The sequence below is a fragment of the Jatrophihabitans sp. genome (genome assembly GCF_036000465.1).
GTDB lineage: Bacteria > Actinomycetota > Actinomycetes > Mycobacteriales > Jatrophihabitantaceae > Jatrophihabitans.
This window is the reverse complement of record NZ_DASYFV010000029.1, coordinates 55,796-113,466: the sequence shown is the minus strand read 5'-3', so window position 1 is coordinate 113,466 and position 57,671 is coordinate 55,796. Positions and strand designations below refer to the sequence as shown.

General features: G+C 70.5%; 50 protein-coding genes, 1 tRNA gene and 1 pseudogene (2 of these 52 running past the window's edge). 30 read left to right on the top strand and 22 right to left on the bottom strand.

Annotated features, from left to right (window positions below; translation table 11 throughout):
• Positions 1 to 140 carry the 5' portion of an RNA polymerase subunit sigma-70 gene (locus VGN18_RS09860; protein ID WP_349259870.1) on the bottom strand. Its footprint begins 871 nt before the window's first position, so 140 of the gene's 1,011 nt are visible here — the first part of the coding sequence; its start codon is at positions 138 to 140; its stop codon lies off the left edge, out of view.
• Between the two features lie 310 nt (positions 141 to 450).
• Between VGN18_RS09860 and VGN18_RS09855 the strand changes: the two genes are divergently transcribed.
• Both VGN18_RS09855 and VGN18_RS09850 read left to right on the top strand, forming a co-directional pair.
• Positions 451 to 1,758, top strand: a complete 1,308-nt coding sequence (locus VGN18_RS09855; protein WP_327539501.1) for an MFS transporter — start codon at positions 451 to 453, stop codon at positions 1,756 to 1,758.
• Positions 1,759 to 1,864: 106 nt separating this feature from the next.
• On the top strand, positions 1,865 to 2,572 hold the full coding sequence (locus tag VGN18_RS09850) for an RraA family protein (protein ID WP_327539500.1): 708 nt from the start codon (positions 1,865 to 1,867) through the stop codon (positions 2,570 to 2,572).
• Positions 2,573 to 2,690: 118 nt separating this feature from the next.
• Here the strand turns inward: VGN18_RS09850 and VGN18_RS09845 are convergent, their stop codons facing one another.
• The 3 genes from VGN18_RS09845 to VGN18_RS09835 form a co-directional block, all read right to left on the bottom strand.
• Positions 2,691 to 3,053 carry a cupin domain-containing protein gene (locus VGN18_RS09845; protein WP_327539499.1) on the bottom strand — a complete coding sequence of 121 codons (363 nt, stop codon included), beginning with the start codon at positions 3,051 to 3,053 and terminating at the stop codon, positions 2,691 to 2,693.
• 42 nt (positions 3,054 to 3,095) lie between these two features.
• On the bottom strand, positions 3,096 to 3,983 hold the full coding sequence (locus VGN18_RS09840) for a sulfurtransferase (protein WP_327539498.1): 888 nt from the start codon (positions 3,981 to 3,983) through the stop codon (positions 3,096 to 3,098).
• Between the two features lie 87 nt (positions 3,984 to 4,070).
• Positions 4,071 to 4,229, bottom strand: a complete 159-nt coding sequence (locus VGN18_RS09835) for a DUF1059 domain-containing protein (RefSeq protein WP_327539497.1) — start codon at positions 4,227 to 4,229, stop codon at positions 4,071 to 4,073.
• A 51-nt stretch (positions 4,230 to 4,280) separates the two neighbouring features.
• Here VGN18_RS09835 and VGN18_RS09830 point away from each other — a divergent pair, with 51 nt between their 5' ends.
• Entirely contained in the window at positions 4,281 to 5,039 is a 759-nt protein-coding gene (locus VGN18_RS09830; RefSeq protein WP_327539496.1) for an AfsR/SARP family transcriptional regulator, read from the top strand.
• Between the two features lie 189 nt (positions 5,040 to 5,228).
• Positions 5,229 to 7,022, top strand: a complete 1,794-nt coding sequence (locus VGN18_RS09825; RefSeq protein ID WP_327539495.1) for a hypothetical protein — start codon at positions 5,229 to 5,231, stop codon at positions 7,020 to 7,022.
• A gap of 176 nt (positions 7,023 to 7,198) precedes the next feature.
• On the opposite strand, the gene VGN18_RS09820 is transcribed toward VGN18_RS09825, so the two are convergent.
• The 4 genes from VGN18_RS09820 to VGN18_RS09805 all read right to left on the bottom strand — a co-directional run bounded on the left by VGN18_RS09820 (position 7,199) and on the right by VGN18_RS09805 (position 9,912).
• Positions 7,199 to 7,786: a methyltransferase family protein gene (locus tag VGN18_RS09820; RefSeq protein WP_327539494.1), complete on the bottom strand. Its 588-nt coding sequence runs from the start codon at positions 7,784 to 7,786 to the stop codon at positions 7,199 to 7,201.
• Positions 7,787 to 7,866: 80 nt separating this feature from the next.
• Complete coding sequence (locus VGN18_RS09815; RefSeq protein ID WP_327539493.1) at positions 7,867 to 8,352, bottom strand: DoxX family protein; 486 nt, start codon at positions 8,350 to 8,352, stop codon at positions 7,867 to 7,869.
• A 68-nt stretch (positions 8,353 to 8,420) separates the two neighbouring features.
• Positions 8,421 to 9,470, bottom strand: coding sequence for a sterol desaturase family protein (locus tag VGN18_RS09810; RefSeq protein WP_327539492.1), 1,050 nt, complete (start codon positions 9,468 to 9,470; stop codon positions 8,421 to 8,423).
• A gap of 58 nt (positions 9,471 to 9,528) precedes the next feature.
• Positions 9,529 to 9,912, bottom strand: a complete 384-nt coding sequence (locus VGN18_RS09805; protein WP_327539491.1) for a hypothetical protein — start codon at positions 9,910 to 9,912, stop codon at positions 9,529 to 9,531.
• A gap of 609 nt (positions 9,913 to 10,521) precedes the next feature.
• On the opposite strand from VGN18_RS09805, the gene VGN18_RS09800 reads away from it, so the two are divergent.
• Positions 10,522 to 11,400 (top strand): hypothetical protein, encoded by an 879-nt coding sequence (locus VGN18_RS09800; protein ID WP_414655037.1) that lies wholly within the window; start codon positions 10,522 to 10,524, stop codon positions 11,398 to 11,400.
• A gap of 129 nt (positions 11,401 to 11,529) precedes the next feature.
• Here VGN18_RS09800 and VGN18_RS09795 read toward each other — a convergent pair whose 3' ends face one another.
• Together VGN18_RS09795 and VGN18_RS09790 are read right to left on the bottom strand one after the other, a co-directional pair.
• A complete protein-coding gene (locus VGN18_RS09795) occupies positions 11,530 to 12,060 on the bottom strand; it encodes a DinB family protein (RefSeq protein WP_327539489.1) in 531 nt (176 codons plus the stop codon).
• A gap of 330 nt (positions 12,061 to 12,390) precedes the next feature.
• Entirely contained in the window at positions 12,391 to 12,693 is a 303-nt protein-coding gene (locus VGN18_RS09790; protein WP_327539488.1) for a hypothetical protein, read from the bottom strand.
• 224 nt (positions 12,694 to 12,917) lie between these two features.
• Between VGN18_RS09790 and VGN18_RS09785 the strand changes: the two genes are divergently transcribed.
• The 3 genes from VGN18_RS09785 (at position 12,918) to VGN18_RS09775 (ending at position 16,951) form a co-directional block, all read left to right on the top strand.
• The gene (locus tag VGN18_RS09785) at positions 12,918 to 15,692 is read left to right on the top strand and encodes an AAA family ATPase (RefSeq protein ID WP_327539487.1); all 2,775 of its coding nucleotides are present in this window, start codon (positions 12,918 to 12,920) and stop codon (positions 15,690 to 15,692) included.
• 307 nt (positions 15,693 to 15,999) lie between these two features.
• Complete coding sequence (locus tag VGN18_RS09780) at positions 16,000 to 16,431, top strand: ester cyclase (RefSeq protein ID WP_327539486.1); 432 nt, start codon at positions 16,000 to 16,002, stop codon at positions 16,429 to 16,431.
• A 172-nt stretch (positions 16,432 to 16,603) separates the two neighbouring features.
• The gene (locus VGN18_RS09775; RefSeq protein WP_327539485.1) at positions 16,604 to 16,951 is read left to right on the top strand and encodes a CoA-binding protein; all 348 of its coding nucleotides are present in this window, start codon (positions 16,604 to 16,606) and stop codon (positions 16,949 to 16,951) included.
• Positions 16,952 to 17,180: 229 nt separating this feature from the next.
• Here VGN18_RS09775 and VGN18_RS09770 read toward each other — a convergent pair whose 3' ends face one another.
• The 5 genes from VGN18_RS09770 to VGN18_RS09750 form a co-directional block, all read right to left on the bottom strand.
• Positions 17,181 to 19,265 carry an alpha/beta hydrolase gene (locus VGN18_RS09770; protein WP_327539484.1) on the bottom strand — a complete coding sequence of 695 codons (2,085 nt, stop codon included), beginning with the start codon at positions 19,263 to 19,265 and terminating at the stop codon, positions 17,181 to 17,183.
• Positions 19,265 to 20,200 carry an alpha/beta hydrolase gene (locus VGN18_RS09765; RefSeq protein ID WP_327539483.1) on the bottom strand — a complete coding sequence of 312 codons (936 nt, stop codon included), beginning with the start codon at positions 20,198 to 20,200 and terminating at the stop codon, positions 19,265 to 19,267. Before VGN18_RS09765 ends, VGN18_RS09770 begins: the two co-directional genes overlap by 1 nt.
• The gene (locus VGN18_RS09760) at positions 20,197 to 21,252 is read right to left on the bottom strand and encodes a class I SAM-dependent methyltransferase (protein ID WP_327539482.1); all 1,056 of its coding nucleotides are present in this window, start codon (positions 21,250 to 21,252) and stop codon (positions 20,197 to 20,199) included. The genes VGN18_RS09765 and VGN18_RS09760 overlap by 4 nt, the downstream gene beginning before the upstream one ends.
• 91 nt (positions 21,253 to 21,343) lie before the next feature.
• Complete coding sequence (locus VGN18_RS09755; RefSeq protein ID WP_327539481.1) at positions 21,344 to 23,569, bottom strand: ATP-binding protein; 2,226 nt, start codon at positions 23,567 to 23,569, stop codon at positions 21,344 to 21,346.
• Between the two features lie 259 nt (positions 23,570 to 23,828).
• Positions 23,829 to 24,272 (bottom strand): MarR family transcriptional regulator, encoded by a 444-nt coding sequence (locus VGN18_RS09750; protein WP_327539480.1) that lies wholly within the window; start codon positions 24,270 to 24,272, stop codon positions 23,829 to 23,831.
• Between the two features lie 181 nt (positions 24,273 to 24,453).
• Here VGN18_RS09750 and VGN18_RS09745 point away from each other — a divergent pair, with 181 nt between their 5' ends.
• The 4 genes from VGN18_RS09745 (at position 24,454) to VGN18_RS09730 (ending at position 28,452) form a co-directional block, all read left to right on the top strand.
• On the top strand, positions 24,454 to 25,458 hold the full coding sequence (locus VGN18_RS09745; protein ID WP_327539479.1) for a methyltransferase: 1,005 nt from the start codon (positions 24,454 to 24,456) through the stop codon (positions 25,456 to 25,458).
• 104 nt (positions 25,459 to 25,562) lie between these two features.
• A complete protein-coding gene (locus VGN18_RS09740) occupies positions 25,563 to 26,666 on the top strand; it encodes an MBL fold metallo-hydrolase (protein WP_327539478.1) in 1,104 nt (367 codons plus the stop codon).
• A 260-nt stretch (positions 26,667 to 26,926) separates the two neighbouring features.
• A complete protein-coding gene (locus VGN18_RS09735) occupies positions 26,927 to 27,574 on the top strand; it encodes a cysteine hydrolase (RefSeq protein ID WP_327539477.1) in 648 nt (215 codons plus the stop codon).
• A gap of 302 nt (positions 27,575 to 27,876) precedes the next feature.
• Entirely contained in the window at positions 27,877 to 28,452 is a 576-nt protein-coding gene (locus VGN18_RS09730) for a low affinity iron permease family protein (RefSeq protein ID WP_327539476.1), read from the top strand.
• A gap of 13 nt (positions 28,453 to 28,465) precedes the next feature.
• Here VGN18_RS09730 and VGN18_RS09725 read toward each other — a convergent pair.
• Positions 28,466 to 28,723: pseudogene (locus tag VGN18_RS09725) on the bottom strand (enoyl-CoA hydratase-related protein); the annotation flags it as partial.
• Positions 28,724 to 28,986: 263 nt separating this feature from the next.
• On the opposite strand from VGN18_RS09725, the gene VGN18_RS09720 reads away from it, so the two are divergent.
• Positions 28,987 to 30,084: an ABC transporter ATP-binding protein gene (locus VGN18_RS09720; RefSeq protein ID WP_327539474.1), complete on the top strand. Its 1,098-nt coding sequence runs from the start codon at positions 28,987 to 28,989 to the stop codon at positions 30,082 to 30,084.
• A 3-nt stretch (positions 30,085 to 30,087) separates the two neighbouring features.
• On the opposite strand, the gene VGN18_RS09715 is transcribed toward VGN18_RS09720, so the two are convergent.
• On the bottom strand, positions 30,088 to 31,731 hold the full coding sequence (locus VGN18_RS09715; RefSeq protein ID WP_327539473.1) for a PAS domain-containing protein: 1,644 nt from the start codon (positions 31,729 to 31,731) through the stop codon (positions 30,088 to 30,090).
• A 65-nt stretch (positions 31,732 to 31,796) separates the two neighbouring features.
• Entirely contained in the window at positions 31,797 to 35,609 is a 3,813-nt protein-coding gene (locus VGN18_RS09710; RefSeq protein WP_327539472.1) for a SpoIIE family protein phosphatase, read from the bottom strand.
• Between the two features lie 109 nt (positions 35,610 to 35,718).
• Here VGN18_RS09710 and VGN18_RS09705 point away from each other — a divergent pair, with 109 nt between their 5' ends.
• Together VGN18_RS09705 and VGN18_RS09700 are read left to right on the top strand one after the other, a co-directional pair.
• Positions 35,719 to 36,051: an STAS domain-containing protein gene (locus tag VGN18_RS09705; RefSeq protein ID WP_327539471.1), complete on the top strand. Its 333-nt coding sequence runs from the start codon at positions 35,719 to 35,721 to the stop codon at positions 36,049 to 36,051.
• Positions 36,052 to 36,110: 59 nt separating this feature from the next.
• A complete protein-coding gene (locus VGN18_RS09700) occupies positions 36,111 to 36,575 on the top strand; it encodes a MaoC family dehydratase (RefSeq protein ID WP_327539470.1) in 465 nt (154 codons plus the stop codon).
• A 23-nt stretch (positions 36,576 to 36,598) separates the two neighbouring features.
• On the opposite strand, the gene VGN18_RS09695 is transcribed toward VGN18_RS09700, so the two are convergent.
• On the bottom strand, positions 36,599 to 37,663 hold the full coding sequence (locus tag VGN18_RS09695; protein ID WP_327539469.1) for an acyl-CoA desaturase: 1,065 nt from the start codon (positions 37,661 to 37,663) through the stop codon (positions 36,599 to 36,601).
• Positions 37,664 to 37,959: 296 nt separating this feature from the next.
• Between VGN18_RS09695 and VGN18_RS09690 the strand changes: the two genes are divergently transcribed.
• The 5 genes from VGN18_RS09690 to clpX all read left to right on the top strand — a co-directional run bounded on the left by VGN18_RS09690 (position 37,960) and on the right by clpX (position 42,403).
• A tRNA-Pro gene (locus tag VGN18_RS09690) sits at positions 37,960 to 38,033 on the top strand.
• The gene (tig, locus tag VGN18_RS09685; protein WP_327539468.1) at positions 38,009 to 39,478 is read left to right on the top strand and encodes a trigger factor; all 1,470 of its coding nucleotides are present in this window, start codon (positions 38,009 to 38,011) and stop codon (positions 39,476 to 39,478) included. The genes VGN18_RS09690 and tig overlap by 25 nt, the downstream gene beginning before the upstream one ends.
• 179 nt (positions 39,479 to 39,657) lie before the next feature.
• Positions 39,658 to 40,257 carry an ATP-dependent Clp protease proteolytic subunit gene (locus VGN18_RS09680; protein ID WP_327539515.1) on the top strand — a complete coding sequence of 200 codons (600 nt, stop codon included), beginning with the start codon at positions 39,658 to 39,660 and terminating at the stop codon, positions 40,255 to 40,257.
• Positions 40,258 to 40,268: 11 nt separating this feature from the next.
• Positions 40,269 to 40,922: an ATP-dependent Clp protease proteolytic subunit gene (locus VGN18_RS09675; protein ID WP_327539467.1), complete on the top strand. Its 654-nt coding sequence runs from the start codon at positions 40,269 to 40,271 to the stop codon at positions 40,920 to 40,922.
• A 194-nt stretch (positions 40,923 to 41,116) separates the two neighbouring features.
• The gene (gene clpX, locus VGN18_RS09670; protein ID WP_327539466.1) at positions 41,117 to 42,403 is read left to right on the top strand and encodes an ATP-dependent Clp protease ATP-binding subunit ClpX; all 1,287 of its coding nucleotides are present in this window, start codon (positions 41,117 to 41,119) and stop codon (positions 42,401 to 42,403) included.
• Positions 42,404 to 42,475: 72 nt separating this feature from the next.
• Here clpX and VGN18_RS09665 read toward each other — a convergent pair whose 3' ends face one another.
• Positions 42,476 to 43,384, bottom strand: coding sequence for a DUF559 domain-containing protein (locus VGN18_RS09665; protein WP_327539465.1), 909 nt, complete (start codon positions 43,382 to 43,384; stop codon positions 42,476 to 42,478).
• Between the two features lie 110 nt (positions 43,385 to 43,494).
• On the bottom strand, positions 43,495 to 44,706 hold the full coding sequence (locus VGN18_RS09660) for an MFS transporter (protein WP_327539464.1): 1,212 nt from the start codon (positions 44,704 to 44,706) through the stop codon (positions 43,495 to 43,497).
• A 50-nt stretch (positions 44,707 to 44,756) separates the two neighbouring features.
• On the opposite strand from VGN18_RS09660, the gene VGN18_RS09655 reads away from it, so the two are divergent.
• Positions 44,757 to 45,326, top strand: a complete 570-nt coding sequence (locus VGN18_RS09655; protein ID WP_327539463.1) for a metalloregulator ArsR/SmtB family transcription factor — start codon at positions 44,757 to 44,759, stop codon at positions 45,324 to 45,326.
• A gap of 71 nt (positions 45,327 to 45,397) precedes the next feature.
• Entirely contained in the window at positions 45,398 to 47,308 is a 1,911-nt protein-coding gene (locus VGN18_RS09650) for a M3 family metallopeptidase (protein WP_414655036.1), read from the top strand.
• Between the two features lie 10 nt (positions 47,309 to 47,318).
• Here VGN18_RS09650 and VGN18_RS09645 read toward each other — a convergent pair whose 3' ends face one another.
• Positions 47,319 to 48,116 carry a GNAT family N-acetyltransferase gene (locus VGN18_RS09645; RefSeq protein ID WP_327539461.1) on the bottom strand — a complete coding sequence of 266 codons (798 nt, stop codon included), beginning with the start codon at positions 48,114 to 48,116 and terminating at the stop codon, positions 47,319 to 47,321.
• 82 nt (positions 48,117 to 48,198) lie between these two features.
• Between VGN18_RS09645 and VGN18_RS09640 the strand changes: the two genes are divergently transcribed.
• The 8 genes from VGN18_RS09640 to VGN18_RS09605 all read left to right on the top strand — a co-directional run.
• Positions 48,199 to 50,790 (top strand): valine--tRNA ligase, encoded by a 2,592-nt coding sequence (locus VGN18_RS09640; RefSeq protein ID WP_327539460.1) that lies wholly within the window; start codon positions 48,199 to 48,201, stop codon positions 50,788 to 50,790.
• A gap of 1 nt (position 50,791) precedes the next feature.
• A complete protein-coding gene (locus VGN18_RS09635; protein ID WP_327539459.1) occupies positions 50,792 to 52,156 on the top strand; it encodes a folylpolyglutamate synthase/dihydrofolate synthase family protein in 1,365 nt (454 codons plus the stop codon).
• Positions 52,153 to 52,545, top strand: coding sequence for a DUF4233 domain-containing protein (locus VGN18_RS09630; protein WP_327539458.1), 393 nt, complete (start codon positions 52,153 to 52,155; stop codon positions 52,543 to 52,545). The genes VGN18_RS09635 and VGN18_RS09630 overlap by 4 nt, the downstream gene beginning before the upstream one ends.
• Before the next feature lie 94 nt (positions 52,546 to 52,639).
• Entirely contained in the window at positions 52,640 to 53,068 is a 429-nt protein-coding gene (gene ndk / locus VGN18_RS09625) for a nucleoside-diphosphate kinase (RefSeq protein ID WP_327539457.1), read from the top strand.
• 168 nt (positions 53,069 to 53,236) lie between these two features.
• The gene (locus tag VGN18_RS09620; RefSeq protein ID WP_327539514.1) at positions 53,237 to 54,286 is read left to right on the top strand and encodes a rod shape-determining protein; all 1,050 of its coding nucleotides are present in this window, start codon (positions 53,237 to 53,239) and stop codon (positions 54,284 to 54,286) included.
• Positions 54,287 to 54,295: 9 nt separating this feature from the next.
• A complete protein-coding gene (gene mreC, locus VGN18_RS09615; RefSeq protein WP_327539456.1) occupies positions 54,296 to 55,147 on the top strand; it encodes a rod shape-determining protein MreC in 852 nt (283 codons plus the stop codon).
• Entirely contained in the window at positions 55,144 to 55,674 is a 531-nt protein-coding gene (locus VGN18_RS09610) for a hypothetical protein (protein WP_327539455.1), read from the top strand. The genes mreC and VGN18_RS09610 overlap by 4 nt, the downstream gene beginning before the upstream one ends.
• Positions 55,667 to 57,671: the 5' portion of a penicillin-binding transpeptidase domain-containing protein gene (locus VGN18_RS09605; RefSeq protein WP_327539454.1), read on the top strand. Its footprint extends 101 nt past the window's final position; only the first 2,005 of its 2,106 coding nucleotides appear in the window; it begins with the start codon at positions 55,667 to 55,669; the stop codon falls past the right edge of the window. The genes VGN18_RS09610 and VGN18_RS09605 overlap by 8 nt, the downstream gene beginning before the upstream one ends.

The following is a 57,671-nucleotide window of genomic DNA, read 5'->3' as shown; positions in this document are numbered from 1 at the left end:
ACGGCGTCCTCGGCGTCGGCGAAGGAGCCGAGCATCCGGTAGCAGTGCACCTGCAGCTCCCGCCGGTGCGGCCCGGCCAGCTCCCGGAACGCCTCGCTGTCCCCGGCCCGCGCCCGTGACAGAAGATCGGCCGTCACCACCACCCGTGGGTCCTTCCTTCCCGCACCATCTCCTACCTCCGCCCGGTATATACACCGCCCGCGGCTCGAACTGGGCGGCTCACGGGCGCCCAGTTTCCCGGTGGCGCGGTGTATCCACTGCCGACCGCCCGGACGATCCGCCCACCGGATCGGGCCGCAGCAGCTGGAAACGACCCTGGAGGTTGACGATGGATTCGTCCGCATCGGCCGAACGCGTGGCGTTGGGCGTTCTCGGTCGCCGCCGCCGCAGGCGCTGCGGAACGTGCGAGTCCCCGGCCCGCGCGGCAGAGCAGTCAACCGCGGGAACCCCGTGAGCAGCACGCTCGTTCGTGGGTTCGCCGGCTGGCGGACGGGCCTGCCAAAACCCGTCATCGTTCTTCAGGCCGGGACCGCGGTCAACGGCTTCGGCACGGGACTGATCCTTCCCTTCGAGATCATCTACCTGCACCACGCCCGCGGCTTCGCGACCGCGACGGCGGGACTGGTGCTGGCGGCGGTCATGGGCACGGCAGCGGTCGTAACACCCTTCTCGGGTGCGCTGCTCGATCGTCTCCGCGCCAAGCCGATCCTGATCGTCGGCAATCTCGCGAGCGCACTGGGCTACGCGGGCTTCGCATTCGTCGACCGTCCCTGGCAAGCCTTCGTCTGCTCGATCGTGGGCGGCGCCGGGTTCGGAGTCGCGACCACCGCGAACCAGGTTCTGAGCCTGACCCTGGTCTCAGCGGGGCAGCGCGCCTCCTCGATCGCGCTCCGCCGAGTCGCCGGCAACTTCGGTCTCGGCAGCGGCGCGACGGTTGCGGGCTTCATCGTCGCTTCCGCCGATGACCTGGGCGCGTTCCAGGCGCTCTACCTCTTCGACGGCGCCACGTTCGCGGTCTTCGCGCTGGTCGTGCTCGTAGGGATCCCGAATGCTCGCGTTGCGAACGCTGCGTCGGCGAGCGCCAGGGGAACGGGCTTCCGGGCAGTTGCTCAGGATCGGATCTTCATCATCCTGATCGCCGCGAACATCGTGTTCGTGATGACCGGCGGCGCGCTCTTCTCCAACATCCTGGCGCCGTTTGCGAAGGCGCACACGCCCGTCGGACCGGGCGAGATCGGCGTTGTCTTCTTCATCAACACGTTCTTCATCGTCGTCGCGCAGATTCCAGCCACAGGGGTCGTCACGCGGATGCGCCGCACCCACACTCTTGCCGCGACCAGCGCCCTATTTGCCATCGGCCTGCTCGCGGTCCTGCTCGCAACGCAAACGAGCTCGACGCTCACCGCCACCACCGTCCTGGCCGGGGTCGCGATCGTGATCGCGATCGGTGAGTGCGCGCAGTTCATTGTGCTCGGCACAATCGTCGCCGACCTCGCACCGCCGCATCTGCTCGGCCGCTACATGTCGCTCTACGGCCTCAGCTTCACCGCAGGCGTGGCCCTGGGCCCCGCCGTCGGCGGCGCGTTGCTCGCAACCTCACCCGACGCCGTCTGGTGGGGCGGCGCCCTGGCGGCAGCACTGATCGGAGCCGGCCTGCTGCGACTCGGCGACCGGCTACCCGACCCACTCGTGCCGGCGCAATGCCTTCTGGCGCACGCCGTCAGCGCGGCCGATGTGGACCCCGCCGGCCAGAGCTAGATGAATAGTGCGGAGATGGAATGTCACTGGCCTACGTGATCGTCGATGTCTTTCGCTGACACGCGCCATCGTCAGGCCGCAGTCACCTCAGAGAGGGAACATCGTCATGGACCACCAGATGCTGCAACAGCGGTTCGCAGCCCTCACCACAGCCCACGTGGCCGACGCCTGTCTACGCGCCCACGTCCCGGTGCGTTGCGCTTCTGCGCTCTTGCGTGGTGTTGTTCCCGGCAGCCGCCTGGCCGGGCGGGTCTGTCCTGCCAGGCACGCTGGCAGCGTCGATGCCTTCCTGGAGGCATTCGAACTGGCAGCACCGGGCGACGTGCTGGTAGTCGACAACGGCGGGCGACTGGATGAAGCGTGCGTCGGTGACCTCGTGGCGCTGGAGGCTCAGGCAGCCGGTGTGGCCGGGATCGTGGTCTGGGGGCTGCATCGCGACACCGCTGACATACGGGCCATCGGGCTGCCGGTCTTCAGCCTGGGAGCGATCCCCACCGGCCCCCTCCGGCTCGACGCCCGCGCGCACGACGCGCTGGAGTCCGCCGTCGTCGGAGACTGGGCCGTGAGCCGCGAGGACCTGGTTCTCGGCGACGATGACGGCGTGCTGTTCCTACCCGGCCCGCAGGCCGGGGAGATCTTCACGCTGGCCGAGACGATCCGCGACACCGAGCGGCGCCAGGCCGAACGGATCCGGGCAGGTGTCTCACTGCGCAGCCAGGTACGGTTCCGCGCTTACCTCGCCAAGCGCGAGAGCACGCCCTCCCTCAGTTTCCGTGAGCATCTGCGCATGGTGGGCGGGGCCATAGAGGAGTAGCCGCTTCTTCGTCCGGCCAGGGCCCCGCCCACCGCAGGCGACCGCGGCCGCCGTTCATGGCCTGCCTGGTGCACGACGGTCTCTTCTCGACATCGACCGGGCTTCCGAGCGGTTCGGGCTACCGCTTGGCGTAGTCGGCGAAGCCCTGCCAGTCGATGACCACGCAGGGTTCGTCGCCGACGATCCAGGCGTCGTGGCCGGGTGCCATGACGGCGAAGTCACCGGGGCCGAAGTCCAGTTCCTCGCCACCGTCCATGACGACGTGCATCCGGCCGGACACGAAGTAGCAGACGTGGGCGGCCTGGCAGCTGGCGGTGTTCGCGATTGGCTTGACGTGCTCGGACCACTTCCAGCCGGGGTGGAAGGTCGCCCGGCCGACCGGTCCACCGGCCAGGTTGACCAGGTTGAGTTGGCCGGTGCCTCCCTCGAAGGGTCGGATCTCCTCCGGCGTGTCGAGGCTCATGCGGGTGAGTGCGGACATGTCGTTCTCCCATCGGTTGGGTCTTGCGGATGTGCGGGCTTCTCAGGCGTGCGCGGACTCGCTGATGGCCACGGGTGTGCCGGGCAGACGGCCCCACTCGGCCCATGAGCCGTCATAGACGCGGACGTGGTCATGGCCGAGCAGGTGGGTGAGGACGAACCATGCTGTGGCGGCGCGCCCGCCGACCGCGCAGTAGGTGATGAGATCGCGGTCCGGGCCGAGGTGGGGTGCGAAGTGCTCGCGCAGTTCGGCGTCGGGGCGAAATGCTCCCCGATGGTCGTGGATTGCGTCGATCGTCTGGTGCACAGCGGTCGGCACGTGGCCGGCACGACCGTGCGGTTCCGGTGCACCGGAGGGCCAGAACCGGTCACCGTCGAATTCGGCCGCCGTGCGGACGTCGAGCAGCACCACCTCGGGCCGGCCGATGGCATCGCGTACGGCGGCCAGGTCTGCTCGCACCCGAGCCTCTCCGGCGCGGAGGCGGTAGCGGGTCTCGAGCGGCTGGGGCACGACGTCGCCCCACGGATGTCCCTCGGCCCGCCAGGTGTCACGCGAACAGTCGAGGATGCGCACCTGCGAGTGGCCGAGCAGGGACATCAGCCAGAACCCCATCGCGGGCGCGTAGCCGTAGAAGACCACCGTCGAGCCGGGCCCAATCCCCGAGCGGGCCAGCAGGCTCTCCAGCGCCGTCGGCGGCACGAGACGGTAGTTGCGGTCCTTCAGATCGGAGTAGACGTTCCACAGCACGGCGCCGTCGATGTGCCAGTCGTCGTAGGCCGCCGAGCTCACGTCGACCTCGACGACGGTCAGGCCCGGGTCGCGGAGATGGGCGGTCAACCACTCGGGGCTGACCAACACGTCCGTGCGCGAGTGATGGCTCCGGGTCGTCGACCCGGGCTCACGCGCCGCGTCATCTGCTGTCGTCTTCATCGGGGACTCCCTCGGCTTCAGGAACCCCGTCTTTCTACGACGCCGGGGTTGCCGCAACGTTGGCGCAACCTTGGTGTCGACTACCGCCTACTCGGTCTGAATCCAGCCGATCAGGTCGTCGCGGCTCACCGACTCCACGAGGGCGGGGTGATCGGTGGCCATGTGCCCGCGGATCGCCTCGATGACCTGGTCGTCGTTCTCACCACGGGCCACGAAACCGCATTCGCACCGAATCAGTTTCGACATGAGTCCTCCTCGGCCGTGCCGTTCTGGGCACAGTAGGTCCAAGATGTGGGCGTGCCCTCGCCGTCGGCGCGCAATGTGCGCATTCAGATCTGCGGCCCCCTGGCCGTCGAGGCTGACGGCGAACGCATCGACGCTGCCTTGCCCGGTCGGCAAGGCCGGCTGCTCTTCACCTACCTGGTCGTCAACCGGCACCGACAGCTCTCGCGCGACGAGGTCGCCGAATCGCTGTGGCTCGAGTCGGACCCGGCGACCGTCGACTCGCGGCTCAATCCGCTGCTGTCCAAGTTGCGCCGCGTGTTCGGCGCCGATGCCGTGGTGGGACGCTCCGCGCTGCGGTTGCGCCTGCCGGAGGCCTCGGTCGACCTCGAATGTGCCGTCGAGGCCATCCACCGCGCGGAGTCAGCCGTCGCTCAGCAGGACTGGCGACGAGCGTGGGGGCCGGTGCTCGTCGCGCTCTTCGTCGCTGAACGTGGCTTTCTCCCCGGCGAAGACGCGCCCTGGATCAACGACATTCGCACCGACCTGACCGTCCTTCGAATGCGTGCCCTCGAGTGTTACGCCGCGACGGAACTCGCCCTGGCCGGGCCGGAACTGGAAGGCGCCGTGCGCGCCAGCCGCAAATTGATCGAGCTCGCCCCACTGCGGGAAAGCGGGTACCGCTACCTGATGCGGGCCCTCGCCGCGCAGGGCAACCTCGCCGAAGCCCTGCACGTGTACAGCCACCTCTGCACCTGCCTCCGTGACCAGCTCGGCGTGGCGCCCGGACCGGCGACCCGCGAACTCTACGAACGGCTTCTGCTCACAACCTGACCAGCTCCTCGGGTCGTGCTCCTCAATCGCGGCCAGGGCGGCGCGACCGGGACGAATAATCCGAACGCCCGATCCGACGTTGACACTCGACGGCCCAAAGGTCTACAACTGGCCGCACTTGACGCGAGCGGTCTCTCTGGCCGCGTGCGATCGCCAGAGGTCCGGCTCGCCTATCAATCGGGGGGCCCGATGAACCGCACCCGTCCAGTTCTCGCAGTCTTCGCCGCGGCCCTGATGGGCGTGACCGGCCTGGTCGCCCCTGCTGCCACGGCAACCGAGGCGCACGCCGCGAGGGTCGTGCCGAATCCGATCAACAATCTGGACTGCAACGGGCACAGCGCCATGTACAAGACGCTGAAGAGCGGCCTCGGCGGGCTGTGTGCCGACCCGATCGAGATCCACGCCGATGGCACGACCCAACGCTTCGAGGACAACGAGGTCTACATCGGACACGACGAGCCGTCGGTCAAGTTCATCTCCGGCGCCGCTGGGAGCGGCAACGACATCAGCTACGTGATGCGGTTGGCCACCGATCCGACGGCCGCACCGACCGCTACCAGCGCGGCGGTGAGCAAGTACGCGCAGCTCAGCCCGGCGCCGTGGTTCGGACTTCCGCTGTGTGACCCGAAGTCGTATCCGCAGAACCCGTGCACGCCCGACAGCGACTCGAACTCCGGATCGATCTTCGACCCGAACGGGGCCGGATCGGCGTTCATGGAACTGCAGTTCTACCCGCCGGGGTTCACCCCGTTCATCGATGCACCGAGTTGTGATCCCACCCGGTACTGCGCCGCCCTGACCATCGACAGCCTCGCCTGCACCTTCGGCTTCGCCACGTGCAACAACAACTGCATCGAGCCGGTGAACTTCGCCTACCTGCAGACCAACGGTGTGGCCGCGGGTCCGCCGAGCCCACAGCTCACCGACGTCAGCACACTGCTGCCCAACCGTAGGACGCTGATGATGAACCAGGGTGACGTCCTTCAGGTCACCATGCGCGACACCACAGACGGGTTCCTCACCCGCGTCAACGATCTGAGTACCGGGCGCAGCGGCTTCATGGTCGCAAGTGCCGCGAACGGATTCATGAACACCGACATCGCGGACTGCACCGGCACCCCGTTCACCTTCCACCCTGAGTACAGCAGCGCCAGCCAGCAGAACCAGGTGCCCTGGGCCGCGCTCGAAGGCGGCGTCCTGATGCAGGACGAACTCGGTCACTTCGAACCGTGTTCGTCCGTGACCAACTCCCTGCCGGTCGACATCAGCTACCCCCACAAGCAGTCCTTCAGCGACCCGAACGTCAACCAGACCTGCCAGGGCGGTCTCGAACCCGGCTCGACCGGCGAGGGCCCGTGCGACCCGAGCGGGATATGCACTGCCGCGACCACCGAAGGCGGGGCGGCCTGTCCCACGAACGACGCCACCACCGGGGCCAACTGCGAGTTCTCCGACGCCAACTGCATGCCGGGCGGTCCGCGGACAGCGCAGGTGAACGGGAGGTCGGTCGTGTACCGGTGGCCTATCGCCGGCTGCCAGGACAACGTCTTCCAAAACGGTGATCTTGATTTCGACGGATCGTCCTACCAGGCGGATTGGCCGGACGGGACCCGGCACCACCCGACCTCCTTCGAATACCTGGGCCCGTTCACCCGGAACGGGCGCACGTACCCGACGGTCCAGTTCGAGAGCAACGTCGGTGCATCCGAGATCCTCTGCGACACCCGGACCGGGGCCGGATGCACGGCTCAGCCTGTCGGCGCCAACTTCTACCCGTTCTGGTCTCTCGGACATCCACGCGGAGCGATCGGCAGCGTGTCTCGATCAACCTGCGTGTGGAACTTCGGCAACGACATCCCCGGCACCACCCACACCGACTTCGGCCGGACCGCGCAATACGGGACGCCGGACATCGCCCGCTTCGGCGGAACACTCACCAGCCCGTTGCTCCCCAACCCCGCGCTGTCGACCTCCTGCCGATGAGCTGGTCGCGGGCGGGTCACGTGGTGGATCACACCCGCTGACGATGGCCTCCGACGGTGATCACTCCACCCTCCGGGGCGCCCTTGACAACGTCGACGACGGCTGCCGGGCCTGCGTTGGGAACGCAGACCCGTCAGGCGCCGCGGCCGCCCACGTCACCCGCCTGAGGGTTCGGGTCACCAGATGCCCGGGATGATTCTTCTGCGAACACGGCGCCGGTACGCCAGGTAATCACGGCTGTTCGCCAGCAAGCGTTCCTCGGCCAGCGCCCGGCCACCGTTGCACAGAGTCACGATCACCAGGATGGCCGCGTTGCGCACGGACAGGCTTTGCAGCAGGTAGCCCGATCCGAGCAGGAGATATGACGCATACATCGGATGTCGCACGACGGAATACGGACCGCGTGTGACCACTCCCCGGTCGGCGGCAGCGAAACCGAAGGAGCGCCCCAGGCTCAGGATGGACATCGCCACGATGGCGACGCCGACGAGCTGCAGGACGACACCGGTCCGGACACCCCAGGCCGGGTGCTCGCCCTGCGGCCGGAAGAGGACCCCGATGAACGTCCCGGCGAACGCGAGGAGCCAGTCATCCGGGCGGCGGGTCACCAGGCGCGCCGGCCGGCGGATCAGATAGGCGAGGGCCACGAGCGTCTGCTGGGCGAAGAACACGATGCCGATCAGCCGGTGTGTCTCGACGTAGAAGTGCAGGAACGAGTAGGCGAAGACGGCTGCGCTACCCGCTCCGACCAGGCCGGCGCACATGCTGAGTACCCGTTGGGTGACGGGTGGCCGGGAGATGGGGGTCGTGATCAATCCGGGGTCCCAAGGCGAGTCACGGTGATCTACGCACTCGGTGCAGGCGCAAGGTCGTCCTTCGGTGAACCGATGCGTCGTCCCTGACTGATGGTGCGGGCGATCACTGCGTCGATGCTGAATCGACCGGCGCCGATCAGCGCTCCCGGGAGCGCCAGGGCCACCAATGCCAGGTTCAGCTGGTACCCGGGAGGGGCGCTGATCGAGTTCAGGCCCGTGACCCAGGTGACGGTGATCATCGCCAGCACCATGTCGCCGACCAACGCCAACCCCGCGAGCCGGGTGCCGAGGCCGAGGCCCATCGCGATTCCACCGCCGAACTCGGTCACACCGGCCAGCACGGCAAAGAACGCCCCGGGTCGCAGATGCGCCGCGTCGGCCATGAACAGCGCCGTCTGATGAATGCCGTGCGGGCCGGCGCCCGGGAACGCCCCGAACAGCTTCGCGGCACCGTAGTAGATGAAGATCCAGGCCAGGGCGATCCGCACGGCCAGCAACGCGACGTCGACAGCCACGCCTTCTGAGGTGGTCCCGAACAGAAGGCGTAGCCCCAGGGCGGCACGGCGCCGGGGCGCCGTCATGCTCATCGCTGTTCCCGCACCGATGGGATCGCGGCCGGTTCGTCCAGCGGGCGAAACGGTCCGACGAGTTGCGCGCCGAGGACGGCAAGGTGATGCGCACGCGCTCCCTGTTGTTCGATCCGGAGTGGTCGCCGCGGCAGCCCCGTATCGGCCCGGATCGTCTCGGACGTGGGGAACACCGCGCGATGGGAGAGCTGGTCCCAGATCGTCAGCGTGAATCCGAGATTCACGTCTTGGGGCCCGCGCAGTCTGTGGTGGATGCGGTGGTAGTTCGGACTGACGAAGACTCGCTCGAGCGGTCCGAAGCTCAGGTTGGTGTTGGAGTGTGCGAACGCGACCGCACCGCCGTAGAGGACGAGCAGCAGGGTCGGCAGCTCGCCGTTGGCCAGCAGCACCAACGCGGGAACCACGGCCAGCACGTAGGAGACGTGAATGAGTGGATGGGTCCGGAACACGGTGAGGACATTCATGTCCTCTTGCGAGTGGTGGAGCTCGTGGAACCGCCACAGCAACCGCACCCGGTGATTGGCCAGATGCACCAGCCAGTTGCAGCCATCCATGGCCACCAGGATCAGGATCACCACGGTCCACCGCGGTACCGCCCCGATCCTGGGAAGCACCACCCAGGGCGCCAGCCGTTGCACCACGTCGGACAGGGACAGGGTCAGTGCCGTCACCAGCGGTAGGACGACGACGACGTTCAGGACGGTGAAGATCACGTCGTGGCGATGGCCGCGGGCCACGAGCGGCCGCACCTGCGCCGGGCGGACCCGCTCCGCAACGAGGAACACACCGATCATCGCAACCGCCAGCGGACCGATCGTCACGAAGCGAAGGCTCGTCAACGAGTTGGCGAAGTCCACCCCGCCCCAGCGGGTCGCCCAACCGACCCCGACCAGGAGCAGGCCGACCGCCGGGACCAGCAGGGCCGGCACGTAGATGCGGGACGCCACCCTGCGCCAGGCCCCCCGGGCGCGAGCAAGGATGGATGCGCCCGGCTGCTTCTCGGCGGTCACCGTCAGGGTGGTGGCACTGCTGGCCTTCTGCACCACTGTTGCCTCCTCTGCCGTCGTCGGCTCTTCCGGGCAACGAACCGTGCCCCTCGAGCCACTAGAAAGCCGGGCCGCCGCCACCGGGAGCACTGGCTTTCGTCGTCGGGGTGTGTGATGCGGGTGCCGTCGAGCCTGCAGTGGCACCGACCGCGTTTCCGGCGGCATCGAGAGCCAGCCAGCGGCCCCACTGGTCGGTCACGTTCTGCCCGTTCGTCTGTCCGGCTGACTTGTCGCCGGTGAAGGTGAAGACCGGATGGCCGTTCACGATCGTCTGGCTTCCGTTGTTCTTCACGGGGGGCCAGATGGCCAGGCAGCCGCCGGTGCAAATTTCGTGGGATGTCGAGTCGCCGACGAGTTCGTACACCGTGTGCCCTGACGAGTCGACCAGGACCGTGCCGATGGAGGTCGACCCGGTCTTCAGGGCGCCGGCCGAACTGCTCACCGACGGCTGGCTCTGAGCGCCACTCGACGCTGCGCCGGCCGTCGACTTCGCGGAAGTCGAACTGCTGGCGCACCCGGCGACCAGCGCCACCAACGCAGTGACTCCGGCGGCCAGCGGACCGAACTTACCGATAACGGAGGCTGACATCTGCCACCCCATCTCAGGTCGCGAGCACCCGGACGAGTGCCACTGAACAAGACACGTCACCGGCCGACCAGCGGTTCATCCGAACCGAGAATTCAGTAGCCGCGAGCCGGCTCAGCAGCGGCAGCCGCGCGGCGCGGGTCGCGGTGGCGGTGGGCGGGTCATCGATTACGCGACCTGCCGCAGCCTGCGGGCGGCGATGATGGTTGACCGGCATCGGTCCTCCACTGGGTAGGGGCACCGGCCGACGCGAGCGGCCCGAGCTGGGTGCCGCCACCCTCGTTGGCGAGCACACACGCGGGGACCATCTCGGAAACGTCCGAAGTGTGGTCCGTGTATGGTCATCGAAGATCGAATGCTGCACCGCGCAGCGCACGCACCCTCGCTGGTGAGGCCGCCCCGGCCCGGCCGCCGATGACGCGGCCCATCCCCGCACCAGCGGGACGAAAGGACCACCTCGTGAAGATGACTCGTAAGAGCACCCGAATCGTCCTGGCGGCAGGTGTCGCTGTCGGTCTCGGCGCTACCGGCGCCGGCATCGCCAGCGCCGGAACCACTTCCGCTCCCCTGACCCGGGGCGTCATCACGACGTGCGTCTCCCCGAACCAGCACCTGCAGCTGGTGCCGACCGGCACGAAGAGCTGCCCCGGCGGTGCCCGCCTGATCGTGTGGAACGCCGAGGGCAAGACCGGTGCCACCGGCAAAACCGGTGCCCCCGGCAAGACGGGAACGACCGGCAAGTCCGGCCTCACCGGTGCGACCGGCAAGGACGGCGCCACCGGGCTCGCCGGAGCAAACGGCCTCCCCGGCGCCACAGGCAAGGACGGCGCCACCGGGCTCACCGGAGCAGATGGCGCGACAGGCAAGGACGGCGCGAGCGGGCTCCCCGGAGCGGACGGCAAGGACGGCTCGAGCGCCTACGACGTCGCCGTGAAGAACGGCTTCCAGGGCACGCCGCAGCAGTGGCTGGACTCCCTCAAGGGCGCCAAGGGCGACACCGGAGCTACTGGCGCTGCTGGCGACACCGGACCAACCGGAGCCAAGGGCGACACCGGCGCCGCCGGCCCGCAGGGCCCGGCCGGGTCGTCGGCCTTCTCCACCTATGTGACCAGCGTGGGTCTCGCTACGGACCAGATGACTCCCAGCTCTGTCGTCAAGGTCTACTGCGCCTCCGCCGCCGACGTCGCGCTGAGCGGCGGCTGGGACGACAACGGAAGCGGTGCCGTCAACGTGACGTCCAGCTTCCGCGACGCCACCTACGCCAGCGGATGGGACTTCCGGACCGCTTTCTCCTCCGGGCCGGTCACCTTGACGGTCGTATGCATGCGCGGCGCCGCGGCCTGACCCGCCCAGCACCATCCGAGCGAACCGGAACGACGCCTCGTCGGCGTCGGCGAACGAGCTACATCTTCGGCGTAGTCACGCTGTGCTGCGGCTGGGTCGGGAGTGTCCGCGCCGTTGATCGTCGATGCCTCAATCGTCGTACGTGAGCTGTCGCCGGTGATGATCGAAGTGCAGCGTCGCGTAGTGGTAGACCTCGGCGAGGGACATGCGCTCACTGAAGTACGGGTCCCATCCGGTCGGGAAGGCCATGCTGCGCTGAAGTGTCGCGGGGCCCTCTCGCTCGAGGTGGCGGTGGAGCGAGCCGACGACTCGGTCCATCCATCCGGCCATCTGAGCCGGGGTGAGTATCCGCCCGCCGGCGCGCGAACCCCAGTAGTTGATGTGGTGGAACGGGCGCACAGCAGCGTCGAGGGCGGCCGCGAACCAGTGCTGTGCACGCTCCGGAAGGCGGCTCACGATCTTCACGATGACGCGAAGGTTTCGAGTGATCAGGTAGCCGAACAGCATGTGGAACAGCAGCTCACGGTTGCTCCATCGCGTGCCACTCGACTGCCGGGCGAGATCAGCGGGTGTGCCGGCCTGCACGAGCTCGTGGAACTCCGTGCGCGCGCGCTCGAGCTCGACGTGAATCGCGTCCACGTCCGGGGCCGGCGGCACCATCGCAGCTCCTTCGGTTCGATGACACGGTACGAGCCGTCCGACGGCAACCTCAACCGGCTCCGCGCGACGGCGGGGTGACAGAGACTGGTTGGGTGGGCCCGTGGTGTTGACGGTGGCGGCGTTGCCGTGGCCCGAGTGCGGTGGCCACAGCACGGAGCGGATGCCGACCGATGCCTGTCAGCACCTCTATGTCTGTCAGGGGTGCGGCGCCGAAGATCTGGACATCTCTCGTTCCGCGCTGGTGCGCCAGACCGGCTCCCGAAGCACACCCGAGCCGGCCAGCATGGTCAGCCGGTGCGGTCCACCTCTCGGCGGCGGCCCCAAACCACGTCATGAGTGGTGCGGCTGCCGGATCCAGGAGAGCCCGCCGCGGTGTGCGGTCTTGAATTGCAGCGTGGCCGCGACTGTCCCGACGGTGAGCACGGCGGTCACCAGGACGACTAGGGCGAACACCCAGAGGGGCGCCCCGCTCGAGGTCGCCTGAACCGTCGGTGCGACGGGAGTGGCGGGATTGGGTGGCCCGAAGTCGGGCACCGGGAGCTGCGCGTAGGCCGGACTGGCGAGCGCCAGGAGCGCGGCGATGGCGGCGAGCAGAACGGTGACGGTGGTGGCGCGGCGGTGACGTGTGAGCATTGTTCTGCCTTTCTCGTTGGGCCCCGGTGATTGAGGTGGTACGACCGTAGGAGCGCCGACGTGACCGGTCATCCGAGAATCCCCCATACTTTGGCCTCGGCCACCAACGCTGCGCGGGTGCTGGGTGGGCCGCGCGACGTCGGGGTTGTGGCCCGCGCTTGGTCCGGTCGTAAAAGAGGCTTTCGACTGATCCTCTCGGGCACGGCCGTCGTTAGGATCCGCGTGTGCCCGCGTACGTGCCGGGGACGGTGGACGCAACGGTGATCGGGCGAGATGCCGAGCTGGCAGAGATCGCCCGAGGCATCGCCGATGCGCGGAAGCGCGCAGTCGTGATCGAGGGCCCGGCCGGCATCGGCAAGTCGACGGTGTGGCGAGCAGCGGCGGCGGCGGCCGGCCAGGCCGGGCGGCGGGTTCTGGTCGTTCGTCCGCGCGAGGTCGAGGCGGCCATGTCCTACGCGGCGCTCGAGGTGCTGCTCGGCGCCTGCATGGACGAGGTGGCGAGCGAGTTGCCGCCGCTGCAGCGTCGCGGGCTGGATGTGGCGCTGCTGCGGGCTGACTCACCATCCGTTGCCGTGGACCCGCAAGTTGTCGCGGCAGCCGCAGTCTCCGCGTTGCGGGCGCTCGCGGCACGGCAGCCATTACTGATCTGCATCGATGATGCCCAATGGCTCGACGCGCCGTCGGCTGACGTGGTGCGGTTCGCCGTGCGCCGGCTGCCGGTCGACCGCGTGGCCGTCCTGGTCACGTGGCGATCGGAGGCGTCACCGCTCGATCTCGGCCTTGACGGCGACGACGTGCAGCGGACATTGATCGAGCCGTTGTCGGTCGACAGCCTCCGGGCCGTGGTTCGTCAACACCTGCGGCAGCCGTTGACCGCTCCGTCAGCGCGTGCTCTGCACCGGGTGAGCGGTGGAAATCCCTTCTACGCTCTGGAGGTAGCGCGATCGCGTCCTGACGGCAACTACGGATTCGATCGCCCGCTGACTCTGGACGATGTCCGGCATCTCGTCGGCCGCAGGTTCGCGGAGTTGCCGGCAGCGACGTTGTCGGCCGTGGCGACCGTGGCGGCGATGTCGGACCCGGACGTGCGGCGGCTCCGGGAGGTTCTGCCAGACGAGTCAAAGCTCGACGTCGCGTTCGACCTGCAGATCCTCACCGAAGGTGACGACGGCCGGGTCGAATTCACCCATCCTCTGCTGGCCGCCGCTGCCTACGCAGTCGTGTCCCCGCGTCGGCGACGAGAGATCCACACCCTGCTTGCCGAGCACGCCGCGAGCATCGAGGAACGGGCGCGTCACCTCGCTGTCGCCGCCATCGAACCGAGCGGAGCGACGGCAGCCACCGTCGAGGCAGGCGCGAAGGCCGCGGCCACCCGGGGGGCGCCCGCAGACGCGGCCCGCCTCGCCGAGATCGCGGCTCGGCTCACCCCCGCCGACGATCCATCCGGAGCAGGGCGACGGCGCCTCGCCGCGGCAGGGTGGCATGCGGTTGCCGGTGACCTCGCGAAAGCAGTCAGCATCTGGACCCAGTTGAGCGAGGCTCTCCCGCCGGGCGACGCACACGCCGAAGCAATCGCGCAGCTCGCCTTCCGCGGCGTCGTTCCACACGAACGCGCGATCGCGCTCTCCGAACGGGCTGTCGCGGAGAGCGTGACGCTGCGCGGGCGGATCCGTTGCATCAGCATCCATGCCGCCGTCGTCGCTGACACGGCCAGGACCATCGCGATGCAGCGCGCCGCGGTAGCGGAGGCCCGGACCGCCGGCGACGTCGGCGCGCTGATCGCCATCCTCCCTGAGCTCGGCTTCGAGCTCGCGCTGGCCGAGCCGGACTCCGAAGGGCTGGACCTCCTGCGCGAGGCCGTGGCGTTGACGCACCAGCTTCACGACGACGTGAGCGACATCGCCTACGTCGCACCGGACGTCGGCCTCGCGGAGGTCCTGATCCAACGCGACGAACTCGCCGAGGCGACCGGGCTGCTGCAACAACACCTCCAGACTTCCATCAACACCGGAAACGAAGACGGCGTCGCTTCGGCGGCCATGCAGCTGTGCCAGGTCGCATTACGCACCGGTCAACTCGACGACGCCCAACGCTCGATCGACCTGGCCCTCGCCGCCACCGGCGAGGACCAGACGTCGCAAGAGCTGTGTATGCGCCTCGTCTTCGCTGCCTGGGTGGCCGCCCACCGCGGGGATATCGACGAGGCACGCACACTCCTGACCCGCATTCGTGCCATGTGCGACGAGGTCGGCGACCGGTACAACGAGGCCGGGTACGGCATCGTCAGCGGCTTCTTCGAGCTGTCAATCGGCAATGCCGCCGAAGCGCGAGACGCCCTGGCTCCCGTGATCGCTTTGTGGCGCGCCATCGGCCACACCGAACCCGGCGTCTACTACTTCCTGCCCGACTACCTCGAGGCGCTGATCCGCTCGAACGCTCTCGATGACGCCACCCGCGCGATTACCGACTGGGAACGGGTGGGGCGCCGCTACGACCGGCCGTTCGCTCTCGCGACCGCCGCGCGGGCCCGGGGAGTGCTGCTCACGGTTCAGGGCCGCCCCGACGACGCGGCCTCGGCGTTCACCGAAGCGCACCACCACCACGAACGCTTTTTCTGGCCGCATCAGCGCGCTCGCACGCATCTCGAGCACGGCCGCAGCCTGCGTCGTGCCGGGCGTCGCGCCGCGGCCCGGACGCAGCTGGCTGCGGCGTTGGACATCTTCACCACCAACGGTGAGAAGCTGTGGATGGCGCAGACACGGAACGAGATCGCCCGGCTCGGTGGTCGAACCCCGTCGGGCAACACACTCACCGACGCCGAGACGCGCGTTGTCGTGCTGGTGGCCGACGGCCGCTCGAACCGCGACGTGGCCGCCGAATTGTCGGTATCGGTGCGAACCGTCGAGGCCAACCTCACCCGCGCCTACGCCAAACTGGGCGTACGCACCCGCAGCGAACTGGCAGCACGATGGAGAGACCAAACCTCCACCCGATCATGACCTCGGCGAGCTCGCCCCGGATGAACGGCGGGTCCGATCACCTGCAGGTCAGCGCGACGTACGAGCCCGCCGACCAACGCCGGTAAGCCTCGCGCGCCGGCTCACCGTCGCCGACACGAAACGCGGGAAGGTCGCCACGATGCCGCGCCCTTGTTCAAATACCCAGCATTTCGTCATGTGTCCACGCGACGGAGCGAGCCGTGAGAGCGGACCGAAGGTCCCGTTCTCTCGTCGGAGCCTGGACACCCCAGGTGCAAGCAGAGCATCCTGCGCGGCATAGTCCGCACCAGAGGCGAGGGGGCGACTGATGAATGATCAGAGCCTGATCGAGAAGGGGGCTCGGGAGTCCCTGGACACGTTCAATCGCGGTGACTGGGACGGGGTCCGTGACCTCGCCGGGCCCGGATTCGTCTACGAAGAGCTGGCCACCGGTCGTCGCTTCGAGGGGATCGAGCCGACCATCGACGCCTTGAAGGACTGGCGGGTGGCCTTCCCCGATGCGGCCGGCGAGTTGGTCGGCCTGGTAGTCGACGGCGACACGACGGTGCTGGAGATCATCTGGCGGGGCACCCACAACGGGTCGCTGACGACGCCTGCCGGCGCGATCCCACCGACTGGACGCACCATCGAGGTCTGGGCGGCGATGTGGCAGATCTGGCGCGAGAACAAGATGTCGCTCGAGCGTCACCACTTCGATCTCCTGACGATGCTGACCCAGCTCGGCGTAGCCACGATCTGACGCACATCGGAGCGGTGACCTGCTCAGGGCCTACCTACGAACTGAGTGCGGGCGCGACGCTATGCCGATCGGCCCTGGCGATGCAGACCTGTTGGCAGGTGTCGGGGACGCGAGCCAGCGCTGCGATGGGAGCAGCTGATCGATTCCGCTGGGTGAGCGAGACAGAGGAGGGGTGTTCGCCGTCAATCCCAACGCCGAGCAGGTCGAGAGCGACCGGTGCTACCGCGACCTTGCCGCCATTCCCGGCGGTGTCGATTGGGTGGTCATCGGTACGCGGCCGGAGACAGCCGACTCCGCGATCCGCGAGTGCGACAGACTCGGCATCAAGCAGGTCTGGATGCACCGTGGACCGGGCCGGGGGAGCGTCTCCGAGTCCGCCGCGACATACGGCCGCGAGCACGGCATCACGGTCATCGACGGCGGCTGCCCGTGCATGTTCGGCGTAACTGCTGATGGGGGTCAACAGGTCATGCGCGCGATCTTCTCCCTCACCGGCAACGTCCCGCGCCACGTACAGTGACCGCGTTGACAATCACCAGCGATCACGGACCTGGTCCGGAAGCCACCGACGGCTGGACCAGCGCCATGAGCGCAACCGATGCCTGTCGTCGGAGCTAGCTATCCGGCGCATCGGGGGTAGCCGGCCGACGACGTCCTCGACCAATGAGGGGCTGAGTGCAGCCTGGTCCTGAACGCGGCACGGCGCCCGGGGATTGACGATGCGAATGCGACCGGCGGCCTGGCCGACGCTATGGGCGCACCAGCAGTCCGGCCAACTGGGTGGCTGCCTTCTCGGCGCCGCCGCGGCGCACCGTGCGGTAAGCGGGGCGGGTCGCACGAGCGGCGATCAGCGCGGCGGCGAGTTCGGGTGGCGTGGTCGTCGCGAAGTCCATCCGGGTGCCGGCGCGGTAGTGGTCGAGCCGGTGGGTGACGAAGTGCTGCTGCTCCCAGTGCTGCGCGAGCGGGAAGTAGACGAATGGCCGCCGCGCCGCGACGAGCTCCATCGTCGTCGACAGCCCGCCCTGGACGACCGCCGCGTCGGCGGCGGCCAGGTGCGCGAACAGGTCGGGGACGTAGCCGCGCTTGTCCATACCCTCGACGTCCGGCAACGCATCGGGGGCGAGGCGCGGGCCGGTGACCATGACCATGCGGGCAGCGGGCTGCTCCTTGCGCACGATCGCGAACGCCTCGGCGGTGAGTTCGAGCAGGTCGCGTCCGACCGCCGTACCGCCCACTGCCGCGATGTAGAGCGGGTAGCCGGTGCCGTAGCCGAGAGAGCTACGCAGCGCGGCCGCACGCCGGAAGGCAGACGGATCGAAAGGGACCACGTACGGGACGCTCGTGTAGATCCGCTGCGACCAGTCGCGAACGCCCGGCAGGCCCGGCCCCATCGAGGCAGCCGGCAGCTCGGCGAACGAGCCGATGAACACCGACCGATCCCGCACGTACGGGTAGCGGTCCAGGTGCTCGATGATCTCGGCGTTGTAGTCGGCGCAGAGGTCCGCCTCGCGCGGGTCGCCTTCCGGGTCGACCGGCAGGAAGCCGGTGACGTCGGTCAGGAACGCGTACGGCGCGATCTTGCGCTCGGGGTTCTCGTGGAGGAAGTGGTCGACCTCCCACGACTCGTCACCGACCCACAGGTCGTAGGCCGTCTCACGCACGACCTCGTCGAAGAGCATGTAGTTCGCGCAGAAGATCTCGTCCATCCGCCGGAACGCGTAGAAGGCGTGCAGCCCGTGGTCGGATGCCTCGCTCTCCCAGTGGGCCGACTCCGACGCGAGCTCGGCGCTGGCGTCGTGCACGATCTCGCCGTGCGCGGTCAGCACCTCCGACACCGGGCTCTGCGCCAGCCACTCGATCCGCAGATCGGGCACCCGCTCACGCAGCGCCCGCGCGATCGCGAGATCGCGGAGCACGTGTCCGAGCCCGATCGGCGAGCACACCCACAGCGCGCGGCGGGTCCGCTCCCGCGCGAACAACCAGGGGCTGCGGGCGGTGGCGGCGGGCGGAGCGTGCATGTCGACGAACTCCTTGATCAGGGTGTTGACCCGAACGGGATGCCGGCCGTGCGGCAGGTGGCCCGCGCCCTCGAGGACGACGAGCCGGGCACCGGGGACCACGGCGGCGAAGCGCCGGCCGCGCTCGAGCGGCTGGCACCGGTCCTCGGTGCCGTGGACGACGAGCACGGGGCAAGTGATCGACCGGGCCAGCGTGACCGCCTCATCCTCAGTGGATGGGTGCAGCGGCGCGTGGGTGCGGGCGGTGAGCACGTCGAGATCGGTCTGATGCGTCCACCCGACGAGATCGTCGAACACCTTCGACGAGTGGGGCTCGGGCAGCAACACGTCAGCGTGGTAGTCGATCCAGCCGTCGAAGCGGCCCTGCCACGCCGCGGCGTCGACCGGGTCGATCGGGCTCGGGTGCGGCGCAAGGGGATGCACGCCCGGCGCGATCGCCACTATCCCGCGTACCCGCGACGGCGCGGCCGATGCCAGCAGCAGCGACCACTTGATGCCCGAGCACAGCGCGACGAGGAACGCCGCATCGGTGCCCGTCGCATCGAACACGGCGAGCGCGTCGCGCGCGTACACCTCGTCGCCGTAAGCGTCTGGCCCGACCGGCCGGTCGGATCGCCCGTTGCCCCGAGGGTCGACGGTGATCACCCGATAGTGGCGGGCGAGGTAGGGAACCTGCGCCTTCCACTGCTGCCCGTCGACGACCGGGAAGGTGCCCATGAGCAGCACGGTCACCGGTCCGGACCCGTACTCCGCCCAGTACGTCCGCACCCCGTCCTGCGCCGCCCAGCCCGTGCGCTCCGGCTCCCGCGCGCGCATCAGCCGACGCTCTCGGCGAAGTGCTGCAGCAGCAGGTTCACCCGCACCGGATGGCGGGCCTGCACGCAATGACCGCCACCCGAGATCACCTCGAGACGACCGCCCAGCGCGACGGCGAGCTGGCGGCCCGTGGCGATCGGAACGATGCGGTCGTCGTCGCCGTGGATGACCAGGGACGGGCAGCGCAACCGGTCGGCGAGCTCCAGCGCGCTGACCTCCTCCGGTCGCAACCCGTCACCGAGGAACGGGGCGCGCTGCGTGGCGATCATGGTCTCGGCGTCGGTCTGCGCCGCCCACTCGCCCGCGTCGTCGATCTGCTTGGACGAGTGCGGCTCGGGGAACACCTCGCCGAAGAAGAACCGGGCGAAGCCGGGGAGGTCGCGCCGCCAGTAGTCGGCGGTGAACCGGTTCCATCCCTCGTCGGAGTCGGGCACCTGCTCGAACGGTTGCACCCAACAGGCGGGCGGGGGAGCGGTCGTCCGCACGGAGGGGCCGAGCAGGGCGAGTCCGCGGACCCGGTCGGGGCGCGCATCGGCGAGCTGCAGTGCGATGCGCGCCCCCATCGACAACCCGACGAGAACGGCAGCGTCGATGCCGGCCGCGTCGAGAACGGCGACGGCATCGTCCATCAGTACGCGGTCGGCGTAATGCTCCGGTCCGGCCGGACGGTCCGAGCGGCCGTTGCCGCGCGGATCGGCCGTGATCACTCGGAAGTGCCGGGCCAGGTGCGGCACCTGCAGCTTCCAGCATCGCGAGTGCACGATCGACCAGGGCGGTAGCAGGAAGATCGCCGGGCCGCTGCGCCCGCTCTGCTCCCAGTACAGGCGCACGCCGTCGCGCACGGCATAGCCGCTGCGATCCGGCGGGCGCGCGCGCACGGCGTCCACTGTCCTCCGCGAGGACACCGTGCGCACCGGATCGAGCCCGACCGTCACGGGCGTGCCTCGTACACGATGTTGAACGGCGTCTCGGCCGCCCGGCGGAAGCGGGTGAAGCCGGCCTGGCGCACGACGTCACTGATGGCCTGCTGGCCCGCCTGCGCACCCAGGGCGTAGCCCCCCGGCTGCGAGAGCGCGTTCGGCACGCACAGGAACGTCGAGAACCCGTAGTAGACGCGTCCGACCGGGTTCAGGTTGTCGGCGACGGTGTCGCCGGCCGCGGGCTCGACGATCAACCAGGTGCCGTCGGCAGCGAGCGATCGACGGATGTGCGCCGCTGCGCCGACCGGGTCGCCCATGTCGTGCAGGCAGTCGAACGTGGTCACGAGGTCGTAGTCCGAGCCGGGGAAGTCCTGCGCGCTCGCCACGTCGAAGGTGATGCGGTCAGCGACCCCGGCGTCGGCCGCCCGCTTGCGCGCGAGCTCGATGGAGCCGCCGTGGTAGTCGCAGCCGATCACCTGGCTCTGCGGGTACTGCTGGGCAAGCAGGATCGTCGATGCCCCCAGGCCGCAGCCGATGTCGGCGACGCGGGCGCCGGCCGTCAGCTTCGCCTCGACGCCGTCCAGGGCGGGGATCCAGGCCGGCACCAGGTTCGCGTGGTAGCCGGGCCGGAAGAACTGCTCGCAGCCGACGAACACGCCGTGGTCGTGCTCGCCCCAGCCGATGCCGGCGCCGGTGCGGAAGGCTTCGGTGACCCGCTGCTCCGCCTGAAGGGCGCCCAGCGCCAGCACGAACGCGCCCGGCGCGTACACCGCCCCGTCCGGGTCGGCGAGCACGAACGACTGCTCCTCGGTGAGCGAGTACGTGTCGTTCGCCGCGTCGTACATGACGTAGCCGCCGGCGGCCTGGCCGCGCAGCCACTCGGTGACGTAGCGCGGGTCGGTGTTCGTGCGCGAGGCCAGGTCGTCGGCCGTGGCCGGCCCGGTGGCCAGGGCCTGGTAGAGCCCCAGCCGGTGCCCGACCACGACGCTGCCGGCCGTTATGGTCGCCCCCAGATCGCCGACGAAACGGTGCAGGAAGTCCATCAACTTGTCCTCGTCGAGTGCCATCTCGATCGTCCCCTCTGTCCGCGGCCGCGCGGTGCGGCCGGTGACCTCAGGTCTAGGCACGGTCGGGGCGGACCGGAATACGGGATAACCCCTATGGGGTGCGCCGGGCCATCCAGGCCGCGACGCCGGCCCGGCTCGGTGTCGCGAGCCGCTTCATGATGTTGTGCACGTGGATCTCGGCCGTCTTCTCGCTGATCCCGAGCCGGGACGAGATCTGGCGGTTGGTGTCGCCGGCCGCGATCCGGGCGGCGACCTCCCACTGCCTCGGCGTCAGGTCGGGGGAGGCGGGTCCCGGCTCGGCCGTCACCCGCGCGGCGAGTTCGCGGACGGCGGCGGCCGGCATCGTCCGCCCGGCATGCCGTTCGTGATCGGCGGCCGAACGGCCGAGCACGCGGGTCACCTCGCGGTCGAGCCGGGCGGCGCGGGCGGCCTCGGCCTCGGTGGGGGCGGCCCCGGCGCCGGTGCGCTCGGCCTGCGCCGCGCCGGACAGCCGCGCGGCCCACGACGCTCGGTCGTTCGCCAGCGCCAGCTGGGCCAGGCTCTCGAGGCACTGCGCGATGCCGCGCCGGTCGCCGACCCGCACGTGCAGCGCGAGTGCACGATCGAGCATCGCGCCGGCCTCGTCCCTCTCCTCCCGGCCGAGCAACGCGAGCGCCAGCGCCTGTGCACACGCAGCGATGGCCCAGTCGTAGGCGAGGCCCTCGAAGCGGGTGATCGCCCGGCGCAGCAGCGTCTCGGCGTCACCCCATCGCTGCTGGTCGACGGCCAGCAGGGCGAGGTCGTGATCGGCCCAGGCGGTGCCGCGCCGGTTACCGAGCCGGGCGTAGATCTCGCGGGCCGCGGCGTAGCGCCCGGCGGCGGAGGCAGGATCGCCGCGATCGCGCGCGACGTGGCCGAGGAACGCCTCCGCGATCGCGATGCGCCGTTCGTTGCCGGCGGCGCCGGCCAGTTCGCCGGCGTGGTGGAGCTGCCGGTCGGCTGTCTCCAGGTCGGACAGTCCGAACGCGACGACGCCCGCGGCCAGGGTCGCGGCGCCGCGGGCGTCCGAGTCGTCGATCCGGTCGGCCAGGGCGTCGATCGCCGCGATGATCTCGGGCCCGTTGCCGAGCCGCCCCCGGGTGTAGGCGTACCACCCGATCGCGGCGGCCAGCCAGGGCAGGTGCGCGGTGTCGGCGGTGGCGCCGGCCCGCTCGAAGGTCACGGCCAGGTCGGCCCGCAGCGCGCCGAGCTCGGTCCAGGTGACGTTCTCCGTGTCGGTCCCGACGGTGAGTTCCCAGCCGCGCGCGAGGGCGGCCACGTAGGCGACCTGGCGATCGCGGGTCGCCTCGTCCTCGGTGTGGGCGACGAGCTGCTCGGCCGCGAACTCTCGCACGCTCGTCAGCATCCGGAACCGGGTGGTGACGCCGTCCGATGCGGCGCGCTGCACCAGGCTCTTCTCGAGCAGCGACTCGACCGAACCGAGGATGTCGGGCACCGCGCACACCGCGTCCGCCGCCGCGATCGTCCACTCGCCCGGGAAGACCGCGAGTCGCCGGAACACGGTGCGCTCGCGGTCGGTCAGCAGATCGTGGCTCCAGCTGATGGCGGCGCGCAGGTCGCGATGCCGGGCCGGGGCATCCCGCGGGCCGCCGACGAGCGGGGCCGTGCGGTGTTGCAGGCGGAAGGAGAGCTCTGCCGGGGTGAACACGCGCAGCCGAGCGGCAGCCAGTTCGAGCGCGAGCGGCAGCCCGTCGAGCCGCACGCAGATGTCGGCGAGCGGCCGCGCCGAGCGCTCCGTCAGCGAGACTCCGCCCGGTGCCCGGGCCAGCAACAGCGCCATGGCGTGGTTGCGGCGCAGGGCTACGAGGTCGCCGACCTCTACGTCGTCCGGCATGGGCAGCGGCGGCACGGCGAACTCGCGCTCGACCGTCAGGTGCAACCGCTCCCGGCTCGTGGCGAGGACGCGCAGCCGTGAGCCCGAGGTAATGCGTTGCGCGAGTTCGGCGACCGCGTCGAGCAGGTGCTCGCAGTTGTCCACCACGAGAAGCGCCGCGCGGTCCGGCAGCGCGTCGGCCCGCCCCTCCAGTGCCCGGGCGACCTCGGCCTGCAACTGCTGCGCGCCGCGCACCGGCACCAGATCGACCCATGCCACGCCCTCGGCGAACCGGCCGGCGACGAGGCCGGCAGCGGCAACGGCTAGGCGCGTCTTCCCCACACCGGGCGGCCCGGTCAGCGTGACCAGCCGACTGTCGAGGATCAGATCAGCGACGGCGCCCATCTCCTCGGCGCGTCCGACGAGCGCCGTGGTCGGCTTCGGCGGCGCGCTGACGCTGAGCACCTTGTCATCGTAGGAGCGAATCCGCGACGGCGGATCGACGTAACGCTTCTCCACCCCGTCGTCCGTTGGCCGGCCGAACAGTCGCCGACACGAGTAGTCACGGCCGCGCGCCGTGAGCCGACGGCCGGACCGCAGAAACTATCAGAGCTGGCTGCAGGTACGGCCTCGTAGGTCCAGGAGTCGGACGACCACCTGAGCGCAGAACGACGGCGAGGGGCGCGGCGTGTGATGCCCGGCCGGCCTGCTTGGTGCTGGTGGGTCAGGAGGGCCGGCGGCGGGGGCGGGGCACCGGCGGTGGGGTTCGGGACAGCTGCTCGACCCGCGTGCGCACGTGGGTGCAGGCGGCGACGAGGGCCTCGAGTTCGGCGGGGGTCAGGCCGTCGAGAAGCTGGGTGGCCGCGGTGTGGACCGTCGGCAGCATGGCGTCGACAAGATCCCGGCCGGCGTCGGTGAGCGAGATCAGCGTCTTGCGCCGGTCGTGCGGATGGGGCCCTCGCTGGATGTAGCCACGACGAGCGAGGGTGTCGAGCAGTGAGGTGATGCTGGCCGTCGTCACCAGCAGATGGCTGGCGATGTCGGTGCCGGTGAGCGGTCCGTCGGCGCCGTCGAGCACGGCCAGTGCCTCGAAGCCGCTGGCCGACAGGTCCGCGAGCGCGCGCCGCCGCCGGTCGATCTCACCGAGCGCCTCGGTTGTGGTGCGCACGAGGTTTGCCAGAGTCTCCGCCGCGGCCGGATCGCACCCGGGGAACTCGCGACGGAACCCGCGCCCGACCCGGATTGCCTCTGCCATGAATGGACCCTCCATGAAAGCTAGAACTCTAACTACTTGACTTCTAGTGAGTGCGAGCAGAGTATCAGCGCACCGTCGACAGAAGGAGAGCGTCATGCACGAGACACCACCGCCGGTCCAGATGGTGCAGCTGCTCGCCGGCTTCCAGGTGGCCCAGGCGCTGTACACCTGTGCCAAGCTCGGCATCCCGGACCAGCTGGTCGGGGGGCCGCGCACGAGCGCCGACCTCGCGAACGCGGTGCAGTCCGACCCGGCGGCGACGACCCGCCTCGTGCGCACCCTTGCCTCCCTCGGGGTGTTCGCCGACGCCGGCGACGGCCGCTACGCCCTGACGCCACTCGGGCAGACGCTTGTGACCGACGCGCCCGGCTCGATGCGCGACCTTGCCCTGATGTGGATGGAGACGCACTACGACGCCTTCGGGCACCTCACCGAGGGCGTGCGCACGGGTCGGCCCGCCGCCGAGCTGCACTACGGGGCGCCGTTCTTCGAATGGATCTCCGGCCAGCCCGAGCAGATCAACCGATTCACGCGAGCGATGGCCAACCTGACCGACGGCATCAAGAGCGCCGCGGCCGCCACGGTCGAACTGCCCGGCGCGCACACCGTCGTCGACATCGGCGGCGCAGACGGTGCGGTCCTCGCCCCGCTCCTTCAGCGCGACGAGTCGCTGCAAGGCATCGTCTTCGACCTGCCGCACGTCATACAGGCCGCCGAGGCCGACACGAAGGCCTTCGGGCTCGGTGCGCGCCTCACCGCCGTCGGCGGAGACTTCTTCGAGTCCGTGCCCGAGGCCGACGCGTACCTGCTCTCGATGATCCTGCACGACTGGCACGACGAGAACGCCCGACGCATCCTCGCCAACATTGCCCGGGCCGGCCGACCCGGCAGCCGCGTCGTATCGCTCGAACTCGTGATCACCGCCGACGACCAGCCACACATGGCGAAGATGATCGACCTGACCATGCTCGGCATGCTCACCGGCCGCGAGCGCAGCGCAGCAGAACTCGAACAGCTCGTGACCTCCGCCGGGCTCCAGTTCGACGGCATCACTGCCACCCCGTCTCCCATATCGGTCCTGCACGCCACAGTGCTCTGACGTCCAGACGCAGGCTCGTCACGCCGGATTCGCCACAACCGACGTCCGCCGTCCGGCTGGGCCCACCTGCGCCGCAATCGCCTACAAGGATTGAGGAGAGCGCCATGACTGACATCCCGGAAACCGCGAAGCACCCGAGCCGGCGTGGGTTCCTCGGGCGCGCCGCGCTGATCGCTGCGGGGCCGACCGCCGCGGCCATCCTCGGCCCGACGCTGATCACGACCGGTGCCGCCAAGGCAGAGGCGGCCTCTGTCGACGACCTGCCATCGTTCGCACCCGTGCCGCCGAGCTCATTCGGTCCACCACTGAACGCCGACGGTTACTACGTCGGCCAGATCCGCGACAACCTGTACTGGGTCACCGATGGCTTCTACCAGTCGATGTTCGTCACCGGCACCCGCGGTGTCGTCGTAGTGGACGCACCCCCCACCATCGGCCACAACCTGCTGCGTGCCATCAACCAGATCACGGCAAGGACGGACACACCGTCGACAGTGACCCACCTGGTCTACTCACACTTCCACGCCGACCACATCGGGGCGTCCTCGATCTTCGGAGGCGACGTGGTCCGAGTAGGTCACGTGCAGACCCAACGCCTGCTTCGTGAGGCCGGCGACCCGAATCGTCCACCCCCGACGATGACGTTCAAGGAACACCACGTTCTCGAATTCGGCGACGATCGGCTCGAACTCGCCTTCCACGGGCCGAACCATTCGCCGGACAACATCTTCATCTACGCCCCGAGGCACCGTGCCCTGATGGTCGTCGACGTGTTCTTCCCGGGCTGGGTGCCGTTCAAGAGCCTGGCGGTATCCCAGGACATTCCCGCATGGGTACGGGCACACGACATCGCCATGGACTACGGCTGGACAACCCTCGTGTCCGGCCACCTGGGCCGCCTCGGCGTTCGCGCCGACGCCGAACTGCAGCGCCGGTACATCGGCGACCTCGACGCCAGCGTGAAGCAGACGATGACGAGCCTCGACCCGACCCCGTTCTTCCAGCAGTACGGCCCCTCGGGCAATGCCTGGGCGATCTTCAAGACCTACCTCGACGCCGCCGCGCAACAAGCCGCCGCACCCGTCACCGAGAAGTACCTGCACAAGCTGGGCGGTGCAGACGTCTTCACGGTCGACAATGCGGCCGCGCTGTTCGAGTCACTGCGCATCGACGCCGGCACCCTCGGACCGTTCGGGATCAGGCCCTAGATCTCTCGCGGCCCCACGCGCAGCCGCTGCGCACAGATCGACACGCGCGGCCAGATCGGCAGCCGGATCGCTTGGTGATCAACGCGCCCGCAACAGGCCTGTGGACCTGCTCCCAGCGAGACGATCAAGGGCGCGCGGCACTCGCTCATCGCCACGTTCGCTCGCATCCGACAGATCGATACGCGCACATCCGTTCACCTCCAGACTGGGTTAGAGTCCTGCCCGAGTTGGTGGCACGACGCGAAGGGTCGGGGGTCCGGATGGGCAACAACCCTCGCGTCGAGGAGCCCTACGACCTGAGCCCGGAGCACACGGTCCTGCTGGGCGTCGACTTCCAGAAGGGGTTCGGCGACGGGGCCTGGGAGCACACCCCGGACGCAGCCGCGGCAGTGGCCAACTTCCGGGCGGCGGCGGCGAGCTGGCGGGCTGCCGGCGGACGGGTGATCCTGTGCCGGGAGATCTACTACCCCGGTGACTACCTGGGACCCGACGGCGAGCCGATCGAGGAAGTCGTGCGGCACCATCCCCTGATGTCCGGGAAGGAGAACGCCGAGTTCTATCCAGACCTCGTCGAGCCGGACGATCTCGTGATGCGCAAGACGGGTTTCTCGGCCGTAGCGGCCGGGGCCCTGCTCGACATCCTGGCTCAGCATGGGTGGGACACCGTGGTCATGGGCGGGCTGACGACCCCGATCTGCGTGGGCACCACCTCGGACGACCTCAGCATGGCCGGTGTGAAGGTGGTGATCCTCGAAGATGCCTGCGCCTCGCAGTCCTTCGAAGGCGTCTCGGCCCAGGACGCGCACTCCTTCGCACTCGCGAGGTTCCGTTACCAGTTCGGACAGACGATGACCGCGAGCGAGTTCAGCGACCTGGCCGTCGGTTTGGCTGCGGCCAAGCAGGCTTGATCACACTGACCCCGGTCGCCGTTGGGGTGCGTGGTGAACGTCGGCCGGCAGGCGTAGGGGCGCATCTGATCAGCGAGCACGGCGTGGCCGCCGACAAGCTTCTCGGCCGATGGATCAGGTCTGCCACCGAACGCGCCCGACGCCGTCGTGGACCAGGTGCCGGCGTTGCGCCGTCGCGCTGACCACGTGACCGGCGCGTTCACGCACGAGTCTGCGTCGTCGTTGGCGAGGCAGTTGTCCGGCGGGCCACCGGTTGCCCGCACCACGGGCCGGCGGGATTACCCCATTCGTATCCCCGGGTGATGGGGCTCGAGCTCGAGCCCGAGCGGGTCCGCTGTGTGGATTGCGAACCCGCTCACCCCGAGAGGGAACCGAACGCGGCCCGGCTGGACGGCTGTTCGCGCGTGGCCAACCTGATAGCGGCCCACGTGACCGCAAGCCAGTCGGTGCTGCGCGGCCAGACTGGAGGGATGAACCGACTCTCGCGTCCGCGACGTTCGCGGATCAGCCTGCTCCTGTCCTCGATCGACCGGCTGACCGCGCGTCCGTGGCTGGCGGCCGTCGTCCTCCTCGGCGATCTGGCGTGGGTCGGCTTCAGCGTGACCGTCGAGTTCGCGACCCGGCTGGAGGTCATCTTCCAGACGCTGGTCGCCGCCGCCACCCTGGCGATGGTGTTCGTCATCCAGCACACCCAGGCCCGCCAGCAAGCAGCCACCCAGCGCAAGCTTGACGAGATCCTGCGGGCGCTGCCCGGGGCCGACAATCGATACCTTGCGCTCGAGCACGCACCTGACCCTGTGCTTCGTGCGGCGCGTGAATCCCACGGCCGTGACCGCGACGCCGCACTGACGGACCGGCCGACGCTGTCCGCCGAGTGAACCGGCGGCGACCTCAGACGCCGCGGAACTCGGGCGTGCGCTTCTCGGCGAAGGCCCGCGGACCCTCCTTCGCGTCGGCACTGGCGAAGACGCCCATGCCCAGCTTGGCCTCGAACTGGAACGCGTCGTTCTCGGGCATGCCTTCCGACTCGCGGATAGTGCGGAGGATCGCCTGCACCGCGAGCGGGCCGTTGGCGGCGATGAGTCCGGCGAGTTCGAGCGCCTTGTCGAGGGCCGATCCGTCCGGCACGACGTGCCCGATCAGGCCGATCCGGTGCGGGACATTTCCCCCGCTCGAGGGACCCCTCGCTCGCGTTCGTATCGGCAGTCCGGTGCGGTGTATGAGCCCCGGCTGGCGGATCCGGCACGCTTTCACCGGACTGCGTCTTGCGATGCGTTGTCACTGCCCCATTCGCCGCAGTGAGATCGCGAATGCGTGGCATCCGATTCCGCTGGGGCGGCGGGCCGACCCGGATTGACGTGCGCTGCCTGCATGCGGACGCCGTGCCTACCCTTGTCACCAGGGAGGTGCTCGTGGACACCATCGGACCGACCGGGCTCGAAGGGGCCACCGTCGTGCTCGCAGACGGAACCGTCGCGCTGCGCGAGAGCACGCTGCTCGCCGAGCCGGGGGAGCTGCTCGCGGTACTCGGCCCGTCGGGCAGCGGCAAGTCGAGCCTGCTCCGCGCGATTGCCGGCCTGGAACGGCTGAGCGCCGGGCGCATCGTCATCGCCGGCAGCACCGCACCCGAACGCGGTCGGCGCGGCGTCGCGATGGTCGCGCAGGACAACCAACTCATCCCGTTCCTCGACGCGGCCCGCAACATGTCCTTCCCGCTCGACGTGCAGGGCGTGCCCCGCGAGGAGTCGCGCGCACGGGTCGAGGCGCAGGCCTCCCGGCTGCGGATCGGGCGACTGCTCGGCCGCAAGCCGCCCACGCTGTCGCCGGGCGAGAAGGCCCGGGTCGGGCTCGGCCGAGCGATGATCGGCCGGCCGAGCGCCTACCTGCTCGACGAACCCTTGGCCCACCTCGACGCGAGCGAGCGGGTGCGCATGCGCCAGCAGCTCCGCGCGGCGGTCAAGGAGGCCGGGGTGACGACGTTCCTCGTCACCCACGACCCGATCGAGGCGCTGTCGATCAGCGATCGCGTCGCGGTGCTCGACGCCGGCCGGGTCGTGCAGGTCGGCACCGGACGCGAGCTCTACGACGCCCCGGTCAACCGTTTCGTCGCCGAGCTCGTCGCGCCGGGCCGAATCACCCTCGTGCCGGCCCGGCTCGTCGTCACCGAGACGATGTGCGCCTACCGCGTCGGCACGCGGACCCTGCCCACCTGGACCCCGCCGCCGCCCGCGCTGCGGGAACGCGACGGCGACGCGGTGCTGCTCGGCATCCGGCCCGAGGACGTCCACGCCGAGCCGGCGGCCGACCACGGCACCGCCGACGCGATCGTCCGGTCGGTCGAGCTGGTCGGGCCGTACACGACCGTCGGGCTCGACGTGGCCGGGCACGACCTGTTCGCCCGGTTCCCGGCCCACAGCCGGGTCCGCCGCGGCGACGCCATCACGGTCGGCATCGACGCGGTCCACGCGCTCGTGTTCGACGCCGTCACCGGCGCGGCGCTCACGGCCTGAAGCTCACCGGTTGCGCGGCACGCGCCAGTCGATGACCGTGCCGTGCGGCTCGCGCGGGTGGCAGCTGAACCGGCCGCCGAGCCGCTCGGCCCGCGCCGCCATGTTTGCCAGGCCGCTGCGGCGCGAGGTGTCACCGACCCCGACACCGTCGTCGGCAACCCGCAGCCAGGCGAGGCCGGGACCGCTGGCCAGCATGACGCGCACCGACGACGCGCGGGCGTGCCGGGCCGCGTTCGACAGCGCTTCGGTGAGCACGGCCAGCAGCTCACCGGCCACGCGCGACCCGACGAGGTGCGGGTCGCCGATGAGGTCGAGTCTTGGGGCGAACCCGAGCGCGGTCGTGGCCCGCCGGATCGCGCGGTCGAAGGACTGCGCCAGGTCGTCGGCGTCGAGCTCGTCGAAGTCGTGCACGGCCGCCTGGAGCTGCGCGATCGCGTCCAGGACGTAGGTCCGGGCGTCGGACAGCAGGCCCGCCCGGCGCGCCGGCCCCTCACGGTGGACCGCGTCGAGCGCGAGCCCGGCGGCGTAGAGCCGCTGGATCACGTGGTCGTGGATGTCCTCGGCGATGCGCCGGCGGTCCTCGGTCAGGGCGTCGGCACTGCTCCACGCACCCGGTTCACCCGGCAGCTCGATCAGCAGCGCGACCAAGCCCGCTACGCGGTCACCGATGCGGATCGGGTTGTAGACGAAGTGGATGCGGCGGCGTTCACCGGCGGCATCGACGAGGTCGGCGTCGAAGCGCTGGGTCGTGCCGCGCAACGCCTCGACCGCGTGGCCCATGTTGCGTGCCGCCACCGTTTCGCCGGCGAGCTCGACGTAATGGCGGCCGACGATGTCGGTGCGCGGGCGCCCGAACCCGGTCGCCGCCCGCGCGTTCGCGAACTGGTTCACCAGATGGGTGTCCCAGACCGAGAGGGTCGGAAGGGCGTCGACCAACGCGACGATCTCGGCGAGCGTGAAGGGGGTGCGGGCGGGGGAGCCGAAGCCGGGCGCGCCCGAGAACTCGATGTCGCGCCGGCGGGTGGGGCCTGCGCGGCGCGGGATCCTGAGGACGTCGTCCGGTTCGGCCGGCGTGACCGGTTGCTGGAGCCGCCGGATGGCCGCGCGCAGGTCGCCGATCGCGTCGTGGACGCGGTGGGCGGCCGAGTCGAGGGCGGCGCCGTCGAGCGTGCCCGGGTCGTGCCGCGCCGGCCCGTCCAGCACCTCGGCCACCTCGTGGAGCGGGGCGAGGACGAGCGCGTCGACCGAGGTCGCGACCCGATCGCGCTCCTCGGACAGCGCGACCCGGGTCAGCGTGGCGCGCTGCACCGCCTGCGCCGCCACGATCGCGGTGATGTCGATGCCGATCATCACGACGCCGACGACCTCCGCAGCGACGCGGTACGGGCGCAGCAGCACCGAGAACGTCCGCTGCACCTCGTCGGCATCGGCGACGACGCGTCGGAACTCGACGTCCTCGCCGTCGAGCACGCGCTGGAAGAACGGCTGGGTCAGCTCGGCGATGTCCGGGCCGACGAGATCGGCCATCCGGGCACCGACGACCGCCCGGGCCGGCGCCCCCAGCCAGTTGGCCAGGGCAGCGTTCGCGTACCGCAGGCGGATCGCGGGATCCCACAGGGACAGCTGTTCGGTGATGCTGTCGAGCACGGTCTCGAAGTCCCCGACCTGCCACGACGACTCGGGCGGACGGGTGCCGGCGGGCGGGGTGTCGGTCAGTTCGGATCGTCCGGGGGGAGGGGCGCGTACACGACGGCTCGCACCGACTTCCCGTGCGTCGTGAGCCGGGATCCCCAGTCGTCGGCGAGCGCGGCGACGATGTGCAGGCCCCGCCCGCCGTCCTCGCGCGGCGAGGTGGCCCGTAGCAGCGGCAACCGGCGGGAGCCGTCGCACACGTCGACGACCAGTTCGGCCGACGAGCTGCGCAGCCGCACCTCGATCGGCATCGTGCCGTGCACCAGCGCGTTGGTGACCATCTCGCTGATCATCAGCGTTACGTCGAAGACGCGGTCGGCGTCGTAGCCCCACTCGGCGAGAGTGCGACCGGTGAACTCGCGCGCCGTCGCGACCCCGTTCGGCCCCTGGTCGACCTGGTGCACCGCGTAGCGCGGGACGACGCGCTGCGGCGGCACGGTGGCCATGAGCACGGCGACATCGTCGTCGGGACCGTCGGGCAGCAGCAGGTCGACGATGGCGGCGGGATCGGCCGGCGCCGGGTATGGCGTGCGGTCGAGGCACGCGACGAGCTTGTCGATGCCGGTGTCGAGGTCGCTGCCCATGCGCTCGACGAGGCCGTCGGTGTAGAGCGTGAGCCGGGCCCCGACCGGCACCTCGACGGTCTCGACTCCGGCGCCGCTCGCGCCCGCGCCGAGGGGGAGCTCGCCGGTGGTGAGTCGCCGCGTGGGGTGCCCCGGGATGGTGAGCAGGGGCGGCAGGTGTCCGGCGTTCGCGTAGGTGAGGGTGCGCTCGGTGGGGTCGTAGACGGCGTAGATGCAGGTGACGATCATGAAGTCGTTGAGCTCGCGCACGGCGGCGTCGAGCAGGCGGAGGATCTCGCCCGGCGGCATCTCGAGCCGGGCGTAGGCGCGGATCGTGGCCCGCAGCTGCCCCATGACCGCGGCCGCCTTGACCCCGCGGCCCATGACGTCGCCGAGCACCAGTGCGCTGCGACCGGCGTCGAGCTCGATGACGTCGTACCAGTCGCCGCCGACCTGGGTGCCCTCGACGCCGGCGCGGTAATAGGTGGCGACATCGAGATCGGACGAGACGGTCGGCGGGGGCAGCAGGCTCCGCTGCAGCTCCTCGGCGATGGCGTGCTCGCGGGTGGCCGCCTCGCGCGCGACGCGGGCGTCGGCGAGGGCCTGCTCGGTGCGGCGCTGCTCGGTGATGTCCTGGACGCTGCCGCGCATGACGCTCGGGCGGCCCTGCTCGTCACGCTCGAGCACGCCGTGCACCCGCACCAGCGAACGGTGCTCGGGGTCGTCCCCGACGATGAGGCGCACCTCGACGTCGAGCGGTTCACCCGTCTCGACGGTGCGGGCCACGGCGTCGGCCGCCCGGGCGCGGTCGTCGTCGTCCACGTGGGCGAAGGCCGCTTCGAGCGAGTCGACGGCCTCGCGTCCGACGCCGAGGATGCGGTAGTACTCGGTCGACGCCTCGACCGCGTTCGTGGCCAGATCGAGCTGCCAGCTGCCGACCCGGGCGAGTACCTCGGCCTGGTCGAGCAGACCGCGGCTGCGTTCGAGCTCCTTGGCGACGCGTCGGACGCGGTCGAGTTCGAGATTCGCGTTGACGCGGGCGAGCAGCTCGCGGGCGGTGAACGGCTTGACCAGGTAGTCGTCGGCGCCGGCCTCGAGCCCCTCGACCGTGGCGTCGTCGCCCGAGCGGGCCGACAGCATGACGACCGGCACGTGCATCGTCGTCGGGTCGGAGCGCAGCGCGGCCAGCAGCCCGAAACCGTCGAGGTTCGGCATCATCACGTCGGTCAGGACGAGGTCGGGCGGGTCGGCCCGCGCCGCGCGCAGGGCGATCGCGCCGTCGGCGGCGGTGTCGACCCGGTAGAGATCGCGCAGCAGGCCGCCGATGTACTGGCGCATGTCCGGGTTGTCGTCGACGACGAGGACGCGACGCCGCGCGTCGTCGACCGGCGGCCGGACCTCGTCCGCGCGATCACCCGACACCACCCAGCGGATCGCCTCGGACACGTAGCCGGCGCTGTAGCGGGTCGGGTCCGGTGCCTCGGACGCCGGCGACACGACCTGCTCGGCGGGCAGGTGATCGGTACCGATCGGCAGCCTCACCCGGAACGTGCTGCCCTCGCCGGGCCTGCTGTCGACCGTGACGCGGCCGCGGTGCTGGGCCGCGAGTTCGGCGACGAGGGCCAGCCCGATCCCGGAGCCCTCGTGCGTGCGCAGGGTCGCCCCGCTGATCCGGTGGAAGCGTTCGAACAGCCGTTCCTGTTCGGCCGCGGCTATGCCGACCCCGGTGTCGTGGACGGTGAGCTCGGCCTGGTCGCCGACCTCGCGGAGCGCGACGGTGATGCCGCCCTCGAAGGTGGCCTTGAGCGCGTTGGACACGAGGTTGAGCACGATCTTGGCCCACATCTCGCGATCGACGTGCACGGGTGCGCGCAGCGGCGGACAGTCGATGGTGAGAGTCAGCCCGGCGCGGTCGACGGCCGAGTTGAACATGCTCACGAGCTCGCTCGTGTACGTCGCCAGATCGAGCGGCTCGAAGCTCGCCCGGACCCGGCCGGACTCGAGGCGGGAGAAGTCGAGCAGCGTGTTGACGAGCTTCAGCAGCCGCTCGCCGTTGCGCAGGATCACGTCGAGCCGCTCCCGCTGCGCGGGCAGCAACTCGGCGCCGCGGTCGTCGAGGGCGTCCTGCGCTGGGCCGAGCAGCAGGGTGAGCGGCGTGCGCAACTCGTGGCTGACGTTGGTGAAGAACGTGGTCTTCGCCCGGTCGAGCTCGGCCAGCTGGGCCACCTGACGCCGCTCGGACTCGAACGCCCGCGCCCGCGTGACGGCCGCGGCCACCTGACCGGCGATGAGGTCGACGAAGCCGCGGTAGTCGTCGTCGAGGGGCCGGTGCGGGTTCAGCCCGACGACGAGGAAGCCGTACGGGCGGCGGTGGCCCGGCTGGAGCAGCGGGACGGCGAGCGCGGTCTGCGGCTCCTGTGTCCACACGCCGGTCGGCAGGTCGGTGAAGCGCCCGGCCAGGTCGTCGAGCTCGACGGATTCGCCGGCCGCGAGCCGCTCGACCGGCCAGGGGGCGGACGGGTCGTCGGTCGGGATCAGGGCGGGGGCGGCGGGGTGGCCGATCGGCATGCCGGTGTGCCAGGTCAGGGCGGCCGTCCCGGCGTCGTCGAAGAAGTAGGCCAGGGCGAAGGGCAGGTTGTTGTCGTCGCGCGCGAGCTGGTTGCGGGCGGCCGCGAACACCTCGTCCTCCGTGCTCGCGCGGGCGAGCTCGGCCCCGAGATCGCGCAGCGTGGCCATGCGGCGCTGGCTGACGACACTCATCGTGTCCTCGCTGACGACGCAGAAGAGGCCGGAGATATCGCCGTCGTCGTCGGTCAGCGGGCTGTAGGAGAAGGTGTGGTAGGTCTCCTCGACGTAGCCGCTGCGCTCGAGGAACAGCAGCAGCGCCTGGTCCCAGGTCGACCGACCGTCGCGCACCACCGATTCGACGCGGGGGGCGATGTCGGGCCAGATCTCCGACCAGACCTCGCTGACCGGCCGGCCGAGCGCCCAGGGGTACCGGCGGCCCAGGGTGTCGCGCCGGTAGGCGTCGTTGCAGAAGAACGTGAGATCGGGGCCCCACGCCATCCACATGGAGAAGCGGGAGCTCAGCATCAGCCGGACCACGTTGCGCAGGCTCGTCGGCCACTCTCCGGTCGGCCCCAGCGGTGTCGCGGCCCAGTCGACGGCATGCAGGTTCCGCCCCAGGTCGCTGCCTTCGGTGCGGAAGAACGGCTCGACGGCGGACCCGGACGGACGCTCGGACGGCGTGGCCGCATCGGCATCGAGCACCCAGCCGCCCCCTTCCGGGATAGAGGACCCAACTGTATCGGCGTCGACGCTTCCCGTACCGCCGACGTCCACCACTAGGCTGAGAGCGGCCCGCACTCAGGAGGTGGACGTGGGAATCACTCTGACCGACCGCTCGCACGGTGACGCGACCGTCGTGGTTGTCGAGGGTGAGATCGACGTGCACACCGCCCCGGACCTCCGCGAGCGCTTGCTGTCCCTGATCGGGGGCGGCGTGGTGCCGATCGTCGACCTGTCCGAGGTCGGTTTCCTCGACTCCTCGGGCCTCGGGGCGCTCGCCGGCGTCAACAAGCAGCTCGAGACGCACGGCAACCGGCTGCGCATCGTCTGCGCCGACCCGAAGCTCGTGCGGCTGTTCAGCCTGACCCGCCTCGACGAGGTGCTGACACTGCACCCGACGATCGAGGACGCCACCGGCGGCTGAACCCGACCGGTGGTGGGCCATGATCCGGGGTAGCTCCCGGCGACTCGAGAGGACCACTCATGACGGCGACCGTGCTCCACGGCAAGGACGGCATCCTGGCGGCGAAGGGCGTCGAGGCCGGGCCGAGCGACTGGTTCGAGATCGACCAGGAGCGCGTGAACGGCTTCGCCGACGCCACCGAGGACCACCAGTGGATCCACGTGGACCCCGAGCGCGCGAACGCCGGCCCGTTCGGCGGTCCGGTGGCCCACGGGTTCCTCACCCTCTCGCTCGTCCCCTTCCTGAACTCGAAGCTGCGGCAGGTCGAGGGCGTGACGATGGGCGTCAACTACGGGATGAACAAGGTGCGTTTTCCGGCGCCGGTGCGGGTGGGTGCCCGCGTGCGGGCCCGCTCGACCATCGTCGAGGTCGACGAGGTGGCCCCCGACGTCCTGCAGATCGTCAGCCGCATCACCATCGAGGTCGAGGGCAGCGAGAAGCCGGCCTGCGTCGCGGACATGGTGAGCCGCTACTACTTCACCTGACGCCGACCGGCCGAGGCGCCCGATCAGACGAGGACGGGCGCGTCCTTCGCACGCAGGGGCGCGCCCAGTTCATTGAGGTACCCCATCGCCTGCCGGTAGGACCCGATCAGTGACGTCTCGCAATACGGAACGCCGAGCCGTTCGCAGTGCGCCCGCACCAGCGGCTGCGCGTGGCGCAGCGAGCCGCGCGGCATGTTCGGGAACAGGTGGTGCTCGATCTGGTAGTTCAGCCCGCCCAGGGCGTTGTCGGTGAGCCAGTGGCCGCGCACGTTGCGCGAGGTCAGCACCTGGCGACGCAGGAAGTCGAGCTCCTCGCCCGGCGCCACGACGGCCATGCCCTTGTGGTTCGGCGCGAACGTGCAGCCCATGTAGAAACCCCACACGGCCTGGTGGACGCCGACGAACGCGACCGCCACGACGGGTGACATGAACAGGAGCAGGAAGCCGACGTAGAGGACGGCGTGCAGCGCCAGCGCGAGGCCCTCGAAGCGCCGGGAGCCGCCCCGGGCGCTGCGGTACTTGCCCGTGCGCACGGCGATCACGCTGTCGACGTGCAGGCTGATGCCTTCGAGCGTCAGCAGCGGGAAGAACAGCCAGGCCTGGTACTTGGCGATGAAGGTGGTCACCGGACCCGGTCGCGATGCGGCCTGGGCCCGGGTGAAGGCGAGCACGCTGTCGCCGATGTCCGGATCGCGCTCCTCGTGGTTGGGGTTCGCGTGGTGGCGGTTGTGCGTGTCGACCCACCAGCCGTAGCTCAACCCGATGAGGACGTTGCCGAGCGTGCGGCCGAGGATGTCGTTGAGCCGCTTGCTGGTGAAGATCTGCTGGTGCCCGCCGTCGTGGCCGAGGAATGCGACCTGGGCGAATGCGACACCGAGGACGCCGGCGAGGACGAGCTGGAACCACGAGTCGCCGACGCGGGCGATGGCGACGCAGGTCAGGGCGTAGAACCCCAGCGTGAGGAACGTGCGGACCGAGTAGCCGAGCGGCCGGCGGTCGAGCAGGCCGGCCGCGCGGATCGTGCGGCACAGGCTGGCGTAGTCGCTGCCGCGCCCTGTTTCGGGCGTGGTGGGTGGGGCAGATGTCACGGGCGGTGGCCTTTGCGGGGGAGGAAGGGCCGGCGAAACGCGCCCGCTGCGGAGCGGGCGCTCAGGACTTCGGATCGCGAACTGTCGGCGCGGCAGATCAGGTTCTGATCCCCCTTCACCGTACGCGCAAAAGCGGAGGGCCGGGCCCTTCCCGGGGCATTCATCGGAACTCCAGAAGCGGACATACCCTCCGGATCGCGGGCGGCGCAGGGCGGCGGGGAATGCGGAGACGGGGGGCGTCCGTACCAGGCGGAGAGCGGGGGTCGCGCGCCCGTACACTGGCGGCAGTCAGCGCCCGGGGTGTGGCGCAGCTTGGTAGCGCACTCGCTTTGGGAGCGAGGGGCCGTGGGTTCGAATCCCGCCACCCCGACCGAGCACGCGTTGGACGTCCCGCCCGAACCACTGTCTGCGAACGAGGAGCACACGCACGTGAAGAGCACCGTCGAGAACCTGAGCCCGACCCGAGTTCGGCTCGCCGTCGAGGTGCCCTTCGACGACCTGAAGCCGAGCCTGGACACCGCCTACAAGGCGATCGCCCAGCAGGTGCGCGTCCCCGGCTTCCGTCCGGGCAAGGTGCCGACCCGGATCATCGACCAGCGCGTCGGCCGCGGAACGGTGCTGCAGGAGGCCGTCAACGACGCCCTGCCGCGCCTGTACGGCGAGGCCGCCCGCGAGCACGAGCTGCAGGTGCTGGGCCAGCCGGAGATCACCGACATCACCAGTGCTGAAGAAATTGTCGACGGGTCCGTGTGGCATTTCACGGCCGAGGTCGACGTCCGCCCCGAGATCACCCTGCCCGAGCTCGACGGCATCGAGCTCAAGGTCGAGGACGCCGAGGTCAGTGACACCGACGTCGAGGAGCAGCTCGACGAGCTGCGCGAGCGCTTCGGCACGCTGAAGGGCGTCGAGCGCGCGGCGGCCGAGGGCGACTACGTCTCGCTCGACCTCTCCACCACCGTCGGCGGCGAGGAGATCGAGGCCGGCTCGACGAAGGGCCTGTCCTACGTCGTCGGCTCCGGCGACCTCGTTGACGGCCTGGACGACGCCATCACCGGCAAGTCGGCCGGCGAGACCGCGGTCTTCACGACCACGCTGCAGCAGGGCGACCACGCGGGCGACGAGGCGGAGGTGTCGGCCACGGTCAAGTCGGTCAAGACCAAGGAACTGCCCGACGTCGACGACGAGTTCGCCCAGCTGGCGAGCGAGTTCGACACGATCGACGAGCTCAAGGACGACATCCGCACCCGCCTCGGCCGCGTCCGGGTCATGGAGCAGGGCGCGCAGGCGCGCGACCACCTGCTCGAGCACCTCATCGAGTCGGTCGAGTTCCCGCTCCCCGAGTCGGCGCTCAAACAGGAGATCGAGTACCGCGAGCACGAGATCGTCCACTCGCTCGGCCACGACGACTCGCTGTTCGAGCGCTACCTCGAGTCGCAGGGCAAGACCCGCGAGGAGTTCGACACCGAGATGCGCGAGAGCGCGGAGAAGTCGGTGCGGGCGCAGTTCCTCCTCGACGCCATCGCCGACAAGGAAGAGGTGCAGATCGGCGACGCCGAGCTCACCGAGTACCTCGTCCGGCAGGCCGCCCGCTACCAGATGCCGCCGCAGGAGTTCGCGAACCAGATCGTCCAGAACGGCAACCTGCCGATGCTGGTGGCCGACATCCGGCGCAACAAGGCGCTCGCGTCGGTGCTGCAGACAGCGTCGGTCACCGACGCCTCCGGCAACGCCGTCGACCTCGCCGCCACCGTCGACGACGGTCGCGAGATGGTCATGGAAGGCGATGACGCCGAGGTCGACGGCGACCTCGACTGAGCGCGTCGATCACGCCCTGAGCGAACGACGCCCCTACCGGGAGTCAGAGCGGCGCCGGCTTCGTTAGGGTCGAAGACAGCACAGTGAATCGACCATCAGGCGACGTACGGCCAGCCGGCCCGAGCGAAGTGAGGACCGCAGTGAGCAAGTTCGATCCGTATCCGGCACCAGGTGCCGAGATGCGCACCCCGGGCGCCGGTATGACGCTCAACGACTCCGTCTACGACCGTCTGCTCCGCGAGCGGATCATCTTCCTCGGCCAGCAGGTCGACGACACGATCGCGAACCAGATCTGCGCGCAGCTGCTGCTCCTCTCGGCGGAGGACCCCGAGCGCGACATCAACCTCTACATCAACTCGCCGGGCGGCTCGGTCACGGCCGGCATGGCCATCTTCGACACCATGCAGTTCGTCGACTGCGACATCGCGACCTACGCCATGGGCCTGGCCGCCTCGATGGGACAGTTCCTGCTCTCGGCCGGAACGCCGGGCAAGCGTTACGCGCTGCCGCACTCGCGCATCCTCATGCACCAGCCCTCGGCGGGCATCGGCGGTACGGCCGCCGACATCGCGATCCAGGCCGAGCAGCTGAAGTTCGTGAAGTCCGAGATGGCGACCCTCATCGCCGAGCACACCGGCCAGCCGGTGGACCAGATCCAGGCCGACTCCGACCGCGACCGCTGGTTCACCGCCCAGCAGGCGCTCGAGTACGGGTTCGTCGACCACGTGGTCAGCCGGGTGGCGCAGGTTCCGGGGTCCAACAGCCCGGCGCCGGAGTGAAGGGGAAGACCATGAGCGAGCTCTACACGCCGACCGGCATCAGCGCCGGGGCCCACCTGCCGCAGAACCGCTACGTGCTGCCGTCCTTCGTCGAGCGGACGAACTACGGCATCAAGGAGTCGAACCCGTACAACAAGCTGTTCGAGGAGCGCATCATCTTCCTCGGCGCGCCGATCGACGACGTCGTCGCCAACGACGTCATGGCCCAGCTGATCGTGCTCGAGTCGTCCGACCCCGACCGGGACATCCAGATCTACATCAACTCGCCCGGCGGCTCGTTCACCGCGCTCACCGCCATCTACGACACGCTGCAGTACGTCCGGCCCGAGATCCAGACGATCTGCATGGGCCAGGCGGCCTCCGCGGCGGCGGTCCTGCTCGCGGCCGGCACCAAGGGCAAGCGTTTCGCCCTGCAGAACGCGCGGATCCTCATCCACCAGCCGTCCGGCGAGGGACAGGGCCAGGTCTCCGACCTCGAGATCCAGGCCAACGAGATCCAGCGCATGCGCGTGCTCCTCGAGGAGATCCTGGCCAACCACACCGGCCAGACCGTGGAGAAGGTCCGCAAGGACATCGACCGCGACACGATCCTCACCGCCCAGCAGGCCAAGGACTACGGAATCGTCGACGAGGTCATCACGACTCGTAAGCTCGCGGCCTCCTGAGCCGATAAGGACAGGACGCGCCGGAGCGGTCCGGCGCGTCCTGCGCGGTTTTCAGCGGACTTCCCAGGCATTTACGGGTACCGTTCAATCCCTCAGCGGTGTTACGCCGCTGTTGCCAGTTCAACCAGTTTGCGCCGACCAGCGGGGTCGCGTATCGATGACCATGACGTCAGTTCCGAGGGGATGGGTCGCCAGTGGCACCACGTGTCGGTGAAACCGGCGACCTGCTCAAGTGCTCCTTCTGCGGCAAGAGCCAGAAGCAGGTCAAGAAGCTGATCGCCGGTCCGGGTGTCTACATCTGCGACGAATGCATCGATCTGTGCAACGAGATCATCGAGGAAGAGCTCGCCGAGACGAGCGAGTTCAGCTTCGACGAGCTCCCCAAGCCGAGCGAGATCTACGAGTTCCTCAACGGCTACGTCGTCGGCCAGGACCAGGCGAAGAAGACGCTCGCGGTCGCCGTCTACAACCACTACAAGCGGGTCCAGGCGGGGGCGGAGAGCAAGCCGCGCAACGCCGAGTCGGCGGTCGAGCTGGCCAAGTCGAACATCCTGCTGCTCGGCCCCACCGGCTCGGGCAAGACGCTGCTCGCCCAGACCCTGGCCCGCATGCTGAACGTCCCGTTCGCCATTGCCGACGCCACCGCGCTCACCGAGGCGGGCTACGTCGGTGAGGACGTCGAGAACATCCTGCTCAAGCTCATCCAGGCCGCCGACTACGACGTCAAGCGGGCCGAGACGGGCATCATCTACATCGACGAGGTCGACAAGATCGCCCGCAAGGCCGAGAACCCGTCGATCACCCGCGACGTGTCGGGCGAGGGCGTGCAGCAGGCGCTGCTCAAGATCCTCGAGGGCACGGCCGCGTCGGTGCCGCCGCAGGGCGGGCGCAAGCACCCGCACCAGGAGTTCATCCAGATCGACACCACCAACGTGCTGTTCATCGTCGGTGGCGCCTTCGCCGGCCTCGACACGCTGATCGAGTCGCGCGTCGGCAAGAAGGGCCTCGGCTTCGGTGCGGAACTGCACACGAAGTTCGAGAAGGAGACCAAGGACATCTTCGGCGACGTCATGCCCGAGGACCTCATCAAGTTCGGTCTCATCCCCGAGTTCATCGGCCGGCTGCCGGTCATCACCTCGGTGCGCCCGCTCGACCGCGACGCGCTCGTGCAGATCCTCACCGAGCCGAAGAACGCGCTCGTGCGCCAGTACGCGAAGCTCTTCGAGCTCGACAACGTCGAGCTTGAGTTCACCGACGACGCCCTCGAGGCCATCGCCGACCAGGCCGTCCTGCGGGGCACCGGCGCCCGCGGCCTGCGCGCGATCATGGAAGAGGTCCTCCTCTCGGTGATGTACGAGGTCCCCTCCCGCGAAGACGTCGCCCGCGTCGTCATCACCCGCGAGACGGTCCTCGACCACGTCTACCCGACCCTCGTCCCGCGCGAGACGCCCAAGCGCGAGCGGCGCGAGAAGAGCGCCTGACCGCTCGGCCTGCCGCCTGCCGACGCTGAACCGGCTGCGGCACGACACGCCGGTGGGCCTGCGGCACACCGTTCACTGTCGGGGTGGTCGGACGCCGCGCGCCGCAAGCGTCGCGTACGTATGGCGCCGGCAGCCGGCGACATCGCGGTGCAACCGCGTGTGCGAGAACCGCAGCGTGATCCAGTCGATCGACGCCAGCGCGGTGTCCCGGCACCGGTCGCGCTCGCGCTGGCCCTCGTCCTGGTCGTGGTAGCGCGCCCCGTCCATCTCGATGGCCACCCGCTCGGCTTCGTACGCGCGATCCAGGCGGTACCACCGGCCGTCGGCCTGCACCCACTTCTGCGGCGTCGCGTGATCCAGGCCTGGGACGTCGAAGACGTGCAGGTGCCCCCAGATCTCCAGCTCGCTCTCGCAGCCGGCGTCGAGCAGTTCGACCAGGCTCAGGAGTTCCCGCCGTCCGGCGAGTCGCGGTTGTTGCGCGACCGCGCCGCGCAACGACTCCGGAGTCACGAGTCGCCGACGAACCGCCGTGATCGCCGCCGCTCGCCGGTGCTCGGCGTCCTGCAACGGCCAGGACGAGGCGATCGCGAACGCGGGCCGCACGACGAGTTGGCGGTCCACCCTCGCGACCGGTGGAAAGGCCGCGACGCGATGTACGGCAAGGTCCGGGCCGCCCCGTGGATTGCGCCGGTCGAGGACTGACACGTGGACCTGCGGCGGAGCCGAGGCCAGTCCCCAGCGGCGCAGCGCGGTCAGGTGGCTGAGCGCGACTGGGTGGCCGAGGCTCATGACTGCGGCCAACTCACGCACGTCCGGCTGGTCGACCTCCCACGGCCGGCAGTAGGCGCGCGGGAATGCGGCGACCAACCCGCCGCGGCGGACCTCGCTGTCGATGGCGTGCCGGTCGAGGCCGGCCCGCACGAGAAGGTCACGCGAGAGGGCGCCGCCGCAGCGCGCGAGCAGTCGGTCGATGTCGGGCACGGCCCGATGTTGGTCGCGATCCGCCGTCGATGGGGGCCGCGGGCAGGAACTGTGGACAGCCCAGCCGCCTGTGGACACGACGCTGAAGCAGCTGCGGCACGACACGCCGGTCAGGCTGCGGCAGCCAGTTCAGCGTCGCCCCGCACCGGCAGCGCGACGACGCGCGCGGCGCGGGTGACGGCGCGGCCGACCAGCAGAGGCACGAGTGCACCGAGCACGCCGCCGAGGACGAAGATCGTGCGCGGCGAGAGGACCGCGGCGAGGGCGCCGCCGGCGGCGTAGGCGATCAGCTGCGTCCCGGACACGACTCCGCCGACGAGCGCGCCGACGCGGCCGCGCTCGCCCGGCTGCACCGAGCCCATCAGCAGGGCCGACGTGCAGACGCTCAGCACGCCGTTGCACACCCCGGTGGCGGTGGCGACGACGGTGAGCACCTGCACCCCGGGGGAGACGCCCATGCCGACGAGCCCGACACCCAGCAGCGCGGCACCGGCGACGAGCCCGCGGGCCCGCGCGTGGTCGCTCGTCAACCGGCCGGCGAGCAGGCTGCCGACCAGCAGCCCGACGGCGAACGCGGCGGCCGAGATGCCGTACCAGGCGGCGCTCGCGTGCATGACCCGACGGACCAGGAACACCTCGACGACGTTCACCATCGAGCCGAGCAGCACGAACAGTCCGAGCAGCGTGAGGGTTGCCCGCAGCAGCGGTTCGCGCCGGACGATCGCGACGCCGCCCGCCGGCTTCTCGCCCGGATTCGCCGGGGCCGGCTCGCGCCGGGCGCGCACCAGCAGGGCGGCACCGGTGACGGCGAGGAACGTGGCGGTGTCGATGAGCAGCGGCAGGCCGGCGCCGAAGCGGGCGACGAGCAGGCCCCCGAGGGCCGGGGCGGCGATCCCGGCCACGGTGGTCGCGGCCTGCGACCGGCCGATGGCCCGGGCCAGCTCGGCCGGCCCCACCAGCGACGGGATGAGCGCCTGCCACGTCGCGCCGTTGACGGCCTGACCGATGCCGAGCAGCCCGACCAGCGTGAGCACGGCGACCGGCGCCGTCGTGAACGCCAGCACCCCGCACAGCGCTGCCTGCACGAGGCTCGAGGTGATCAGCAGCGCGCGGTTGTCGCGCCGGTCGACCAGCCGTCCGACGACGCCGGACAGCAGCATGATCGGGGCCAGGTTGGCGATCAGCACCGCGGCCACGAACCCGGCGCCGTGCGACTGCAGCCGTAGCACCAGCGCGAGGGCCGCGACTTCGTCGCCGAGGAACGAGACCGCCTTGGCGCCGATGACGAGTCGGAGATCGCGCCGTCCAGATGTGAAAGACATATTGCGAAAATAATCCTTTAGATCGGACGGCGTCAAGTAGTCTCGGCGATGTGAGCGCCCGTCCCGAGCCCCGCGTCCTGACCGATCCGCAGGCGATCAAGGCCCTGGCGCATCCGGCGCGGCTCACCGTGCTCGACGCGCTGACCGAGGGGGAGGAGCTCACCGCCACCGAGTGCGCCGAGGTCGCCGGCATCTCGCCGAGCGCGATGAGCTACCACCTGCGGGCGCTCGAGAAATGGGGTTTCGTCGAGCGGGCCGAGAGCTCGGGCGACGGCCGGGAGCGTCCGTGGCGGGCCGTCGCCGGTGGCTGGCGGGTCGACCGGATGCCCGACGCCGTGGCGGTTGCCGCGTCGAGCGCGGTCGTCAACTCGATGCTCGACCGCCTGCGCGTCGACGTCGGCCGCTGGTTCGACGCCGAGCGGACCCAGCCCGCGGAGTGGCAGCACGTCGCCTCGGTCGAGGCACAACACCTGTGGCTGACCCCCGACGAGGCGGGTGAGCTGGGTGAGCTCTACCAACGCTTCGTCGAGGCCCGCAAGGGCCGCACCGCGGCCGAGCACCCCGACGGTGCGCGACGGGTGCGGCTGGCGCGAGTGCTCGTCCCGGTGCAACTCGACTGAACGTGTCGGCGCGGCTCAACATGTCGGTGCGGCTCAGTAGGGTCGGACGGGTGACCACCGCACTGCTCTCGATGCCCGAAGACCCGACTGCGTGGACGGCGTGGCTCGCCGACCGGGTCGACGGCCAACTGGCCGCCGCCCGCGAGCTGCTCGACGCCCTCAAGGACGGCTCGCCGCGCGGCGCCGCCGAGGTACTCGACCTCTGGAACGACGCCGACATCGCCCTGCGCGGGGCCGACTCGATCGCCGGCCTGCTGAACGAGGTGCATCCCGACGCCGCGGTGCGGGAACTGGCCGAGGCCCGGGCCCAGGAGGTCAGCCGGGTGCAGACCGAGCGGGGCCTCGACAGCGAGCTGTTCGCCGTCCTCGACGCCACCGACCCGACCGGTCTCGATCCCGAATCGGCCCGGCTGCGGACCCACGTGCTGCGCGACTTCCACCGTGCCGGCGTCGACCGCAGCGACGCCGACCGCGCCCGGCTGCGCGCGATCGCCGAGCGGCTCACGGTCCTCGACCAGGACTTCAGCCGGGTGATCCGCGACGACGTCCGCAGCATCCGGGTCGCCCCCGATGCGCTCGCCGGCCTGCCGGCCGACTGGGTCGAGGGCCACCCGGTCGGCGACGACGGCCTGGTCACCGTCACCACCGACTACCCCGACGTGATCCCGTTCCGCACCTTCGCCCGCGACCCCGAGGCCCGCCTCGCCCTGACCGTCGCGTTCCTCAACCGCGGCTGGCCCGAGAACGACGCCGTGCTGCACGAGCTGCTCGACCTGCGCGACGAGCGGGCCGAGCTGCTCGGCTACGACAGCTGGCCGGCCTACGACGCCGACGTGAAGATGGTGAAGACCTCCGAGGCCATCGCCGAGTTCATCGCCCGGCTGGCCGGCGCGGCCGAGTCGTCGGCGCAGCGCGACCACGACGTGCTGCTCGAGCGCCGTCGCCTCGACGAGCCGGCCGCCAGCACGCTCGACGCCAGCTGCGTGGCGTACTACAGCGAGTTGGTCCGGCGCGAGAACTTCGACGTCGACGCGCAGGAGGTGCGCCGCTACTTCGACTTCGGCCGGGTACGGCAGGGGCTGCTCGACGTCACCAGCCGGCTCTTCGGGGTCGAGTACCGCGTGGTCGACGCCCCGGTCTGGCACGCCGACGTGACCGCCTACGACGTGCTCGTCGAGGGCGAGCGGCGCGGCCGCATCTACCTCGACCTGCACCCGCGCGAGGGCAAGTTCAAGCACGCGGCGCAGTTCGACCTCGTCGGTGGCATCACCGGCCGGCAGCTGCCCGAGGGCGCGCTGGTCTGCAACTTCCCGCGGGGACTGATGCAGCACACCGACGTCGTCACGCTGTTCCACGAGTTCGGACACCTGGTGCACCACGTGCTGGGCGGGCAGCAGCGCTTCGCCCGCTTCTCCGGCGTCGCGACGGAGTGGGACTTCGTCGAGGCGCCGTCGCAGATGCTCGAGGAGTGGGCCTGGGACGCCGACGTGCTGCAGACGTTCGCGCTCGACGCGGAAGGCACGCCGATCCCGCGCGACCTCGTCGAGCGCATGCGCGCGGCCAAGGACTTCGGCAAGGGCCTGTTCGTCCGCAACCAGCTCTTCTACACCGCGGTCTCCTACGAGCTGCACCGCGACCGCCCGGCCGACCTCACCGAACGGGTCCGTGAGCTGCAGGGCACCTACGACCTCTCGGTCTACCTCGAGGACACGCACTTCCATGCGTCGTTCGGCCACCTCGGCGGGTACTCGTCGGCGTACTACACCTATCTCTGGAGCCTGGTGATCGCGAAGGACCTGTTCTCGGCGTTCGACGCCGGCAACATGTTCGACCCGGCGGTCGCCGGGCGCTACCGCGACTGCATCCTCGCCCGCGGTGGGTCGGCCGACGCCGCCGACCTGGTCGAGGAGTTCCTCGGCCGTCCGTTCTCGTTCGACGCCTTCGCGGCCTGGCTCGACCGCTCCCCGGTCGCGGTGCGCTGACGCCGCCGGGTCAGAAACGCAGAGCGAGCCGGTCCTCGACCGCGCGGTAGCCGAGCGCCTCGTAGATCTTGTTCGACGTCGGGTTGGCGAGATCGGTGAAGAGCACCGGGATCGCCGAGTCGGCCAGGATGTCGGCGGTCGCGCGGGCGGTCACGGCCGAGCCGAAGCCGTGGCCGCGGTGCTCGCGCGGGGTGAAGACCGGGCCGATGCGGGCCACGCCCACGACGGTCGGCTGGCGGCAGGCCATCGACACCGGGGCGCCGTCGGGCGCCAGCCAGAGCCACGGCCGCCGTTCGGTGACCGCCCACTCGCCCTGCTCGCGGGGGGCGAAGTCGGGCGGCACCGAACCGAACGCCTCGAGGTGGAAGTCGACCAGCCACTGACCGATCAGGTCGATGTCGTCGGCCCCGGCGGCGCGAGCCTGCCCCGTCACCCCTGCGGGTGGCATCAGCACGTCGAGGCGGAACAGCCGCTCGTCGAGCCGCAGCACCGGCCGGCGGCCCAGGGCGGTGGCGACGGCCTCCACCACCTCGACCGGTCCGTTCACCGCGAGGGGAGCGGGCAGCTCGGTGAGCGCCTCGACCAGCTCGGCGATCTCGGTCCAGCCCGGCGTCAGCGCCACCGGGTGCTGCGGCTGCGAGCGCGCGGCCATCCTGGCGCCGTCGTGGGCGCACCAGACCTGGCCCGGGTCGCGTCGCGCCGCCGAGCGCACGCTGCTGAACGAGGTGTTGCGGACCGGGTCGGCCTCGAGCGCCCGGGTCAGCAGGGCATCGATCTCGTCCGGGTCGGTGGAGGTGTGCAGAGCCATACCTTGATCGTGGCCGAGTGCGGGCCCGTCCGCCACGAGGTATCCGGGCACGTTGCTCGATCGCCTTCCGTAGGATGCCTGAGTGACCGCCACACCGCCCGAGAGCCCCGGCCTGCCGTCCCACTTCGTGCCGGCCGACGTAGAGGGCCCACTCTACGAGCGGTGGGTCGAGCGGGGGTACTTCACCGCCGATCCGGACAGCGGCAAGCCGCCGTTCTCGCTGGTGATCCCGCCGCCGAACGTGACCGGCAACCTGCACATCGGCCACGCGCTCGAGCAGTCGATGATGGATGCGATCACCCGCCGGGCCCGCATGCGCGGCTTCGACACGCTGTGGCTGCCGGGTATGGACCACGCGTCCCTCGCGGTGAACAACCTCGTCGAGCGCTACCTGGGCGAGACCGAGGGCAAGGGCCGGGCCGACTACACCCGCGACGAGTTCATGGCCAAGGCGTGGGAGTGGAAGAACCGCTTCGGTGGCCAGATCCTGGGCCAGATGCGGCGCCTGGGTGACGGCGTCGACTGGTCGCGCGAACGGTTCACCATGGACGAGGGCCTGAACCGCGCGGTCAACACGATCTTCAAGCGGCTCTACGACGACGACCTGATCTACCGGGCCGAGCGGATCATCAACTGGTGCCCGCTGGACATGACGGCGCTGTCCGACGCCGAGGTCGAGCACGCCGACGAGCCGGGCGAGCTGGTGAGCATCCGCTACGGCGACGGTGCCGACGCGATCGTGGTGGCCACCACCCGCGCCGAGACGATGCTGGGCGACACCGCGGTGGCCGTCCACCCCGACGACGAGCGTTACCGCCACCTCGTCGGCACCACCGTGGCCCTGCCGCTGACCAACCGGCGCATCCCGATCGTGGCCGACGAGCACGTCGACCCGTCGTTCGGCACCGGCGCGGTCAAGGTGACCCCGGCGCACGACCCCAACGACTTCGAGATCGGCCGCCGGCACGACCTCCCGATGCCGACGATCATGGACGAGCGGGGCGCGATCACCGTGCCCGGCCCGTTCCAGGGCCTCGACCGGCTCGAGGCGCGCTACGCGATCGTCGCCGCGCTGCGCGAGGACGGTCGCATCGTGGCCGAGAAGCGTCCCTACGTGCACGCGGTCGGGCACTGCTCGCGCTGCGACACCGTCATCGAGCCGCGCCTGTCGCTGCAGTGGTGGGTGCGGGTCGAGCCGCTGGCGAAGGCGGCGGGTGACGCCGTCCGCGAGGGCCGGGTGACGGTCGAGCCCGAGTCGATGCGCGGCCGCTACTTCCAGTGGGTCGACAACCTGCGCGACTGGTGCATCAGCCGCCAGGTGCGCTGGGGCCACCAGATCCCGGTCTGGTACTCACCCGACGGCGACGACATGTGCTTCGGCCCGGACGAGACCCCGCCGAGTGGGTGGACCCAGGACACCGACGTGCTCGACACCTGGTTCTCGTCGGCGCTGTGGCCCTTCTCGACCCTCGGCTGGCCCGATGCCACGACCGATCTGGAGCGCTACTACCCGACCACCGTGCTGGTCACCGGCTACGACATCCTCTTCTTCTGGGTCGTCCGGATGATGCTGTTCGGCCTGTACGCGATGGACGGCGCGGTGCCGTTCGAGACGGTCGTGCTGCACGGGCTCGTCCGCGACGCGTCGGGCAAGAAGATGTCGAAGTCCCGCGGCAACGTCGTCGACCCGCTGCTCTGGATCGACGAGTACGGCGCCGACGCCGTGCGGCTGTCGCTGCTGCAGGGCGCGAACCCGGGCGCCGACCAGGCCATCAACGAGGAGTGGGTGGTCGGCACCCGCAACTTCGGCACCAAGCTCTGGAACGCCACCCGCTTCGCCCTGATGTCGGGCGCCACGGTCGACGGTCCGCTGCCGGCCGTCGTCGAGGGCCCGGACGCCTGGATCCTGTCGCGGCTCAACGCCGTGATCGCCGAGGTCGACGCGCTCTACGAGCGTTACGAGTTCGCCAAGATCGTCGACGTGCTCTACCACTTCGCGTGGGACGAGGTGTGTGACTGGTACATCGAGCTGGCCAAGCTGTCGCTGTCCGGGCCGACCGCCGACAGCACGCGCCGCGTGCTCGGCGAGGTGCTCGACGCGCTGCTGCGCCTGCTGCACCCGATGGTGCCGTTCGTGACCGAGGTGCTGTGGACGGCGCTGACCGGCGGCGAGTCGCTGGTGATCGCCGACTGGCCGCTCGCCGACCCGTCCCGCGCCGACGCCGCCGCGACCGCCGACGTCCGGGCGATCCAGGCCGTCGTCACCGAGGTGCGCCGCTTCCGCTCCGACCAGGGCGTGAAGCCGTCGCAGCGGGTGCCGGCCACGCTCACCGGCGTCACGCCGACGACCGAGCCCGCGATCCGCGCGCTGCTGCGGCTCGACGACGCCGGCGACGGGTTCGCCGAGACCGCGTCCCTCACGACGGCAAGCGGGGTGCGCGTGGCCTTCGACCTGTCCGGGACGATCGATGTCGCTGCCGAGCGGACCCGACTGACGAAGGACCGCGCCGCGGCCGAGAAGGAGCTCGCCACGAACTCGGCGAAGCTCGGCAACGAGGCCTTCACCGGCAAGGCGCCCGAGGCGGTGGTGGCCAAGGTGCGCGATCGCGTGACGGCGGCCGAGGCCGAGATCGCCCGCATCGACGCCGCGCTGGCCGCGCTGCCGAGCGCCTGACGTGGCGCCCACCGAGAAGGAGAAGTACGCCGCCCTGCTGCACGAGGTTGAGGGCGAGATCTTCGGCCGCCGCAACGAGGGGCACATCAACCCGACCAACGAGCGCATGCAGGCGCTGGTCGAGCTGCTGGGCGACCCGCAGAAGGCGTACCGCTCGATCCACCTGACCGGCACGAACGGCAAGACCAGCACGGCCCGCATGCTCGACGAGCTGCTGCGCGGGTTCGGGCTGCGGTCGGGGCGCTACACCAGCCCGCACCTCGAACACGTCAACGAGCGCATCGTCATCGACGGCGAGCCGGTCAGCGATCGCGTGTTCGTGGAGGGCTACCGCGAGATCGCGCCGCTCGTCGAGCTGATCGACCAGCAGTTCGACACCCCGCTGTCGTTCTTCGAGATCGTCACCGCGCTCGCGTTCTCGATCTTCGCCGACACCCCGGTCGACGTCGCGGTCGTCGAGGTCGGGCTCGGCGGCACGTGGGACAACACCAACGTGATGGACGCTGAGATCGCCGTCGTGACGCCGATCGGCCTCGACCACACGCAGTACCTCGGCGACACGGTCGTCAAGATCGCCGCCGAGAAGGCCGGGATCATCAAGCCCGGGGCGGTGGCCATCCTCGCGTCCCAGCCCAACGATGCCGCGCCCGAGCTGATCCGCCGGGCGGTGGAGGTCGACGCCACGGTCGCGCGCGAGGGGCTCGAGTTCGGCGTGCTCGACCGCCGCATCGCCGTCGGCGGCCAGGTCATCACCCTGCAGGGGCTCGGCGGCGTCTACGACGAGATCTTCCTGCCGCTGCACGGCAAGCACCAGGCGCAGAACGCCGCGCTCGCTCTCGCCGCCGCCGAGGCGTTCTTCGGCGCCGGCGGGTCGGGCGGCGCGCTCGACATCGACGTCGTGCGCGAGGCGTTCGCCGCCGTGCGCTCGCCCGGGCGGCTCGAACCGATCCGCTCGGCGCCGACGATCCTGCTCGACGCCGCGCACAACCCGGCCGGCATGACCGCGACGCTCGAGGCCGTGGGCGAGGCGTTCCACTTCCGGCGTCTCGTCGGGGTGCTCGCGGTGATGGCCGACAAGGACGCCACCGGCATGCTCGAACTGCTCGACCCCGCGATCGACGAGCTGGTCGTCACCCAGACCTCGTCGTCGCGCGGCCTGGACGCCGACGAGCTGGCCGCCGCGGCCGTGCCGATCTTCGGGGCCGACCGCGTGACCGTCGAGCCCCGCCTCGACGACGCGCTCGAGACCGCCGTCCGGCTCGCCGAGGACACCGGCGACGAGGTCGTCGTCGGCTCCGGCGTGCTCGTCACCGGCTCGGTCGTCGCCGTCGGCGAGGCCCGCGTGCTGCTCGGCCCCCGCCCGTGACGATTCAGCCGACGCCGGAGCAGTTCGCCGAGCGGGCGCGGCGGGCGAACAAGGCCACCCGGGGTGCGCTCGCCGGCGTCCTGGCGCTCGAGGCCGTCATCGTGCTGCTCGTGCCGCGCACCATCGCCTTCACCACCGGGCTCGGGCCGGTGCGCACCGGCATCTGCATCGGCCTGGCCGTGGTGCTGGTCCTGGCCGCCGGCCTGCTGCGCCGCCCGTTCGGCATCGGCCTCGGCTCGGTGCTGCAGCTGGCCTTCACCGCCACCGGCTTCCTGATCGGCACAATGTTCCTCGTCGGCGCCATCTTCGCCGCCATCTGGTTGCGGCTGCTGATGCTGCGTCACGAGGTCGTCGGCACGTCCGGCGGCCTGCGCATGTTGGTCGAGTAGGCCCCTCCCGAAACGGATCTTCATGCTCGCACGGTGCCCGCGCACCGTGACAGCATGAGGATCCGCGCAGGGGCGGACGGCTACGCTCCCAGGCGTGAGCGAATCGATCGAACAGAGCCTTGTCCTCGTCAAGCCCGACGGCGTCGCCCGCGGTCTCACCGGCGAGGTCATCCGCCGCATCGAGGCGAAGGGCTACCGGCTGGTCGGCCTCGCGCTGCGGATGGCCACCCCCGAGCTGCTCGCGCAGCACTACGCCGAGCACGAGGGCAAGCCGTTCTACCAGCCGCTGGTCGACTTCATGCTCTCCGGCCCGGTGACCTCGATGGTCATCGAGGGGCACCGCTGCATCGAGGGCTTCCGCGCGCTGGCCGGCGCCACCGATCCGACCGCGGCACTGCCGGGCACGATCCGGGGCGACCTCGGCCGCGACTGGGGCCTCGCCGTGCAGCAGAACATCGTGCACGGCTCGGACTCCCCGGAGTCGGCCGCCCGCGAGATCGGCCTGTGGTTCCCGAAGCGGTGAGGCGCTAAGTCACATCAGTAACACCCGCACCGCGCGTCGCAGCGGGGTTTGGCCTCACATCGACCCTACGATCACGGCTTAGCGCATCTGTCGTGTTCCTCGCCGAAGTGGGTCTGTGCCGTGACGTCAACGCCTCTCGCACGCCGCGCGGACCTGTCGCGCCGGGCGATGGTCTCGCGCGTCTCGGTGCGCGGCGGTGACCTCCTCGGCGGTGACCTCGCGATCGATCTGGGCACGGCCAACACGCTGATCTACGCGCGCGGCCGCGGCATCATGCTCAACGAGCCCTCGGTCGTCGCCGTGGACACGTCGACGAATTCCGTGGTCGCGGTCGGCGCCGAGGCCAAGCGGATGATCGGCCGCACGCCCGACCACATCCGCGCGGTGCGCCCGCTGCAGGACGGCGTCATCGCCGACTACGACATCACCTCGGAGATGCTGCGCTACTTCGTGCGCAAGGTGCTGCGCCGCCGGGGCGCGTTCACCGGCCCCCGCATCGTCGTGTGCGTGCCGTCGGGCATCACCAGCGTCGAGCAGCGGGCGGTCAGCGAGGCCGCCTACGCGGCCGGCGCGCGCAGGGTGCACACGATCTCGGAGCCGATGGCGGCCGCGATCGGGGCCGGCCTGCCGGTGAACCAGCCGTCGGGCTCGATGGTCGTCGACATCGGCGGCGGTACCACCGAAGTCGCGATCCTGGCCCTCGGCGGCATCGTCGCCTCGACCAGCGTCCGGGTCGCCGGCGATGCGCTCGACACCGCGATCGTCGACTACGTCCGGGCCGAGTTCTCGCTGCTCATCGGCGACCGGACGGCTGAGGAACTCAAGATCTCGGTCGGCTCGGCCTTCCCGACCTCCGGGCCGAAGAAGGCCGAGATCCGCGGACGCGACGTCGGCACCGGGCTGCCCCGCAACGTCGCGATCTCCGGCGACGAGCTGCGCAAGGCGATGGACCCGCCGCTGGTCAGGGTCATCGCGGCCGTGCGCGCCACCCTCGACCGCTGCCCGCCCGAGCTCTCCGGCGACCTCGTCAGCCACGGCATCGTGCTCACCGGCGGCGGCGCGCTGCTGCGCGGGCTCGACACCCGCCTCCAGCACGAGCTCGGCATCCCGGTCGCGGTCGCGGAGCGCCCGCTCGACTCGGTCGTGCTCGGCACCGCCACGGTCGTCGAGCACTTCGACCAACTGCAGAAGGTCGTCGTCGACGGCCATCGACGCTGAGCGGCCGCCATGCGGAAGCTGACCCGGCGGCAGCGACTGTCGGCGATCGCCCTGTCGGTGCTCGCCGCCTGCTTCATCACCCTCGATCTCGGTGGCGGCAGCCTGCGGGAGGCGCACACCGGAGTCCGCGGCACGCTCGGCGGCCTCTACCGCGGCACCGACGCCCTGCTCGGCCCGGCCCGGCGCTGGCTCGAGGGGGTGCCCTCGGCCGGCACGAACCAGGCCCGGATCGAGCAGCTCCGCCGTGAGGTCGCCCGGCTGAACGGCGAGCTCGCCAAGCAGGCCGCCGACCGGCACACCGAGGCGCAGCTGGCCGGGCTGCAGCGTGCCTCCGACGGCTCCGACCACACGCTGCTGCCGGCCCGCGTGATCGCGCTCGGCCCCGGGCAGGGCTTCGACTGGACCGTCACCCTCGACGTCGGCAGCCGGGGCGGCGTGCAGGCGGGGCAGACGGTGACCGACGGCGCGGGGCTCGTCGGCCGGGTGCTGCAGGCCGACTCGGACAGCTCGGTCGTCCTGCTCGCGGCCGATCCCGGCTCGGGGGTCGGGGTGCGCGACGTGCGCTCCGGCGAGATCGGGGTCGCCTCCGGCGCCGGGCCGAGCGGGTTCCTCTTCGTGCCGCTGAGCCCGACCGCGAGGATCGAGGTGGGCGACCGCCTGGTGAGCGGCCCGAGTGGCGCCTCGAGCTACATCGCCGGGCTGTCGGTGGGCACGGTGACGGCCGTGCGCACCTCCGCCGACGGCACGGTGCGGGCGTCGGTGCGACCGGCGACCTCGCCGACCGCCGTCGACCTCGTCGCGGTCATCCTCGACCCCGGCGCCACCGTCGCCGGGCGGGCGCCACTGCGGCCGGGACGATGACCCGGCTCCGGCTCGTCGGCGCGATGGCCGCGATCCTCACCGTGCTGTTGCTGCAGGCAACCCTCGTCGCGCCGGTCCTCGCGCCGCTCGCGGTCAGCCTGCCGGCCGTCCTCGTCGCCGCCATCGCCCTGACCGACGGCCCGTCGACCGGCATGTCGTTCGGCTTCGCCGCCGGGCTCGTCGCCGACCTCGGGACGAGCCACCCCGCCGGGGTGCTCGCCCTGTGCTGGCTCGGCGTCGGGCTGGTCTGCGGGGCCGCCGCCGACCGGCACCGCCTGCGCCATGACGCACTCACCGCGGGCGTCGTGTGCGGTGTGGCCGGCTCGGCCGCCACCCTGCTGCTCGCCCTCGTCAACGCCGGCCCCGTCTGGACCGACGCGCTGCGCGACCTCGTGCCGGTCACCGTCGCCGACACCGTGCTCGCCCTCGGCCTGCTCGTGATCGTGCGCCGCATGCTGCGCTCCGAGGCGTTACGGGCGCCGCGGCCGGTGCTCACCGACCTGGTCATCGGCGGACGTCATGGTTGACCTCGAGCGCTCCCGGCGGCCGCCGACACCGCGCCGCCTCGGCATCGTCGTCGCGCTCGTCGTCTCGATGATGCTGACGCTGTTCGCCCGGCTCTACTACGTGCAGCTGCTCGATCCGAACAAGCCCGTCCAGAGCGCGCACCTGACCCACGACGGCGTGATCGTGGTGCCGGCGCCGCGCGGGCTCATCGTCGACAGCCAGGGCAACGTGCTCGTGGCCAACACCTCGACGCGGATCGTCACGGTCGACCGCGACCTGCTGCAGCGCCGGGCCGACAGAGGCGCGGCCGTGCTGAAGGAGCTGGGCGCACTGCTCGAGACCGCGCCGGCGACGCTGGCCCGCGAGATCACGCCGTGCTCGCCCACGGTGCCCGCGCCCTGCTCGACCGGTGAGCCCTTCGCGCCGGTACCGGTCATGACGGACGCGCCGATGAACGTGGTGCTGGCGATCAGCGAGCACCGCGAGGCCTTCCCCGGGGTCGAGGTGCAGACCGTCACCGTGCCGGCCTATCCGGGCGGCTCGCTCGCGGCCCACCTGCTCGGCTACACCAGCGAGATCACCGAGGCCGACAAGAAGGCGAACCCGAACCTGGTCGACGCCGACACCATCGGGGTGAGCGGGCTCGAACAGCAGTACGACTCGGTGCTCCGCGGGGTCGACGGCAAGCAGCTCGTGCAGCTCAACCCGCAGGGCTACACAGTCGGGTCGGGCACCTCCGTCCCGGCCCAGCAGGGCGACACCCTCGTCACCAGCATCGACGCCCGGGTGCAGAAACTGGCCGAGTCGTCGCTGGCCCAGCAGATCAAGGACTCGCGCAAGAAGGGCAAGAAGGCGACGTCGGGCGCGGTGGTCGTCATCGACCCCAACACCGGTCGCATCATCGCCTCGGCCAGCTACCCGACGTACAAGCCGTCGCTGTTCATCGGCGGCATCTCGAACTCCGACTACCGCACGCTGACCGACCCGTCGGCCGGGGTACCGCTGCTCGACCGCGCGATCGCCGGCGAGTACGCGCCGGGTTCGACGTTCAAACTGATCACGTCGTCGTCGCTGGTGATGCACAAGCAGATCAACACCACCGACCGCTACGGCTGCCCGGGGTCGGTCTCGATCGACGGACGGGTGAAGACCAACTACGCCTCCGAGGTGCTCGGGCCGGTGAACCTGCGCGACGCGCTCGGCTACTCGTGCGACACGTTCTTCTACGTGCCGACGGCCGACGAGTACTACGCCGACCAGGCCCGCCTCGCCAAGGGCAAGAAGGCGAACGAGTTCCTGCAGCGGATGGCGGCGGCCTACGGCGTCGGCCGCAGCCCCGGTGTCGACCTGCCGGCGGGGGAGCAGTCGACCGGCAGCTTCGCCGACCGCGAGACGCGCATGGCGCGCTGGAAGGCCAACCGGAGCGACTACTGCAAGGCCGCTCGGCGGGGGTACCCCGAGATCGGGAACCGCAGCAACCGGGCCTACCTGACCGAGCTCGCCTCGGAGAACTGCACCGACGGTTGGCGCTACCGCGCGGGCGACAACGCCGACATGTCGATCGGCCAGGGCGAGACGACGATGTCGCCCCTGCAGCTCGCGCTCGCGTACTCGGCCCTCGTCAACGGCGGCAAGATCTTCGAGCCCACGCTCGGGTGGGCCGTGGTCGACGCCAAGGGCAAGGTCGTGCGAACGATCGATCCCAAGGTGCACAACCGGGTCCCGGTCAGCCAGTCGCTGTTGAACTACATCACCACGTCGCTCGACTTCAGTCGCGGCTGGGCGGTGTCGGGCGCCTTCGCCTACCTCGGCTCGAAGTACCAGAACCGCATCGGCGGCAAGACGGGCACGGCCGAGGTCTACGGCCAGCAGGACACGTCCTGGCTCGCGACGTGGGGGCCGACCTTCAAGGACGCCAAGGGGAACACCCGCGCCCACTTCGTCATGGTCGGCATGATCGAGCAGGGCGGCACCGGCGCGACCGCGGCCGGCCCGATGCTCAAGCGCATCTGGGACG

Bases quoted from the DNA above. Each gene is read 5' to 3' on its own strand.
- VGN18_RS09650 (WP_414655036.1), top strand. From the start codon at position 45,398: ATGCCCGAAGACCCGACTGCGTGGACGGCGTGGCTCGCCGACCGGGTC.
- VGN18_RS09820 (WP_327539494.1), bottom strand. From the start codon at position 7,786: ATGTGCGCCGGCCTGGTCGGAGCGGGTAGCGCAGCCGTCTTCGCCTAC.
- VGN18_RS09745 (WP_327539479.1), top strand. From the start codon at position 24,454: ATGCACGAGACACCACCGCCGGTCCAGATGGTGCAGCTGCTCGCCGGC.
- VGN18_RS09680 (WP_327539515.1), top strand. From the start codon at position 39,658: ATGCGCACCCCGGGCGCCGGTATGACGCTCAACGACTCCGTCTACGAC.
- VGN18_RS09620 (WP_327539514.1), top strand. From the start codon at position 53,237: ATGGTCTCGCGCGTCTCGGTGCGCGGCGGTGACCTCCTCGGCGGTGAC.
- VGN18_RS09845 (WP_327539499.1), bottom strand. From the start codon at position 3,053: ATGTCCGCACTCACCCGCATGAGCCTCGACACGCCGGAGGAGATCCGA.
- VGN18_RS09770 (WP_327539484.1), bottom strand. From the start codon at position 19,265: ATGCGCGCGCGGGAGCCGGAGCGCACGGGCTGGGCGGCGCAGGACGGG.
- VGN18_RS09835 (WP_327539497.1), bottom strand. From the start codon at position 4,229: ATGTCGAAACTGATTCGGTGCGAATGCGGTTTCGTGGCCCGTGGTGAG.
- VGN18_RS09825 (WP_327539495.1), top strand. From the start codon at position 5,229: ATGAACCGCACCCGTCCAGTTCTCGCAGTCTTCGCCGCGGCCCTGATG.
- VGN18_RS09840 (WP_327539498.1), bottom strand. From the start codon at position 3,983: ATGAAGACGACAGCAGATGACGCGGCGCGTGAGCCCGGGTCGACGACC.
- VGN18_RS09760 (WP_327539482.1), bottom strand. From the start codon at position 21,252: ATGGCACTCGACGAGGACAAGTTGATGGACTTCCTGCACCGTTTCGTC.
- VGN18_RS09645 (WP_327539461.1), bottom strand. From the start codon at position 48,116: ATGGCTCTGCACACCTCCACCGACCCGGACGAGATCGATGCCCTGCTG.
- VGN18_RS09675 (WP_327539467.1), top strand. From the start codon at position 40,269: ATGAGCGAGCTCTACACGCCGACCGGCATCAGCGCCGGGGCCCACCTG.
- VGN18_RS09700 (WP_327539470.1), top strand. From the start codon at position 36,111: ATGACGGCGACCGTGCTCCACGGCAAGGACGGCATCCTGGCGGCGAAG.
- VGN18_RS09790 (WP_327539488.1), bottom strand. From the start codon at position 12,693: ATGCTCACACGTCACCGCCGCGCCACCACCGTCACCGTTCTGCTCGCC.
- VGN18_RS09610 (WP_327539455.1), top strand. From the start codon at position 55,144: ATGACCCGGCTCCGGCTCGTCGGCGCGATGGCCGCGATCCTCACCGTG.
- mreC (WP_327539456.1), top strand. From the start codon at position 54,296: ATGCGGAAGCTGACCCGGCGGCAGCGACTGTCGGCGATCGCCCTGTCG.
- VGN18_RS09735 (WP_327539477.1), top strand. From the start codon at position 26,927: ATGGGCAACAACCCTCGCGTCGAGGAGCCCTACGACCTGAGCCCGGAG.
- VGN18_RS09850 (WP_327539500.1), top strand. From the start codon at position 1,865: ATGGACCACCAGATGCTGCAACAGCGGTTCGCAGCCCTCACCACAGCC.
- VGN18_RS09660 (WP_327539464.1), bottom strand. From the start codon at position 44,706: ATGTCTTTCACATCTGGACGGCGCGATCTCCGACTCGTCATCGGCGCC.
- VGN18_RS09780 (WP_327539486.1), top strand. From the start codon at position 16,000: ATGAATGATCAGAGCCTGATCGAGAAGGGGGCTCGGGAGTCCCTGGAC.
- VGN18_RS09795 (WP_327539489.1), bottom strand. From the start codon at position 12,060: ATGGTGCCGCCGGCCCCGGACGTGGACGCGATTCACGTCGAGCTCGAG.
- VGN18_RS09800 (WP_414655037.1), top strand. From the start codon at position 10,522: ATGACTCGTAAGAGCACCCGAATCGTCCTGGCGGCAGGTGTCGCTGTC.
- VGN18_RS09740 (WP_327539478.1), top strand. From the start codon at position 25,563: ATGACTGACATCCCGGAAACCGCGAAGCACCCGAGCCGGCGTGGGTTC.
- VGN18_RS09730 (WP_327539476.1), top strand. From the start codon at position 27,877: ATGGGGCTCGAGCTCGAGCCCGAGCGGGTCCGCTGTGTGGATTGCGAA.